Here is a 54112-nt window from a genome sequence, read left to right as displayed (position 1 = left end):
TGTGCAGGCCATGTCCGAGCGCGTGGGGGAGGCCGCCTATATCCGCCAGCAGACCGCCATCATGAACCGGATCGATTCCCGGCCGTCGCTGACGGCCATAACGGCGCCGACGCTGGTCGGGGTAGGGGAGGGCGATAAACTCACCCCACCTGAGCTTGCCGAGGAAATGGCGGGGGGCATTGCCGGCGCCGCGCTGGTGCGATTCCCCGACAGCGCGCACCTGCCCACGATGGAGCATCCCGCCGCCGTCGTAGCGGCGATGCGGGACTGGCTCGCGCGCTAGGCGTCAGCGCCGGGTGATGCGGTTGATGTGGCCCATCTTGCGGCCGGGACGGACGTCGTTCTTGCCGTAGAGATGGGGCTGGGTATTGCCGTCGAGGCCGGAGGGCACAATGTGCACTTCATCGCCCACCAGGTTTTCCATCACCACGTCGGCCATGCGGGCGGGGTCGCCCAGCGGCCAGCCGACGACGGCGCGGATATGCTGCTCGAACTGATCGGTCAGGCAGACCGCTTCGGTCCAGTGCCCCGAATTGTGCACGCGCGGCGCGATCTCGTTGACCAGCAGTGTCGGACGTTCCCCCGGCACCACGAAGAACTCGACGCCCAGGACGCCGACATAGTCGAGCGCCACGACGATCACCTTGGCCAGCATGGCCGCGTGCTTGTCGAGGCCGGGCGCAATGTTGGCGGGCACGGTGCTGGTGAAAAGGATGTGGTCGCGATGCACGTTCTCGGCGGCGTCGAAGGCGCGCACTTCGCCGGCGGCATTGCGCGCGACGACAACCGAGATTTCCTTTTCGAAGGGCACGAAGGCTTCGAGCACCAATGGCTTGGGCGACAGGGCCTCAAATGCGGCCACAGCATCGGCGCGATCGCGCAGCACGCGCTGGCCCTTGCCGTCATAGCCGAGGCGGGTGGTCTTGAGCACGGCGGGCAGGCCGAGGGCGTCGATGGCGGCCTCAAGGTCGGCCAGGGTTTCGACGGCGCGATGCGGCGCAACCGGAATGTTCTTTGAGGCGAGAAAGCTCTTTTCGGCGAGCCGGTCCTGCGAAATGGCAAGGGCATTGGCGCCCGGCCGCAGCGGCTTTCTGGCGGCGAGGAATTCGGCGGTCGCGGCGGGCACGTTCTCGAATTCATAGGTGATGACGTCGACCGCATCGGCAAAGGCGGCAAGTGCGCCCTCGTCGTCATAGGCGGCGACGGTCTTGTGCGGGGTTACCTCGAAGGCGGGGCTCTGCGGATCGGGGCAGTAGATGTGGGTCCGCATTCCCAGCCTGGCCGCCGCCAGCGACAGCATGCGGCCCAGCTGGCCGCCTCCGAGAATGCCGATCATGCTGCCGGGGGACAGCGAGGAGATGTCTTGGGCCAAGTGTTACTCGGTATCTGCTGGAAAGAGCGGGACGGTTTCGGTCTGGCGCGCGCGGAACGCATCAAGCCGGTCGGCCAGGTCGTCGTCATGCAGGGCCAGCACGGCTGCCGCGAGCAGCGCCGCGTTGATGGCGCCGGGCTCACCGATAGCCAGGGTTCCGACCGGCACGCCGCCGGGCATCTGCACGATGGAGAGTAGGCTGTCCTGCCCGTTGAGGGCCTTGGAGCGGACGGGCACGCCAAAGACCGGCAGCGGGGTCATGGCCGCGATCATGCCCGGCAGGTGGGCAGCGCCACCAGCGCCGGCAATGATGATCTGAAAACCCTCTGAGCGGGCATTGGTGGCGAACTCGACCATGCGCTCGGGAGTGCGATGTGCCGAGACGATGCGCGCCTCATATTCGATCTCGAGCGTTTCGAGCGTTTCGGCGGCGAGGCGCATGGTGGGCCAGTCCGACTGGCTACCCATGACGATGGCGACAAGTGGTTTCGTCAGCATAGAGCCGTTCCCTCAAGCTCCACAAAGCGCGCGTTTAGCCCAGATTTCGCCACAACTCAAGGCGGCGAAGCCTCATGCGATGATGTCGGGGAGCAGGATATTCTCGAGTTGGGCGATGCGGTCCTTGAGCGCCAGCTTGCGCTTCTTGAGGCGCTGAATGAGCATGCGATCGGCCACGCGGGACTCGGTCAGCGTATCGATCGCAGCGTTGAGATCACTGTGTTCCTGGCGCTTTGTGGCCAGTTCCAAGCCCAGATTGGCTTCCTGTTCTTTGGTGAGCGAAAGCATCGATTCCAAAGCATCCCTAAGGCCCGAACACACCCTTGGTTAACCGATCACAATGAGTTTTGCACCCGATTTCGGAGGGGTGGCCAAAGGCAGTCGACAAGACATGAATTATTTGTGACGATCGATTCGTCCAAGCAGGCTTTCAAGGAGTTGTCATGACGACTGAAGGGCATATTGCGGCGCTGGAACGGCGCCACCAGGAGTTGGATCGCCAGATCCAGAGCGCGATGCAGGAGTTGCGCTTTAACGACATGGCGGTCAGTGCGCTCAAGCGCAAAAAGCTCGAAGTGAAGGACGCACTCACCAAGATGACAGCGCCGACGTAAGAGCCGCGTGAGGTCCCTCCAAAAGGGAGCGAAGGGTCACAGCAGAAGCTGCGGCCCTTTTTTGTTGACTCAAAGACCCCAGAATACCCCGCGCGCGCCATCCCAGATCAGCTTGAGCGAGAGCAGGAACACCAGCCAGTAGGCGACGCGATAGAACAGCGTCATCGAGATGCGGCGGACCAGAAAAATGCCCCCCAGCACGCCTAGGATCCCCACCGGAATCAGCGTGGCCGAGAGCGAGAGATTGCTGACGCTGAGCTGGCCGAGGAAGAAATAGGGGATCAGCTTGGCCGAGTTGACGATGGCGAAAAAGAAGGCCGAGGTTCCCGAATAGACCGCCGGCGGCAGGCGCTGGGGCAGTACATAGATCTGGAATGGCGGGCCGCCGGTATGGCTGATGAAGCTCGTGAAGCCGGCAAAACCGCCCCAGAATGCGCCCCATGGGCGCGACGGCGCCAGGCCTTCGAGTTTCTTGCGCAGCGGCAGAAGCGCATCGAGGATGAACAGCAGCGTCACGACGCCGACAAACAGCAGTACCGCGGCGTCCGACACCACCGACCACAGCGCCCAGCCGATCAGCGTGCCCACGGCCGCGCCCGGCAGCATGATCCAGAGGATCTTCCAGTTCACTTCCTTGCGGTAGGCGTAGACGGCGATGGCATCCATTGCCAGCAGCACGGGAAGCATCACCCCGGCCGCATCGCGCGCCGGCATGATCAGGGTCAGCAGGGGCACGCCCACCATGCCCAGGCTACCCAGCAGGCCTGCCTTGCTCAGGCCGACAACAAGGACCGCGATCACGGCTACCGTGACGAAATAGGGGTCGGCAATGAGCATGACGGTCCGGGGACTGGCGGTGGCGGGGACAGGCCGGCCCTGCGGCCACCTGCCGAACCAGTCGGTACATTTCGCCGCGGCTTGTCAATCGGGACAAACAAAAAAGGCCACCCGATGGGGTGGCCCTTTTTATTGATGTGACGGCGCCTAGTTGTCGGCGTCGCTATCGGACTTGATCGACTTGAGCTTGGCAAACACCGAGTCGGCGTCGAAGTCGTCCTGCGCTTCGGCAGAGCGATGATCATTGCTGGCGAATTCGTGTTCTTCGCCCTCGACATGGCCGCGGCCGCCGGCACGCGCCAGCGCTTCCTCGGCGGTCATCAGGGTGGTGCCGACTTCGGCCTCATCGGGGCCGGCAGTGCCCTTGGATGCGCGCTTGACCTCAAGGTCGAGATCGATCTGGCTGCACAGGCCCAGCGTCACCGGGTCCATGGCGGTCAGGTTGGCGGCGTTCCAGTGGGTCGATTCACGGACCGAGTCGATGGTCGACTTGGTGGTGCCCACCAGACGCATGATCTGTGCGTCCTTGAGTTCGGGATGGTTGCGAACCAGCCACTTGATGGCGTTCGGGCGCTCGTTGCGGCGCGAAATCGGGGTGTAGCGCGGGCCCTTGCGCTTGGCCGCAGCGACGCGAACCTTGGGCTCGCTCAGCTTCAGGCGGTAACTGGGGTCGGCCTCGGCCTTCTCGATCTCTTCGCGGGACAGCTGCCCGTTCTGGATCGGATTGACGCCCATGATGCCACCGGCAACATCGCCGTCGGCAATGCCCTGAACTTCAAGCGGGTGCAGCGTGCAGAAGGCGGCGATCTGCTCGAATGACAGCGCAGTGTTGTCGACGAGCCAGACAGCGGTCGCCTTGGGCATCAACAGTGGCTGGGTCATGATAAATCTCTCCTGCAGGCGCGGCCGGTTTTCCTCCGGGCCGCTCCGCCTCTTTGCTTCATGCTGAGGGGGAACAGGCTTAATATATTGTGTCAGGGCCCAAATCGCAATGGGAATGTCAGGCTTGCTGCGCCTGACCGCCCGCAGTGAACAACACTATCTTGCCAATGTGGCCCCGGCCTTCCATGACGCGATGAGCCTCTGCCGCCGCGCTCAGGGGGAAGCTGGTGACGGCGGGACGGACGAAATCGGCCGCCTCCAGCGCCGGTAGCAGGGCCGTGCGGATCCGCTCGGCAATGGCCGCCTTGGTGGCTCCCGACTGCGGCCGCAGCGTCGAGCCGGACAGCGTCAGCTGCTTGGCCATGATGGTGCGCAGGGACACATTGGCCGCGGCGCCATCGAGCGTCGAGATCTGCACGATATGCCCGCCGCGCGCCGATACCGCGATGTTGCGGGCCGCCATCTCGCCGCCGATGATATCGACCACGCGGTCGACACCGCGTCCGCCGGTCAGTTCCATGGCGCGCGCGGCAATATCCTCGCTGGCATCGATCGTCGCGATCGCGCCGAGGCGGCGGGCATAAGCGGCCTTTTCCGGCGAGGACACGACCCCGATTGCCTGGGCACCCAATATGGTGGCGATCTGGATGGCGGCGCCGCCAATGCCTCCTGCCGCCCCGTGCACGAGAACGCTCATGCCCGGCTCCAGCCCGACCCGCATTACCAGCGTCTGGGTTATGGTGAACCAGGTCTCGGGCAGCGCAGCGGCCTCGGCCAGAGACCAGCCCGCCGGCACGGCCAGTACCTGCCCCGCGGGCACGCTCACAAATTCGGCATAGCCGCCGCCATTGCACAGCGCCATGACGCGGTCTCCAACCCGCCAGCTGGTGACGCCATCGCCCACGGCCGCCACTTCGCCGGAGACTTCGAGGCCCAGCAGCGGCGACGCGCCGGGCGGCGGGTCGTAGTGGCCGCGGCGCTGCGCCAGGTCGGGTCCGTTCACCCCTGCAGCGGCGACGCGGATCAACACCTCACCGGTACCATAGGCGGGGACGGGTACCGATTGCATCCGCAGCACGTCGGGGTCGCCCGGCTGGGCGATGGTGATGGCATTCATCTGGTCTGGTATCATCATGGCGCGATGCTGGACGATGCTGGCTTGCTCTGCAAGCGGTTGAGGCTAAGCTATTGAGGCAGTTCGGCTCAGAGGAGGCTCACGATGTTTGACGAGGAAATCAAAAAGCCCAAGGGCCATGAGGTCGGCATGCCGATCGACACCATGTCGGTCGAGGAGCTCACCGAGCGAATCGGGCTGCTCGAGGCCGAAATTACGCGCCTCAAGGCGGCAATTGCTGCGCGCGACACCACGCGCAAGGCGGCTGACGCGGTCTTCAAGTTCTAGCGGACCCAGCGGTTTAGTAGTCCGTTCACCATCCGGGCGAATGCGGTCTTAATCCTTTGTTGAGGTTGCCGCATCCGCGCAGGCTCCTATGTTTGTCTGACGGCTTACCGATGGAGAGCAGTCATGCTGCAGGGACGCGACGCGGTACTTGAAGGGGCGAAACCATTCGATGTCGAGCAGTTGAGGCTTCTCGCGCAGGGCCGATCGGCCACGGCGTCGGAGCAGCAGCTGGCCGGGATCGAGGCCAAGGGGTGGCTTGAGACCGTCGATGGCATACACCTCATCACCCTCACCGGGCGGGCCCTGCTTGAGCGGCCGCCGATGGGGCTCAGCTAGCGGAGCGGCAACGAAGTCAACAGAATGGCAAAGGGCAGGGTTAAGAAATCCCGTTCCGTTAACGGCCAATTAAGACCTTGGCGGTAACCTTAAATTATTCAGATTGTTCTGAATTTTTCAGAGTGGTTTCTCCCTCTGTTTGACGCCTCCCTGTTAACTTCGAGAGCGGTTCTTGCCGCTCTTTTTTCTTTTCAGGCGGTCGTTGGCCTTGGTATGGCCCTGATCTTAAAGCTCTTTTCAGCTAGATTTTGTGGCAAGGATGACGTCTTGCCGGTTTGCGCCTAGCATGGCAGTCGCAAGAGGAGCGACGGTTTTGACCGAAGTGAACGAAACGGCGACAGCGATCGCGATCGGGCCGCGCATTGTGGCATCCGGCGGCTTTGACCTGCTCTATCGCGAGGGCATGGGGCTGATCGAGGAGGTCGCCTCCTACCTTGATGGCGATGGGCGGGGCGATAGCCGCATCCTGTCGCGCGAAGCTTCGTTTCTCTACGCCACCGAATCCATGCGCCTGACGACCCGGCTGATGCAGCTGGCCTCCTGGCTGCTGCTGCAGCGCGCGGTGAATGAAGGCGAGATCAGCAAGGAAAATGCCCGCTCCGAAAAGGAGAAGGTCAAGTTTTCGGCCACGCCCTCCGAGCGCGGCGGGCCCGGCTACGACCAGCTGCCCGAGGCGCTGCGCGCCTATATCGACAAGGGTGACCGGCTGTTTGACCGGGTGATGCAGTTCGATACGCTCGAACGCGGCCGCATGCCCGAGCTTGATCCTGGCATCGCCAACGGCATTGCCGACCAGCTGGCCCGGCTCAAGGCCGCCTTCGGCCGAAGCTAGCCGCGCGGCGCGAAGAAGATCACCGCAGCGCCGCACAGGCAGATCAGCACGCCTGCAAGATCCCACATATCGAGCCGGACCCGCTCGACGCCGGCCATGAAGGCGACCGAGGCGGCGATATAGATGCCGCCATAGACCGCGAAGGCGCGCCCGGCGCTTTCGGTGCCGGTGAGCGCAAGCAGCAGCGCGAACAGCGCGAGGCAAAAGAGGGCAGGGATCCACAGCCATGGCTGGTTCTGGCGCAGGGCCAGCCAGGCCAGATAGCACCCGCCGATTTCGAACACCGCCGCCCCGAAAAAATAGACAAATGGCATGTGGTCGCTCCCCGTGCAGGAAAAACAAAAAGCCCGACAAAATGCCGGGCTTTTCGAAATCTGTGAGAGACTGGCTTAGATGCCGAGGCCCTTGAAGCGCTCCTTGAAGCGCGAAACGCGGCCACCGCGGTCGAGCAGCTGGCCCGTGCCGCCGGTCCATGCCGGATGGGTCTTCGGGTCGATGTCGAGCTGCAGCGTATCGCCCGGCTTGCCGTAGGTCGAACGGGTCTCGTACTTGGTGCCGTCGGTCATGACCACAGTGATGGTGTGGTAGTCCGGATGGATATCAGCCTTCATCGGTATCGCCTCAAATCAAACGGGCGCCGTGGCGCCCGGAGAGCATCTAAACTGGTGTTGACCGGCTTCATACAGAAAGCCCGGCGCCTTCGCAAGGGCAAGGGCGCGGCAATTTCGCACCACATAAGGTTGTTGCCGCTCGGGTGGGCAATCCCTATATCCTCACATTCTCCCAGCCATCAACCATAGTTGCGTAACTGAGCGATGACAGACCAAGCCGTTCCGGTTGAGGCTGAAGCCGACAATCTTGTTGAGACTCCACAGGTCAATCCCCGCAAGTTGCAGCCGCTGCGCAAGCTGCTGCCCTTTATGCTGCGCTATCCGCTGCGGCTGACGCTGACCATCGGCTTCATGCTGATCTCCACCATCGCCTCGCTGGCTATCCCGGCGCTGCTCGGTGGCGCGATCGATCAGGGCTTTGTCGCGCAGAATCTCGAAAATGTCGGCCGCTATGGCTGGATCATCATTGCGGTGGCTGCCGTCATGGCTGTCGCCAGCGGCGCGCGCTTCTATTTCATCTCCGTGGTGGGCGAGCGTGTGCTGGCCGATCTGCGCCAGTCGGTCTTCGCGCATCTGCTCAATCTGGATGCCCGCTATTTCGACACGCACCGGGTGGGCGAGCTAACCAGCCGACTCAATGGCGACGTGGCGATGATCCGCGGTGCGGTCGGCTCCAGCTTCTCGCTGGCCCTGCGCTCGACGGTCACCATCATTGGCGCGCTGATCATGATGCTGCTGACCAGCCCGATCCTCACGCTGGCTGTGGTGATTGCGGCGCCGGCCATCCTGTTCCCGGTCATTACCTTTGCCCGCCGCCTGCGCGGCATGTCGCGCAAGACCCAGGACGCCCTGGCCGATCTCAGCGCCATGGCGACCGAAATGCTTGGTGCCACGCGCACCGTCAAATCCTTCACGCAGGAGCCGATCCAGGCCGCTCATTATGATGAGCGCAGCGAAGCCAGCTATCGCGCCGAGGTAAAGCGCCTTCTGGCCCGCGCAGTGCTGGTCGGCATGGTCATTTTCCTTGGCACCGCGGCTCTGGTGGGCCTGGTGTGGTGGGGTGCCCGCTCGGTCTTTGAAGGCACCGTCACGGCCGGCCAGCTGGCGCAGTTCCTCGTTTATGCCCTGATGGCTTCGGGCGCGTTGACCAATGTCAGCGAAGTGCTGGGCTCGCTGCAGTCGGTCGCTGGCGCCACCGAGCGCCTGATCGAAATTCTCGATACCGAGCCGACCATTAAGGAGCCGGCCCAGCCCAAGCCGCTGCCGCAGCCCCCGCTGGGCACAGTGGCCTTCGAGAAGGTCAATTTCTCCTATGACGGCTACGAGCCGGTGCTCCGAGGCCTCGATTTTTCCGTCGGGCGCGGCGAGACCGTCGCGCTGGTGGGCGCGTCGGGGTCGGGCAAGTCGACCACCCTGTCGCTGCTGCAGCGATTCTATGATGTCACTGGGGGCACCATACGCGTCGATGGCGTGGATATCCGCGACGTGAAGCTGCGCGACCTGCGCCAGCGCTTTGCCTATGTCGAGCAGGAGCCGACCATCTTCGCCGGCACCATTGCCGAAAATATCCGCTTCGGCAAACCCGATGCGAGCGATGCCGAGGTGGAAGCCGCCTCGCGCGCCGCTTTGGTGCATGACTTTGTGACCGACTTGCCGCAGGGCTATGGAACCATGGTCGGCGAGCGCGGCGTCATGCTGTCGGGCGGCCAGAAGCAGCGCCTCGCGATTGCCCGCGCCATTCTCAAGAACGCCCCGATCCTGCTGCTCGACGAGGCCACCAGCGCCCTCGACGCGCAGAGCGAGCGGCTGGTGCAGGTTGCCCTGCAGCACTTGATGGCTGGCCGCACCACGCTCGTCATCGCCCATCGCCTCGCCACCATCCGCGACGCCGACAAGATCCTCGTCCTCGATGGCGGCCAGATCATCGATCAGGGCACGCATGACGAACTCGTCGTCAAGGACGGCCGCTACGCCGAACTGGCCAAGCTGCAGTTCCGTTTGGATGACGTCGGGGCCTGATCAGCCGACGGCGATGGCTTCGACTTCGACCCGCAAGGCCGGCAGAATAAGCGCCTTGACGAAGACCAGCGAACTGGCCGGCGGTGGTGTTGGCAGGTGCCGCGCTACCGCGGCGCGGTAGTCGGCCAAATCCGCCTCGTCTGTCAGGAACGCCGTGATCTTGGCGATGTGGCCCATGCCATGTCCGGCGCTTTCAAGCGCCATCGCAATCTTGCCGAAAACCAAGTCGACCTGTTCGGTGAAGCTGTCAGGGACCGAATTGTCGGGCCGCGTACCGATCTGCCCCGCAATGAAGGTGATGCTGTTCGCGCCCGTCGCCTGGGCGATGTGGCTGTAGTTTGGATTGGCCGCCACGCCTGCTGGGTTGAACTTGCGCAGCATCGCTACCCTTCCGTCAGCTTGAACTCGATCCGTCGGTTGCGGCGGTAGGCTTCTTCCGTATTGCCCGGATCAAGCGGCGTGAATTCGCCGAAACCAGCCGCGACCAGGCGGTTGGGCGAGACGCCCTTGCTCACGAGATAGCGCGCCACGGAAATCGCGCGGGCGGCCGAGAGCTCCCAGTTCGAGGGGAAGCGGGCATTGCTGATCGGGCGGATATCGGTGTGGCCGTCGATGCGCAGCACCCAGTTGATATCGGGCGGGATTTCCTGCTCGAGCTGCAGGATGGCATCGGCCAGCGCATCGAGGTCGGGCGTTCCCTCGGGCGAAATGTCGGCCTGGCCGGGGTCGAACAGCACTTCGGACTGGAACACGAAGCGGTCGCCCACCACACGCACGTCGGCGCGGCCTTCCAGAATCTGGCGCAGCCGCCCGAAGAAGTCTGACCTGTAACGGCTGAGGTCCTGCACGCGCTGCGCCAGCGCCAGGTTGAGGCGGCGGCCGAGGTCTGCGATCTGGGTGCGCGATTCGGTGTCCCGGGCTTCCGACGATTCAAGGGCCGCTTCCAGCGCGCCGATCTGGGTGCGCAAGGCGGCCAGCTGCTGGTTGAGTAGCGCGACCTGGGCATTGGCCTCGTCAGACAGCTCCTGTGCGGTCAGCAGGTCGTCCTGGAGCCCGGCAATGGTGCTGTCCTTGTCGCCCAGTCCCGCGCCGATGCCGGCCAGTTGGCTGTTGAGGCTGGAATTCTCCGCCTGGGCGCTGCCCAGCGTGGCGGTCAGGGTAGCGATCTGGGTGGTCAGGTCGTCCGAATTGGCGCGTTCCAGCTGCAGCAGGTCGGTGAGTTCGGCGATCTGGCTGTTGAGCCGCGCCAGTGCCGTATCGCGCCCCTGCAGTTCCTGGCCCAGGAAGAACTGGGTCAGCATGAACAGCGACAGCATGAAGATGATGACGAGCAGCAGGCTCGATAGGGCGTCGACGAAGCCGGGCCAGTAATTGGCCTCCTGGCGACGGCGGGAACGGGCTCCCGGCATGGGTTAGTTCCGCCGCTCGGTATCGGCCTGCGACAGCACGGCGTCGATCAGTTCGCGCAGTTTCTGGTTGGTCTCGCCCTGCTCGTTGATGTGCCGGCGCAGGTCGTCCTGCTCGGTGCGGATATGCTTGACCAGCCCGTCGATGCCGCGGGCGAGTTCGGCCATGGCGCGGATTGCGTTCTGGGAGGAATTCTGGTTCTGCAGGTTGTCGCCCAGCTTGTCGAACATTGCCTGCATGTCGGGGCCACCGGCATTGGCCTGCATGGCGGTGACCGGGTGGTCAAGCTCGGTCATCGAGGTCATCCAGTCCTCAAGATCGGTATAGAAGGCGTTCTGCGCCTGGCTGGTCTGCAGGTCGAGAAAGCCGAGCACCAGGGAGCCGGCAAGGCCGAACAGCGAAGACGAAAACGCCGTGCCCATGCCGCTCAGCGGGGCCGAGAGGCCTTCCTTGAGGTTGCCGAACAGGGCAGCGCTATCGGCCGAGGTGACGTCCAGCGCATTGATGATGCCGGCGACCGAGGTCACGGTTTCGAGCAGGCCGTAAAACGTACCCATCAAGCCCAGGAACACCAGCAGGCCTGTCAGGTAGCGCGAGGTGTCCTTGGCTTCATCGAGCCGGTTGCCCACCGAATCGAGGATCGAGCGCATGGAGGAGGGGGTGATGACCGCTTCCCCGATCCGCTCGCGCAGAATGCCGGCGACGGGCGCCAGCAGAATGGGCGGACGCACATTGGTGGTGGTGCCGTCCTGCAGGGAGTTGACCCATTTCACTTCCGGGAACAGGCGGATAACCTGGCGGAAGCTGAGGAAAATGCCGATGAACAGGGCAAAGAAGATCATCGAGTTGATGAACGGATTGGCCCAGAAAAAGGTGATGATGGTGCCGAACAGGATCGCGGCAACCAGCGCAACGAGCACCAGGAATATCACGATCTTGACGAGATAAACGGTCGGACTGGCGAGGTGATAGGGATCGTAGCCTTGCGTCATCTGCCTGAAACCTTGCCCCTTATGCGCAAATCACCTGCGCGCAGAGTAGTCAGCGCAGCCCGGCGGGGCAATGCCAAAGGTTAACGTAGCGGCGGCCGCGCGGCGCACTGGTATTCCGCAGGATTTGTCGGTTCCTGCCGTGCCAGTGTGAGGCAGTATCGGAGTTGGAGAACACGCCATGACTGCTCACCAGCACATTCAGGAACGCTACAGCGATCGGCTCGATCGCGTGGTCGACTATCTCTATGCCCATCTCGAAGACGATATTTCCCTCGACCGCCTGGCCGAAATTGCCTGCCTGTCGCCCTATCACTGGAGCCGCATCTACGCGGCGATGAAGGGCGAGACTATTGCCGCCAGCATTCGTCGCCTGCGCTTGCAGCGCGCGGCTGATCGCCTGGCCAATAGCGAACTCGACGTCGGCGCCATTGCCATCCGGGCCGGATATGGCTCCATCGACGCCTTCGGGCGGGCTTTCAAGGACGCATTCGGCGCCACGCCCGTTGCCTATCGCAGCGCGGGCTCGCATGCCGCGTTCCGGGCGGCCAACAGCGTCGCCGATGCCAGCGGCTTTCCGGTTGCCGTCATCACGCTGCCCGAGCGGCGCTGCGCCGGGGTCGATCATGGCGGGTCCTACATGGAAATCGACCGGGCCATGGGCAAGCTGTTTGCCGAGCTGGCCAGGCGCGACGCCATTCCCGCCGAACCGGAGATGATCGGTCTGTTCTTCGACGATCCCGATCTGGGCGATGAGGCTGACCTGCGTTCGCGCGCCTGCCTGCCGGTTGCGGCCAGTGTTGAGATATCGGTGCCGCTGGTGGAAACCACCCTGCGCGGCGGGCTATATGCGCGGCTGAGCTATACCGGCCCCTATGCCGACATGCGCGGGGCCTATCGCTGGCTCCTCGGCACCTGGTTGCCGGGCTCGGGCTATGAGCCGGCCGATGCGCCGATCTTTGAAGCCTATCTCAACGATCCGCGCGACACGCCGCAAACCCAGTTGCGGACCGACATTCACCTGCCCCTGGCCGGTCCGTCATGACGCCGCCAGCCGACGTCGCCGCGGCGCTGGAGCGCTATCCGCCGCCGGTGCGGGCGCGATTGCTCGAACTGCGCGATCTGGTCTTCGCAGTGGTTGGTGAAACCGACGGCGTCGGCCCCCTGACGGAAACACTGAAATGGGGCGAGCCCGCCTATCTGACCGCGGCTAGCGGCAGCGGCACGACGATCCGGCTGGGGGTCTCCAAGCAGGCGCCCGATGCGGCCGCCGTCTTCGTCAATTGCCGGACGACGCTGATCGAGGATTTTCGCGAACGGTTTGGCGATAGCCTCGTCTTCGAGGGCAGCCGCGCCGTCATCGTTCCGCTCGACGGGGCGTTACCCCAGCCGCTGGCCTTCTGCCTGCGGGCGGCGCTGCTCTACCACCGGCGCAAATGAAAAGGGGCCCATCGGGGCCCCTTTGCAGTCCGGATAGTCCTTACTGGACCTTCCGCAGTTCCTTGAGCAGCGCGGGCTGCACATATTCGTTGCCGGCGACGACCTGGCCATTCCAGACCGAGCCGGTGGTGCCGGCATAGTCCGAAACCATGCCGCCGGCTTCCTTGACCATCAGCAGGCCGGGCGCCACGTCCCAGGGGCTGAGGCCAGCTTCCCAGATGGCGTCGTAGCGGCCGGTCGCGAGCCAGGCCATGTCGACCGAGATCGAGCCCGAGCGGCGGATGCCGGCCACGGCGGGGTTGATATGGGCCAGCTGGCGCAGCTGCAGTCCGTCATTGGATGTGCCCTGCGTCTTGATGCCGGTGCAGACCACGGCGTCGGCGAGCGACTTGCGGCCGGCCACGCGCAGGCGCTTGCGGTCGTTGAGCCAGGCGCCACCGCCCTTTTCGGCGGTGTAGAGTTCGTCGAGCACGGGATTGTAGATCACCGAGGCGACGATCTCGTTGGCGCGTTCGAGCGCGATTGCCACGGCAAAAAGCGGGATCGAGTGCAGGAAATTGGTGGTGCCATCGAGCGGGTCGATGATCCAACGATGCTGGCCATCGGTACCGGCGACTTCCCCGCCTTCTTCCATCAGGAAGGCATAGGTGGGGCGGGCCTTGAGCAGGTCGTCATAGACGATCTGTTCGGCGCGCAGATCGGCCTTGGAAACGAAATCGGCCGGACCCTTGCGGGAAACCTGCAGGTTTTCGACTTCGGCGAAGTCCTTGGTCAGCGAGCGGCCGGCCTTGAGGGCGGCATTGACCATGACATTGAGGATTGCAGAACGTGCCATGTTTTAATCAGCCCGGCGCAGATAGGTAACTTCGGAAGTGTCGACGACGATGCGTTCACCGACGGCGATAAAGGGAGGTACCATGACCTTGAGGCCGTTGGCCACCTTGGCGGGCTTGAACTGGTTCGAGGCGGTCTGCCCCTTGATGACCGGATCGGCCTCGATGACTTCCACCACCACGTTGGGCGGGAACTTGACGCCAAGCGGCGTGTCCTCGTGCATTTCGAGCGTGATCTTCATGCCATCGCTGAGGAAGGCCGCGCGATCGCCGACAAAGTCCCTATCGAGCTCAACCTGCTCGTAGCTTTCCTGGTCCATGAAGACCAGCTGCTCGCCCTGCTCGTAGAGATAGGTGAAGTCGCGGAATTCGAGCTCGACCTGCTCGACGGTTTCCGCCGAACGGAAGCGTTCGTTGAGCTTGGTGCCGGTCAGGATGGCCTTGAGCTCAACCTGCGCATAGGCGCCGCCCTTGCCGGGCTTGACGTGATCAACCTTGACCGCGACCCAGAGGCGATCCTGATGGTTGATGACGAAGCCGGGGCGGATTTCGTTGCCGTTGATCTTGGCCATGGGGCGGTGCTTTCGGGTGCGCGAATTATCGGATCGGGCCACGCGCGCCAAAATGCGGCTGGCCAAGGGTGGATGAGGCTGAAGGGCGTGGCGGGCTTATTGCCTCAGAACGCCCTTGGGTTCAAGGGTCTTGCGGTTCTGGCTGGTCTGCACCGGCCTCGCCAGCGGGCGCCTTCGCCTCGCCAGCGGGCGCAAGGACCTGTGCTTCGGCGCTTGGTGCGTTGCCGGCATCGGTGGGGGCCGGCAGGGCCGGTGACGACGGCTCCTGGGGGGCGGTCGGAATTTCTAGCACGGTCTCGACCTTGGGCGGCGTCGAGGGCCAAAAACGGGCCCGCTCTTCGGCAGCCGCTAGCTCGTCCGCCGGGATGGATACCAGCAGGCGGTCCAGCGAGGGGTCGGACAGGCCCTGGCGGCGGGCCAGAGCGCGCCACATCGCCGCGTCTTCAAGGTTCAGCGGCACGCCTTCGCCAACAGCCAGAAGCTTGGCGAGGCGGTTTTGTGCCACGGCATTGCCGGATTCGGCTGCTCGGGCATACCAGCGGGCGGCTTCGGACACGTTCTTGTCCACGCCCTGGCCCAGATAGAGCAGGGTGGCATAGTCGATTTCGGCGGCGACGAGGTTCTGCTCGGCAGCCAGCGCGATATAGCGCGCGCCTTCCTTGGGGTTGGGCGCCAGGCCCGCACCCTCGATCAGCATGCTGCCATAGTCATACTGCGCCTCGGCTAGCTCGGCGTCGGCGGCTTCCTTCATCAGCTCTGCCGCCGTGGAGAGGCTAGGCGCGGCATAGAGCCCTTCAACGTGCAGCAGCGCCAGATTGTACTTGGCGGGCACATAGCCGGCATCGGCGGCCTTCTTGAACAGATCGGCAGCCCGGGCGCGGTTGCGCGGCACGCCGATGCCGTCCTGGTAGCATAGCGCCAGCTCGAAGGTGGCGAGACGATCGCCATTGTTGGAGGCCAGTTGATACCAGCCGGCAGCGCGCTCATCGCTCTGCGTCACGCCAAGGCCCTTGGCGTAGATTTCGGCGATCAGGGTCTGGGCGGCCGCGTCGCCCTTTTCGGCGCGCGGCAGGGCCAGTTCGAGGGCGGTCAGAAAATAGCCGCGCTGGAAAGCGCCAAAAGCCTGGTCGACCGGTGCGCGCGGTCCAAAGATCTCGTCGGAAATGGCCTCGGCCGGATTGTCGAGGGCTGCGGCATTGTCCTGCGCCACCGCGGCCAGAGGCGTTAGGGCGATGAGCGCGGAGAGCAGGAGACGACGCATCAGGCAGACACCTCAAGCTTGGCGGCAATGGCGGTCATGGCGGCGGCGGGGGCCGGAGCGGTCCACAGGCTCTGCGACAGCGCCAGGAATTCGGCGCCCTGCGCATCGGCGGTTTCGGCGGTGGCTTCAGGCAGGCTCAGCACGGCCGGGATTTCAAACGTCTCCGCCCACCACTGGGCCAGTTCGACCGCTTCAGCGTCGTGCGCGCCGCCCAGCGGCCCGAAGAACACATAGTCGATATCCATTTCGCCCGCGGTCATGGCGTCGTGGCGGGAATGCAGGTTCCCTGCGCCCACGATCATGGCGGGCTTCAGCGCCTTGACGGCAGCGGCAACCGCATCTGGGCCCGTGGTCACATGAACGCCGTCGGCGCCGATGCGGCGCGCCAGCGCAAGGTCGTCCTCGATCAGCACGGCGCAACCGGCACCCTGGCCGATATTGACCATGGCGGCGCAGAGCCGGGCATAGCTGGCCTCATCCTGGTTGCCCCTGCTCACCAGCAGGGCGGCAAATTCGGCGGCATTGAGCACGGCCATCAAAGTGGCCGGAAAGCTCTCCGGATCGGCGGTGGCGGGGGTGATCAAATAAAGCTGGGGGGCCATGGCTTCCGGATACTCGACGCAAGAGCTCTTATTGTCTGCCCATTTTGGCGACAAAGAGGACGCCTTTCCAATAGGCGATGGCCGGTGCTGGCGCAAAGAAAATGCGCGCCCCCCAAAGGAGGACGCGCATCACGGTTGACGGCGAACCGTCCGATCAGTCTCAGGCGGCCTGGTCCAGCTCGCCCGACCAGGTGCCCAGCGCAGCCAGCGAGTTCATGTGGGCGCGGTGGGTGAAGGCGGCCTGTGCCTGCGGGAAATTCTCGCGACGGCCTGCCCAGGTGCGCAGGGCGACGTTCTGCAGCGCGCGACCATAGGAGAAGGTCAGCGGCCAGGGCTTGCCGGCGATCTGGTTCATTGCCGACAGGTGCGCGGTGGCTTCTTCGTCGGTCTGGCCGCCCGACAGGAAGGCGATGCCGGGGACGGCGGCCGGAACATGCTCGCGCAGCACAGCGACGGTGCGGCGCGCCACTTCCTCTACGGTCGGCCGCTCGCGGGAATTGACGCCCGGCAGCACCATGTTCGGCTTCAGCAGCATGCCGCCGAGATCGACACCGGCCAGGCGCAGTTCCTTGAAAGTGTTTTCCAGCACGTCGCCGGTTACTGCTGCGCAGCGCTCGAGCGAGTGGTTACCCGGATCGCCATCGCCGACGACTTCCGGCTCGACGACGGGCACGATGCCGGCTTCCTGGCACAGGATGGCGTAGCGGGCCAGCGCATGGGCATTGGCGCGGATATTGTTGCGGGTGGGAGCCACGTCGTTGATGGTGATCACGGCGCGCCACTTGGCAAAGCCGGCGCCGAGCGCTGCATAGCGTTCGAGGCGCTGGCGCAGGCCGTCGAGACCTTCGGTGATCTTCTCGCCATTGTCGCCGGGCATCGGGAAGGCGCCGCGATCGACCTTGATGCCGGGAATGACGTCGGCATCGGCCAGAATGGCGCGGAACGAGGTGCCGTCGGCCGCAGACTGCTCAAGCGTTTCTTCGGTCAGAATGACGCCGGAGATGTAATTGGTCATGGCATCGGTGGAACGGAACAGCATTTCGCGGTAATCGCGACGCAGATCGAGCGAATTGGGCAAGTTGATCTTGGCGAAACGCTTGGCGATCGTGCCTTCCGATTCATCGGCGGCCAGGATTCCCTTGCCGGGCTCCATCAGTTTCTGGGCGATCGCATTCAACGACTTCGACATGGCTAGACCTCGGGATTGGGAGTGTCCCGAGATTAGACTTTCGTTATGCCGTTTTCGATTAGACCTCCGCATATGCGACGAAAGGCGGATTTTTCGCCGGTCGCGCCGGGGCCAAAGCCCGTGGGGTTGCCCGCGGCGGAGGCGGGCGAGCAACCCATTGAGGCGTCTACTTTTTCAGCGCTTCCACGCCGGGCAGGGGCTTGCCTTCCATCCATTCGAGGAATGCGCCGCCAGCCGTCGAGACATAGGTGAAATCGTCCTTCACGCCGGCATGGGCGAGGGCGGCAACAGTATCGCCGCCACCGGCCACCGAGATCAACTTGCCGTCATGGGTGCGCTTGGCGACATGCTTGGCAATGCCGACCGTGCCCGCGTCGAACGGGTTCATCTCGAAGGCGCCCATCGGGCCGTTCCAGACGACCGTATGCGCGTCATCGATGGCGGCATTCACGCGGTCGATCGAGATTGGGCCGATATCGAGAATCATGCCGTCGGGGTCGATGGCGTCCACGCCATAGAGGCGGGTGGGGGTGTCAGCCTTGAAGTGCCAGGCGACGACAGCGTCGATCGGCAGAATGATGGCACAGCCGCTATCGACAGCCTTGTCCATGATGCGACGGGCCGTATCGGCTAGGTCCTTTTCGGCCAGCGACTTGCCCACGCCGTGCCCCTGGGCATGCAGGAACGTATTGGCCATGCCGCCGCCAATCACCAGGGCATCCACCTTGGTGACGAGGTTTTCGAGCAGGTCGATCTTGGAGGACACCTTGGCGCCGCCGACAATGGCGATAACTGGCTTCTTGGGCTTGCCGAGACCGGCCTCGAGGGCTTCGAGTTCTGCTTCCATGGCAAGGCCCGCTGCGGCAGGCAGCAGGCGCGCCAGCGCTTCGGTCGAAGCGTGCGCGCGGTGGGCGGCCGAGAAGGCGTCGTTGACATAGACATCGCCCAGGCTCGCCATACGCTGCGCCAGTTCGACGTCATTGGCTTCTTCGCCGGGGTGAAACCGGGTATTTTCCAGCACCAGCACCGAACCGGCGGGTGCGGAGTCGATGGCGGCCTGTGCGGCGCTCACATCGGTCCAGTCGGTGGCGACAAAGCCCACCGGGTGGCCGGTTTCATCGGCGACGGCGGCGCAAACCTGTTCCAGCGAGAATTCGGGATCGACCTTGCCCTTGGGACGGCCGAAATGGCTGAGCAGGATCGCCTTGCCGTCATGCTTGACGATTTCGCGGATGGTGGGGACCAGCCGCTCGATGCGGGTGGCATCCGTAACCTTGCCATTGGCGACCGGCACGTTGAGATCGGCCCGCAGCAGCACGCGCTTGTTCTTGAGGTCGAGCTCGTCGAGGGTCTTGAAGGTCGCGGACATGGGGTGCCTCCCGGATTGCTGTGTCTTTTGCGTGGCGTAGCAGAGTGCCGCGGGAGGGGGAAGGGGCCTAGTCCGGGCTGCGTTCGAACAGGCCAGGATAGTTGACGATCAGCAAATCGGCATCGACCTCGAGGATGGCCTCGAAGTCGGGCGCCTGGAAGCGGAAATGGGTGGCGTCGATCCGGGTATAGACCTGCTCGGCGCGCCGCACGCTCATGGCGTCGGCATCGATCCAGGCCATGGCGAAGCGCTGCGGCTGGCCGAGGGTCCACTGGCAGCGCCAGAGCGGCAGGGAATTGGTGAGGGGTGTGGGCCAGATGTCGATATCGAGGCATCCGCGCAGCTCGGGCAGCGGCTCGGCCCGGTCGTCCGACCAGTTGCCGGCCCCATCGGAAAACAGTTCCAGCACCGCGCCATCGGTGCGCTCTAGCTTGACGGTCCGGACATGCTCGGTGTCATCGAGCTTGATGCGATAGGCCAGGCCGTAATCGGGGGTGATGAGCGTCGAGCGGATGCGAGTGTCGCGTTCCGTCGAGATGACGTGACAGTGCTCCAACCTCCTGGCATCGAGCCCGCGCCAGCGGACGAAACGGTCTAGGCTCATATCGCGTCATTCTCGAAGGGATTGCGGGGCGAGACTAGGGGCAGGGCCCCTGGACTGGCAAGCGCTCAGGCCGGGCGAACGGGCTGGCGCAGGATCGTCTTGAGTTTGTCGGGTGCTGTCTTGCGCGGGTCGTTGAGATAGATCTCGTGGTGATGCCCGTTATGCACCAGCTTGCGCCCGGGGATTTCTACTTCGTGCAGGTGCTCCAGCGCCGGGCCCTCTTCATCATAGCTGCCCAGGTGCATGATCTGCAGCGAAAGGCCCTCGGCATAGGTTTCCAACCGCAGGCTCGGAGGGGCATCGGCCAGCTTCTCGGCGGTGGCCAGAACAGCCGCATCATACATGTCGCGGGTGATGAAGTCGGGCACCATGATCATCATGGTCCAGCGCCAGTTGTCCTTGTTGCGGGCGACGAAATCGCTGGGGTCGTCGGCCCACCACAGCCCTTCCAGCGGCGGCACGAAATAATCCTGGCCCGCTTCCTTGGAGGCGAATTTCATCGCGTAGCTGACGCCATAGAGCCAGGCGACGGCCTGGGCATAGGCGGGGGCGGTATTGGGATTGCCCTCACCATCCACCATGACGAAGGTCATGGCGGGCACATCCACGAAGACGAATTCGCGCGGCCCCGGCTGGTAGAGACTTTTCAGCTCGGCCTTGAAGTCGATCTTGTCTTCCATGCTCGGTTCCTCCGGGGCTCACAATCCGTGTCAGCGTGACGGATGCTGTCAGCAGAAAAAACCCCGCCGCAATGCGACGGGGCCAATCGGTGTCGCGAAAACGCGCGAATTAGAGCAGCTTGCCCATCACCACGGCGGTATCGGACATGCGGTTGGAGAAGCCCCATTCGTTGTCGTACCAGGTCAGGATCGAGACGAAGTTGCCGCCCATCACCTTGGTCTGGTCCAGCGCCATGGTCGAGGAATGCGGGTTGCCGTTGAAGTCGATCGAAACCAGCGGCTGGGTGGTGTAGCCGAGGATATTCTTCAGCTCGCCATCGGCATACTTGCGGATCGCGGCGTTGATTTCGTCGGCGGTCACATCGCGCTTGGTGATGAACTTGAAGTCGACGCAGGAAACGTTGGGGGTCGGCACGCGCACCGAGATGCCGTCCAGCTTGCCCTTGAGTTCCGGCAACACGAGGCCGATCGCCTTGGCGGCGCCGGTCGAGGTGGGAATCTGGCTCATCGCCGCAGCGCGGGCGCGATAGAGATCCTTGTGCATGGTGTCGAGCGTCGGCTGGTCACCGGTGTAGGAATGGATGGTGGTCATCATTCCGTGTTCGATGCCGAATTCCTTGTGCATCACATAGGCGACGGGCGCCAGGCAGTTGGTGGTGCACGAGGCGTTCGAAACCACGACGTGGTCAGCGCTCAGCTGGGCGTGGTTGATGCCATAGACCACGGTCAGGTCTGCGCCATCGCCGGGGGCCGAGATCAGCACCTTCTTGGCGCCGGCCTTAAGGTGTGCCGAAGCCTTTTCCTTGCTGGTGAAGATGCCGGTGCATTCGAGAGCGATGTCGACATTCATGGCGGCATGCGGCAACTCGGCCGGGTCGCGGATGGCGGTCACCTTGATCGGGCCACGGCCAACGTCGATGGTGTCGCCGTCGACGGTCACGGTGCCGTTGAAGCGGCCGTGCACGCTGTCGAAGCGGAACAGATGCGCATTGGTCTCAACCGGGCCGAGGTCGTTGATCGCCACGACTTCGATATCGGTGCGACCCGATTCGATGATCGCGCGAAGAACGTTACGGCCGATACGGCCGAAGCCGTTGATGGCGACACGAATTGCCATGGGTAGTTCTCCTGGGGAGGATTTTTACGACAGGGAGGTTGTCGCTCTCTTACAACTGTGCGGTGACGGCTTCAACAATGGCTTTAGACGTAATGCCAAAGTGTTCGTAGAGCGCGTCGATGGGGCCCGAGGCGCCAAACGAGTGCATGCCGACAAAGCGGCCCTTGTCGCCCAGCAGCTTGTCCCAGCTCATCGAAATACCGGCTTCGATGGCAACGCGGGCCTTGGCCTTGCCCAACACTTCGGCGCGGTAGGCGTCGGTCTGCTTGGCAAACAGTTCCATCGAGGGCACCGAGACGACGCGGGCAGAGATTCCCTTTTCGGCCAGGGCCTTCATGCCTTCAATCGCGATGGCGACTTCCGAACCGGTGGCGAAGATCACCGCGTCGGCGTCGAGATCGCCGGCCAGGGTATAGGCGCCACGGGCCGATTTGTTTTCCATCGTATATTCGGTGCGCACGGCCGGCAGGTTCTGGCGCGACAGGGCCAGGATCGAGGGCGCCGTGGTCGATTCCAGCGCCAGCTGCCAGCATTCTGCGGTTTCGACGGCGTCTGCCGGGCGGAAGACCAGCAGGTTCGGAATGGCGCGCAGGGCGCTGAGGTGTTCCACCGGCTGGTGGGTCGGGCCGTCTTCGCCCAGGCCGATCGAGTCGTGGGTCATCACGTAGATGACGCGCTGCTCCATCAGGGCTGACAGGCGGATCGAGGGGCGGGCATAGTCGGTGAAGACCATGAAGGTGCCGCCATAGGGGATGAGGCCGGCATGCAGCGCAATGCCGTTCATCACAGCCGCCATGCCATGCTCGCGGATGCCGTACATCATGTAGCGGCCGGCGCGGTCGGTGGCGGTGAAGGGCAGGGTTTCCTTGGTATTGGTCAGGTTCGAGCCGGTGAGGTCAGCCGAGCCGCCCTGCGTCTCGGGCACGACGGCGTTGATCACGTCGAGTGCCATCTGGCTGGACTTGCGGGTCGCGACCTTGGGCTTGTCTTCAACCAGCTTGCGCTTGTAGCTGTCCATGGCTTCGAGGAAGCCGGCAGGCAGATCGCCATTCATGCGGCGCTCGAATTCGGCCTTGGTGGAAGCAGCGGCGAGGCGGGCCTGCCATGCCGCGCGTTCGCCCTGGCCACGGGCACCGGCGGAGCGCCATGCAGCCAGCGTATCAGCCGGAACCTCAAATGCGGGATAGGTGATGCCCAGGGCGGCCTTGGCGCCAGCCAGTTCCTCGGCGCCGAGCGGGGAGCCGTGCACCTTCTCGGTGCCAGCCTTCTTGGGCGCGCCGAAACCGATGGTGGTCTTGGCAGCGATCAGGGTCGGCAGTTCGGCCTTCTTGGCGGCCAGCAGGGCCTTTTCGATGGCAGCCTGGTCGTGGCCGTCGATCTCGATCGTGTTCCAGCCCGAGGCCTTGAAACGGGCGATCTGGTCGGTGGAATCCGAGTTGGACACAGCGCCGTCGATGGTGATGCTGTTATTGTCCCAGATGATGGTCAGCTTGTTGAGCTTGAGGTGACCGGCCAGCGCGATGGCTTCCTGCGAGATGCCTTCCATCAGGCAGCCGTCGCCGGCGAGGCACCAGGTGTGGTGGTCAACCAGGTCGGCGCCGAATTCGGCAGCCAGCTTGGCTTCAGCCACGGCCATGCCGACGGCATTGCCCACACCCTGGCCGAGCGGGCCGGTGGTGGTCTCGATGCCCTGGGCGAAGTGGTATTCCGGGTGGCCAGCGGTCTTGGAGCCGAGCTGGCGGAAATTCTTGATCTGCTCGATCGTCATGTCCTCGTAACCGAGCAGGTAGAGCGAGGAGTAGAGCAGCATCGAGCCGTGGCCGGCCGAAAGGACGAAGCGGTCACGGTCAGCCCACTTGCTGTCTGCGGGATCGAACTTCATCACTTTGGTGAACAGCACGGTGGCAATGTCGGCGCAGCCCATGGGCAGGCCCGGATGACCGGAATTGGCTTTCTCGACGGCGTCCATGGAAAGAGACCGGATCGCGTTGGCCAAATCGTTCTGCTGGGCGGTGTTCGTCATCGGGATCGCGCTTTCGTCAGGGCTGAAAACTGGGGAGAAGAGGCGCCGAAAGCCTCCTCCCAAAGGCGGGTTCGAGGCATAACAGGTTCGACTATCCTGTCAATGATGCTGCCGGTGCTTCCGGTTGCAAAGCGGCGGACAGTGGGGCACCCTATCGGGGCTGGAATCGTCGTGCATCGAGTGCTCAGGCGCTCTCAATCTCCCGACGCAGGTAAGGACCGTAGTAGCAATGAGTGAGACGGATCTTGAAGACGGGCTGACAGCGGCCAGCGCACGCTTCGACCGTGCCTTGGCGCGGCTGGACCTGTCGGTGCGCAACCTTGATTCCCGCCTGCGCCAGCAGCACCGCATGGAGGTCGATACCCAGCGCCTCGTGCATGAACGCTCGCGTCTGGCCACCGAGCTCGACAAGGCCTCGGCCCGCGCCAAGCGGCTCGATGACAGCGCCCATGACGTCTCCCGCCGGCTCGTCGAGGCGATGGAAACGGTGCGCGAAGTCCTGGCGAAAGCGGAGTAGCGCGATGCCCGAAGTCAATGTCGAAATCAACGGCCGCAAATATCGCATGGCCTGCGAAGAGGGCCAGCAAAAGCACCTGATCGGTCTGGCCGGCCGCTTTAACAGCCAGGTCGAGGCGCTCAAGGGCGCCGTCGGCGAAATCGGCGACAACCGGTTGACGGTCATGGCCGGGATCGCGGTGGTCGACGAGCTGTCCGAAGCCGAAAAGCGCATCAAGGCGCTTGAGCAGGAAGTGCTGGTGCTGACGCGCGCGGGTCAGGAAGTCGCGGCCGAGATCGAAATGCTCGAAGCCAAGTTCGCCGCTAAGCTCAGCGACGCCTCCAGCGCGCTCGAAAACGCCGCCGCCGCCCTCGACCAGTCCGCCCCGCTCCCCCACCTCTGATCCCCTAACAAAGTCCGCGGGCAGCGGCGGTGCTTGGGACTAACCCGGAACGCACCCCTTCAGCCCTCCGCCGGCGGATGGCTCAAGCTGTCGATAAACGCCTGTTCGAGGTCCATCTGCTCGAGCATGTCGCGCAGCACGATGTCGTCGAGTTCATTGGCATCGCGCGCGGCCACCAGCCGGGCGCGGCGTGCTTCGAGCAGGTAGTGGCTCAGCGTCAGCGCCTCCTCGCGGGCCAGCAGGTCATTGCCCAGGTCCTCGTGGCGGTGGCGTCTGGCGCGCCGTTCCATCAGCTCCACCAGGCGCTGTGAGGTCGGATTGTCATGCCTGGCGTGATACTCGGCCAGTGCTTCCTTGGTTGCCGCCTCCGACAGCCGCACGGCCAGCGCGTGCTGGCGCGCATAGTGCAGGGCATCTTCGGGATTGGTCAGGTCGAGCCGGTTGATCAGCCAGGGCAGGGTCAGGCCGTGGATGAGCAAGGTGGCGATGGTCACCAGGAACGCGATGGCCACGATGGCCTCGCGCCCCGGAAAAGCCGCGCCGCTGGCGGTGATGACAGGCGTACCTGCCGCGGCGGCGAGGGTCACCACGCCGCGCATCCCGGTCCAGGACAGGACGAAATTCTCCCTCCAGCGCAAAGGTGGTTGCGGTACCGGCCGCGGCCGTTTTCCCGGACGGCGCTGCAGTTCTGCCATGCGCCGGGTCACGCCGCGATAACGCCAGCGCCCGATCACCGCCGTGGCAAAGATCCAGACGAAGCGGGTGGCCACGATGGCGAGAAAAATGGCCGTCGCTGCCCCGGCCAGCTTCCACATGTCATACCCCGCCACTGCCGCATCGGTGATGACGAAGCGCAGCTGCAGGCCGATATAGGCGAAAACGAAGGTTTCGAGCAGGGTGTCGACGGTGCGCCAAAACTGGCGTTCCTGGATGCGTTCTTCATAACCCGATTTTGCGGCGTGATAGCCCAGAGAAAAGCCGGCCGCCACCACGGCCAGCACGCCCGATGCATGCAGCTCCTCGGCGAGCAGATAGGCGGCAAACGGCACGATGACCGAGATCACGGTGGCCAGAGACGGGTTGCCCAGCCGACGGCGCGCCAGCTGCGCCAGGTTGCCGATCAGTGTGCCGAGGATGATGCCGACAGCGGCGGTATAGAGGAAATAGAGCGCGACATTGTCGATGAAGGGATGGGTGCCAGTCGCGGCAGCCACGGCGGCGGCAAACAGGGTCAGCGCCGCCGCGTCATTGATCAGGCTCTCGCCCTTGAGCACGGTCATCAGGGCCGAGGGCAGACCCATCTTGCGGCCGATGGTGATGGCGGTCACCGCGTCGGGCGGAGCGACCACCGCGCCAAGCACAAGCGCAGCGGCGACCGGCAGGCCGGGCACCTGCAGCACCGCCACCACGGCCACCACGATCGTGGTAGCAAAGACCATGAACACGCCCAGATTGATGATCGTGCCCATGCGGCGGGTGAAATTGACGAAGGAGAAGTCGCTGGCCGCCGAGAACAGCATGGGCGGCAGCACCACGCTGAGGATGATTTCGGGCTCCAGTTCCAGCGCCGGGATGCCCGGAATGAAGGATGCCGCCAGCCCGACAATGGCGACCAGCAGGGCCGGCTGGATGTTGCGGCGTTCAGCCAGCGCGGTGATGGCAATGGCGACGATCATCACGACGAGGATATGCGCAAACATCGACCGCTCCGCTCTCGCATCCACCCGTCACAAGACTATCGTGCGGCGGCAAATACAACAGGGTTTCGCGCGCAGCGCTGTCCAGCGCGGTGCCGAAGGGGTGTCGAAAGCTTGGTCTTTGCCCTTTGCACCGCCGGACAAACATCCTATATCTTGGAAGCTGCCCGGTACGTGCGGATCCAATATCCCCGGGGCCTTAATCGATTCTGAGGGAGCTGTCCCTGACCGGGCCCGTGGGCTCGGACATACGGCGCCCACCTACGTAAGTAGGTTCCCGGGATCGACTATCCCACGGCCAGGGCGGCACCTAATTTTTCCGAGCAGGTTGCGACGCGCGCATGGATGAGACGATCGAGGAAGCCAAGGCGGCGCTGAGGATCAAGGCGCATGCCGCCAGGGCTTCGCTAGACCATCAGGAGCGGGCCGAAGCGGCGCGCGCGGCGTCCGAACACTTCTTCAACGAAATCCCCCTGCAAGCCTCCGACGTGGTGGCCGCCTATTGGCGCATTCGCGACGAGCTCGATTGCCAGCCCATCCTGGTGCGGCTGATGGACAGCAACCAGACCGTGGTGCTGCCCGTGGTGCTAGGTCCCGAACTGCCGCTCGAGCTGCGCGTCTGGGAGCAGGGCGCTGCGCTTTACGAAGCCGGTTTCGGCACGCTCGCCCCGTCCGATCTGGCGCCTCATGCCGTGCCCGACGTCATCATCATGCCGCTGCTCGGCTTCGACAAGCTGGGCACGCGCCTGGGCTATGGCGGCGGCTATTATGACCGTACGCTGGCCGGTCTCGCCCGCAAGCCGCGACTGATCGGGCTGGCCTATGCGGCCCAGGAGCTCGACGAGATCCCCCGCGAGCCGCATGACATCCCGCTTGATGCAATCATCACCGAGAACGGTGTGCGGCACTTCGGCGCCAGCGCATGAAACTGCTGTTCCTGGGCGATGTGATGGGCCGTGCCGGCCGCGATGCCGTGAGTGAGCGCCTGCCGGGCATCATCGAGCGCTACAAATTCGATTTCGTCGTGGTCAATGGCGAGAATGCCAGCCATGGCAAGGGGCTGACCGAGCCGCATTTCAATGCCATCCGCAATGCGGGGGCCGATATCGTCACGTTGGGCGACCATGCCTTCGATCAGCGCGAGACGATTTCCTATATCGAACGCGAAAATACGCTGCTGCGTCCCATCAACATGCCGCCCGGCACGCCGGGGCGCGGTGCCATGTTCATCGAGGGCCGCAATGGCCATCGTGTGTTGGTGATCAATGCGCAGGGACGCGTGTTCATGCCGCCCATCGATGACCCGTTCCGCGCCGTCGAGGCGGCGGTGGCGGCGTGCCCGCTTGGCGAACAGGCCGATGCGATCGTCGTCGATTTCCACACCGAGGCGACCTCGGAAATCCAGGCCATGGGGCATTTCCTCGATGGCAAGGTGAGCCTGGTCGTCGGCACCCACACCCATATCCCCACCGCTGATCATCGCGTGCTGCGCGGTGGCACGGCGCTGATGGCCGATGCTGGCATGTGCGGGGATTTCGATTCCATCATCGGCACCGATATGGATGAGCCGCTCAACCGGTTCCTCACCGGCATTCCGAACGGGCGTTTCTCGCCGGCGGAAGGCGAGGCCACCCTGTGCGGCGTCGCCATCCACACCGATCCGCGCACCGGCCTTGCGACCAAGGTCCTGCCGCTGCGTCTGGGCGGCACGCTGGCCCAGGCCGAGCCGATTTTCGATTGATGCTCAGCCAGGACAGTTTTGGCCCCGGCGGCTGCCGCTCCGGACGTCCTCCCCCGAGGCGCTAGCGCTGTGTCTTCACGCGCGGAAAAGCGGGTCAGCTTCACAAACGAACTGCACTTGCCTATAACCCGCGACCATAATCCAGCAGCTACTTTTTCGAGGGGAGTGACCGATGGCCGGCCATTCACACGCCAAAAACATCATGCACCGCAAAGGCAAGTCCGATGCGGCCCGTTCCAAGGTCTTCTCCAAGCTGGCACGCGAAATCACCGTCGCGGCCAAGCTTGGCATGCCAGACCCGGCATTCAATGCGCGCCTTCGCCTGGCCGTGACCAATGCCCGTGCGCAGTCCATGCCCAAGGACAATATCGACCGCGCCATCAAGAAGGCGATCGGTTCGGATGGCGAGAACTATGACGAAATCCGCTACGAGGGCTACGGCCCCGGTGGCGTTGCGATCATCGTCGAGACGCTGACCGACAACCGCAACCGCACTGCCTCCAACGTCCGCTCCTACTTCTCCAAGAATGGCGGCGCGATGGGCGAAACCAACTCGGTCGGGTTCATGTTCGACAAGGTTGGCGAGATCACCTATCCGGCCAAGGCCGGTTCGGACGATGCCGTGATGGAAGCGGCGATCGAAGCCGGCGCCGATGACGTCGAAAGCGACGAAGAAGGCCACTACATCACCACCTCGTTCGAGGCCATGATCGAAGTCGCCGCTGCGCTCGAAAAGGTTCTCGGGGAAGCGGAATCGGTCAAGGCCGTGTGGAAGCCGCAGACCAATACGCCGATCGATGCCGAAAAGGGTGCGACCCTGATGAAGCTGATCGCCACGCTCGAGGAAGACGATGACGTGCAGAACGTCTATTCGAACTTCGAAATGAGCGACGAAGACGCTGCCAAGCTGGAAGGCTAAGCCCTTCGGTCAGGGGATTGAAACAAGGGCGGTGCCAGTGGCGCCGCCCTTTTTGCTATGCCGTGCGCTGCAGCTCGATCGCTGGATGGTCGGTGGCATGCACCACCACGGCGCGATTGCGACCGGCCTGCTTGGCGCCGTAAAGGCGCTGGTCGGCGACGCAGAACAGATCCGCAAAAGCGCATGCGCCTTCAAAGGCGACCCCGCCAATGCTCACGGAAAGCGCATGCTGCTGTCCGCCCGGCGCGAAGCTGGCGGTATTGACCGAACGGCGGATGCGCTCGGCGACGGTTTCGGCGGCAAGTTGATCGACACCGGGCAGGTAGACCCCGAATTCCTCGCCGCCGATGCGCCCGACCAGGTCGCCCGGGCGTAGCACCCGACGGATCGAGCGGGCGATCAGCGTCAGCGCCTCGTCGCCGCAGGTGTGGCCATAGAGATCGTTGATCGCTTTGAACTTGTCGGCGTCGATGATCAGCAGCGCGCCCCGGCGGGCGCTCTCCTGCTGGCCCAGCGCGGCGCTGACCGTCTTGGTGAAGGCGCCGCGATTGAGGCAGGCGGTGAGGCTATCGGTGCGCGCCACCAGCCCCAGCCGCTGGTTTGAAATCGCCAGTCCCCGTACCCGCAGGCTCATATAGAGAAACAGCGGCAGTCCCAGCAGCACTGGAAGGGCGGTGCCGGTGATGATGGCGCGGTTCACCGCCTCCTGTCCGAGATCACCGAATGCCACGACGTTGAACGCCACCGAGACCAGCACACAGCCCAGGGTGCCCCAGATGGTCCAGTGGCCGACGCTGGACCAGCGCTGCAACGTGTTCAGGGTCTTGGTAGAGATCATCGTTTGTCTCGTTGCTGGAAATGGCTGTCGCGTTTCCTTGGAGGGAAACGAAGGCGCAGTTCGTCATAGTCGGGACGTCAGATGACCGGGTTTCCGGTCAGGCCGCTTGCTTCATTGCGACGCAGTCGCGGCCGGCATTCTTGGCTTCGTAGAGATGTTCGTCGGCGAGGCGATAGAGCTCGCTGAACTGGGCAGGGGTCGTATAGGTGGCCCCGCCAATACTGACGGACAGCGGGCAGGGCTTGCCCTCCGGTGCAAACTTGATCGCGCTGACCGTGCTGCGGATGCGCTCGGCCAGATGGTCGGCCGTGGCTGCGTCGGTCTCTGCCAGAAAGACACCAAACTCTTCGCCGCCCAGCCGTCCCACCAGGTCCTGGCCGCGGACGGCCTTGAGCACGGCACGCGCGATCAGGCGCAGCGCCTGGTCGCCCACGTCATGTCCGAAGCGATCGTTGACGCTCTTGAACTCGTCGGCATCCACTACCAGCAACGCGCCCGAAGAACCGATCGAACGGCGGCTTTCCAGATGCGCGGTGACCGCGCGGGTAAAGGCGCCGCGGTTGAGGCAGGACGTTAGCCAATCGGTGGTCGCCATATATTCCAGCTGCTTGTTGGCGTGACGCAGCTTTTCGCGGCCGAGCGTGAGGAAGAAAATCATCGGGCCGCCAAGCAGCAGCGGGGTAACGATGGCCACCATCAGGCCCTGCACATTGATGCCGCCCGAGAAGGTGGCCATGATGGAATTGGTGATGATGATCGACAGAACCACCGAAATCGCCGTGCAACCGCCCGCGATGCGATAGATACGCAGCCACGTTCGCTTCGGCAGTGCCCGATGGAGTTCTGTCATAATGTCTTGCCCCGCATTCCCAGGCGGCACGCTAGGGGGAACGGGTTAAAGATAGTGTTGGCGGGATAGGTTAAATTTTACCGATCCGGGTTTTCCACTGGTCGTGTTGCCTATTTGTTCACATTAGACTTGGTAGGTTGGCGCACCATCACTAAGGATGAGCGCATGAACGCCGCTACACGAATCATCGGCATCGATCCGGGCCTGCGCCGCTGCGGCTGGGGTGTGATCGAGACGCTGGGCAACCGGCTGACCTTTGTCGCCTCTGGCACGGTGACGCCGCCCGTCGATGGTTCGCTGGCCGAACGGCTGGCCCTGCTGTTTGCCGGCCTGGGCGAAGTGCTCGACCGTTACGCGCCCGACGAGGCTGCGGTGGAAGAGACTTTCGTCAATGCCGGCGCGCGCTCCGCCCTCATTTTGGGGCAGGCGCGCGGCGTTGCGCTGTTGACGCCGGCTGCGCGCGGCCTGCCGGTCGCCGAATATGCCGCCAACCTGGTCAAGAAGTCGGTGGTCGGTGCCGGCCACGCGGAAAAGGGCCAGGTCCAGCTGATGGTCAAGACGCTGCTGCCCGCGGCCGACTTCAAGGGCGCCGACGCGGCGGATGCCTTGGCCATCGCCATTTGCCACGCCCACCATCGGGTGGCCAATCAACGTTTGAGGATGCTCGCATGATCGGCAAGCTCAAGGGGCTGGTCGACAGCTTCGGGGATGATTTCGTGCTGATCGATTGCGGGGGCGTCTGTTACGAGGCGTTCTGCTCCAGCCGCACGCTGCAGTCTCTGCCGCGCGTCGGGGAGGCCGCCGTGGTCTTCATCGAAACCATTGTGCGCGAAGACATGATCCGCCTCTATGGCTTCGCCAGCGAGAGCGAAAAGGGCTGGTTCAACCTCCTGATGACCGTGCAGGGCGTGGGGGCGCGCGTGGCGCTGTCCATCCTCTCGACGCTCACCCCCGCGGAAATCTCGAGCGCGGTGGCGCTGCAGGACAAGGCCATGATCGGCCGCGCCAATGGGGTCGGCCCCAAGCTGGCCGTGCGCCTCATCACCGAGCTCAAGGGCAAGGTGCCGACCGGTCCGGGGATCGACGCGGGAACCTTGGGCCTCCAGGCCGCCCTGGGCGAGGGCGTTGCGCCCTCGGCCATTTCCGACGCCGTGTCCGCGCTGACCAATCTGGGCTATTCCAGCGCCCAGGCCTCGGCTGCCCTGGCGCGCATCGTCGCCCGCGAAGGCGAGGGCGTCGCCACCGAGAAACTAATCCGGCTAGGCCTGCGGGAGCTAAGCAGCTAGCGTGCCCCTCAACAATAAACAGAGGGGGAATACTATGAGCGTGCAGAAATCGACGCGGACGGTCTTGCTGGCCGGCGTCGCTCTAGTAGCGATGCTGATGCCGGTAACGGTTTACGCCGACCAGAATGAGGTGGTCGGGGTGGCGATCTACTTCGACAACGGGGATGGCACGACCAAGCCCTTCCTGTTCCACGATCTCAACGCGCCGTTGCCGCGCTGGTCCTGCGAGGCCCGCCTCGATTATCTCACCAAGATGTATTACCGCATGAGCCGGTCAAATCCCGAACTCAAGGGCAAGAAGGCCGTGCGCTCGGCCTGTGCCCGGGTGCAGGGATTTGACTTCAGCGACCGCTAGCCTGGGCCCGACACGCCCGGCACTGCCTGAAATGGAACTATTCGCGTGACTGACCTGACCTCTCCAGCCGCCGGGCGCGATGATCCGCTCGACGTCTCCCTGCGCCCCTCCGGCTTTGACGATTTCGTCGGGCAGGCGGCGGCGCGCGCCAATCTCGAGGTCTTCATCAAGGCGGCCAAACATCGCGGCACCGCGCTGGATCACGTTCTGTTCGTCGGCCCGCCGGGCCTGGGCAAGACCACGCTGGCGCAGATTATTTCGCGCGAACTGGGCGTCGGCTTCCGCGCCACGTCCGGCCCGGTCATCGCCAAGGCGGGTGACTTGGCGGCGCTGCTCACCAATCTCGAAGAGCGCGACGTGCTGTTCATCGACGAGATCCACCGGCTCAATCCGGCGATCGAGGAAGTGCTCTATCCGGCGATGGAGGATTTCCAGCTCGATCTGATCATCGGCGAAGGCCCGGCCGCCCGCTCGGTGCGCATCGATCTGGCCAAATTCACGCTGGTCGGGGCCACGACGCGCGCGGGTCTGCTGACCACGCCCTTGCGTGACCGGTTCGGCATTCCGGTGCGGCTCAATTTCTATACGCCCGAGGAACTGGTGCTGATCGTGCAGCGCGGCGCGCGCCTGCTCGGCATGCCGATGGCACCCGATGGCGCCATGGAAATCGCCCGCCGATCGCGCGGTACCCCGCGCATTGCCGGGCGCCTGCTGCGCCGCGTGACCGATTTCGCGCTGGTCGATGGCTCCGGCGAGATCACCCGCGCCATTGCCGATAAGGCTTTGTTGCGGCTCGATGTCGATGCGCGCGGCCTCGATCAGCTCGACCGGCGCTACCTCACCACTATTGCCGATTTCTACAATGGCGGTCCGGTGGGCATCGAAACCATCGCCGCCGCGCTCAGCGAGCCGCGCGACGCCATCGAGGAAATCGTCGAGCCCTATCTGATCCAGCAGGGTTTTATTCAGCGCACCCCGCGCGGCCGCATGCTCACCGGCACTGCCTTCCAGCACCTTGGCAAGATCGTGCCGCAGGGTTTCGTCGGCCTGCAGCAAAGCCTCTTCGAGGAGCCCGAGGAATGACCCCGGCCGACCCGGTTGCCACGAGCGTCAAACTAAGCAAGCCAGCCCATCGCGCTTTGGCTAGTGCGGGCATTGTCAGCTTTGCCGATCTGGCCCGCTGGGCCCAGGCCGACATCGCTGCCTTGCACGGGGTGGGCCCGGCCTCGTTTCCGCCACTGCTTGCCGCGCTGGCCGCGCGTGGATTGGGGTTTGCCAAACCATGACCCACCACTTCCCCGTCCGCATCTATTACGAAGACACCGATTTCTCGGGCAATGTTTATCACGCGGCCTATCTCAAGTTCTTCGAGCGCGGCCGCACCGAATTCCTGCGCGACAATGGCATCCACCATTCCGAGCTGGCCGGGGAGGGCATCGCCTTTGCCGTCCGCTCCATGGACATCCAGTTCGATGGCGCCGCCCATATCGATGACCTGCTCGATGTCACCACCGAAGTGGCCGCAGCCAGCGGCGCGCGGCTGACCCTGCGCCAGGCCATCTTGCGCGACGGCGTCGTGCTCACCCGCGCCACCGTGCTGGTGGTGGCGATCAAGACCAGCGGCGGCCCCGCCCGCATGCCCAAGGCGATCCTGGCGCTGTTCCAGCAGGGCTAGCGTCAGCAACCGCGCCGGGTAGCACCCACGAACGTCACCCTCGGGCTTGACCCGAGGGCGTTTCACTTTCTTGCGCGTCCGGTCAGTGCAGACCCCTCGGGTTAAGCCCGAGGGTGACAGCTTGAGTGTGTGACGAGAACCGCAGTTACATCGCAGCGGCCTTGGTCACCTGGCCGCGGATTTCGCCATCGGGATGGGCCGCGGTGTGGATGTTGAAATACCACATGCCGTCCTGCAGCTGCTGGGCCTGTTCGGCATTCAGCGTGGCTTCGCCGGCGATCGGGCTGGTCAATGCGCCTTCGATCGGCACCACCGGACCGGCATTGGATTTGTCATCGGCCGGGCCGTGGAAGTGGGCCGCGGTGGCGTCGCCGGTAAGCCCCTCATAGGTCACGTTCCATTTCAGGGCCATCGTCTCGGTGTCGAAAGTGCCTTCGAGCGTACCCTTGCCGGCAGAGTCGGTGGCGGGCACTTCGGCCGCCCCGGTCAGTTGCGCGGTGAGGTTGATCACTTCGGCGAAAGCCGGCGTGGCGGCGGAAAATGCGCCCGCCACCATCAGGGCGGCCAGGGATGCAGTACGGATATTCATGATGAACTCCTTGAGCAGGGAACAATTCATTGTGCCCCCGCAGAACGGGCACCCCCGCCGCCGAGTTGCTTCACAATCGCCGCCGCGGGACTGCGCGAGTCGGTTTATTAACCAGTTCTTGACCATAATTGCGCCAAAGGGAGTTCTGCTCCGTTGCCTGGGCCGCAAGACCCAGTGTCGCGGGCATTTCTCTTAATTTTGACAGATTTCGCCCCCATCGCCTGAAGCGTGAAGGGTCGGGTGCGTGAACCGGGCCGAGAAGGATTTCTATATGGAAGCCATGGACGCTGTGGGAGCTGTAGCCCCCCATGCTGATTTGTCGATCTGGGGACTGTTCTGGGCGGCGGACTGGATCGTTAAGTCGGTAATGCTCGGCCTGCTGGGCGCCTCCGTCTGGTGCTGGGCCATCATCATCGACAAGTCCATCACCTATCGCCGCACCGAAGCCGAAATGAACCGCTTTGAGCGCACCTTCTGGTCGGGCCAGTCGCTGGAAGAGCTGTATCAGCAGCAGTCCGAGAAGGCTTCCGGCGGCCTGGGCGCGGTTTTCGTCGCCGCCATGAAGGAATGGAAGCGCAGCCACGAGCAGAACGCCGCTTCCTTCGTGGGCATGCAGCAGCGCCTCGACAAGGTGCTCGACGTGGCCATCGCGCGCGAGAGCGAGACGCTGGAAAAGCGCCTGGGTTTCCTCGCCACCATTGGTTCGGCCGGTCCGTTCATCGGCCTCTTCGGCACGGTCTGGGGCATCATGAATGCCTTTACCGCCATTGCCGCATCGTCCAATACCAGCCTTGCCGTCGTGGCAGGCCCGATCGCCGAGGCGCTGTTTGCGACCGCGATTGGCCTCGTCGCCGCTATCCCGGCCGTCATTGCCTATAACAAGCTCAGCTCCGATGCCGGGAAGTTGATCGGACGCCTTGAAGGTTTCGCCGACGAGTTCTCGACCATTCTCAGCCGCCAGCTCGAAGCCCGGAGCAACTGATATGGGCATGGGTGTGAGCGCAGGCGGCAGCGGAGGCGGCGGTCGCCGCCGTCGCGGCCGCAAGAAGGCCGTGATGAGCGAAATCAACATCACGCCCATGGTGGACGTGATGCTGGTGCTGCTGATCATCTTCATGGTCGCCGCCCCGATGATGACGGCCGGCGTGCCGATCGACCTGCCCAGCTCCGCCGCGGCGGCCATGCCCAACCAGGCCAAGCCCGTCACCGTTGCTGTGACCCCGGAAGGCTCCGTCTTCATCGACGAGACCCCCGTGGCCGAGGCTGACCTCGTCAACCAGCTCAATGCGCTGGGCGTCAACGGCGCCGAGGAACGCATCTTCCTGCGCGGCGATACCAGCGCCAATTATGGTGCCGTCATGCGCGTCATGGGCCTGCTGTCGGCCGGAGGCTTTTCCAAGATCGGCCTCATCACCCAGCCGGAATCGTAGTCCAGTCCGATGCGTACCGGCGTAACCGTCTCGATCGTGGCCCACATCGCGGTACTGACCATCGGCCTCATCAATCTGGGGTTCGCCGAGCCATTGACGCCGGTTGTGGAGTCCATTGCCGTCGACCTGGTGCCGGTCGAGGAATATTCCAATATCCGCGCTGGCCAGCTGACCAGCGAGATCGTCGATACCAATACGCCCTCCATCGTCGAGGACAACAAGCCGGCCGAACTGGCCCAGCCCACCGGCAATACCGAGCAGGACCAGCTCAAGCCGTCGCCGGCCGATATTCCGACGCCCGCGCCGGTCACCAATACCGCGCCCCAGCCTGAATCGGTGCCCGAGCCCGAACCCGAACCGACGCCCGAGCCCACTCCGGAGCCGGCGCCCGCACCGACGCCCGAGCCGGTCGTTGCTCCGACCCCGGCCACGCGCCCGGCACCGGCGCCAACCCCCGAACCCGTGCCCGAACCGACACCGGAGCCCACTCCGGAGCCGACGCCAGAACCCACGCCCGCGCCGACCCCAGAGCCGGTGCCAACCCCGACGCCCACGCCCGAACCGGCTCCCGAGCCGGTCAAGCCGGCTGTTGCCGCGCCGGTCCCGGCCTCGCGCCCCAATAATCTTGAGCAGAAGCGCCAGCAGTTCGCCGCGGCCGAAGCCGAGCGCAAGAAGCGCGAGGAAGAAGAGCGCAAGCGCCAGGCCGCTGCCCAGCAGAAGCCGACGCCGACCCAGACCACGCGACCGCAGCCCAAGCCGCAGCAGGATGCGTCGCTGGCCGACGATATTTCTGCCATCATCAACAACGACAAGACCACCGGCGGCACCACCGGGCAGGGCGGTACGCCGACCCTGGGCGATACGACCGGCACGTCGGCCCGGCTCAGCCAGTCGGCGATCGATGGCCTCGTGGCCCGGATCAAGACCTGCTGGAACCTGATGCCGAGCGAAATCAACAGCGGCCTCAACGTGACCCTGCGGGTGACGATGAATCCGGACCGTTCGGTGGCCAATACCCAGGTTATCCAGGCACCGTCCTCGCCCGAAGGCGGTTCGGTGGCCCGGGCGGCGCAGCGCGCCGTGGCCGCTTGCGGCCCTTATGAAATGCTTTCGGCAGATGCCTATGACCAGTGGCGGCAGATCGAAGTGGAACTGCGGCCGTGACTTTGAATTGGCTTGTTAGTCGAGCACTATGGCTCGCGACGGCGAGAATGGAGAATTGACAATGACCCTGATGACCCGGCGCAATGCCCTCAAGCTTGGCCTGGCGGGCAGTGCCCTTCTGGCGGGCTCGTCCATGGCGATGGCGCAGCTGCGCATCGTGGTGGAAGGCGCCAATTTCCAGCCCCTGCCGATCGCCATTCCCGACTTTGCTTCGTCCGACCCCGCCTTTGGCAAGGAAATCGCCGATATCGTGCGCAATAACCTGCGCCGCTCGGGCCTGTTCCTGCCGCTCGATCCGGCTTCGCTGCCGATCAAGGTGGGCGACGTCAACAACAGCCCCGACTTCGCCACCTGGCGCACGGCCAATGTCGATGCGCTGGTGATGGGCGGCGTTGAACGCGGCGGCACCATTTCCTCGTCGGTGCGCGTATGGGACACCCAGCAGGCGGCCCAGGTGGTCGGCAAGAGCTACAATACCGATCCCAATTCGTCGCGCCGCGTGGCCCACATCATTTCCGACGCCATCTATGAAGCGCTGGCCGGCGGCACGGGCTATTTCGATACCCGCGTCATCTACTGCGCCGAGAGCGGCCCCAAGGCCAACCGCGTCCGCCGCCTCGCCATCATGGACCAGGATGGCGCCAACGTGCAGTACCTGACCGATGGCTCGACCATGGCGTTGACCCCGCGCTTCTCGCCCAATGGCGACATGGTCACCTACATGAACTTTGCCGATGGCAACCCGCAGGTCTATCTGCTGCAGCTCTCGACCGGCCGCCAGCAGCGCCTCGCCAATGTCGGCGCCATGACTTTCGCACCGCGCTTTTCGCCCGATGGCGGCACCGTGGCCTTCTCGGTGGAGCAGGGCGGCGCGACCAACATCTATGCCGTGGGCACCGGTGGCGGCCAGCCGCGCCAGCTGACGTCGGGCGCGGCCATCGATACCGGCCCGTCCTACTCGCCCGATGGCAGCCGCATCGTGTTCGAAAGCGATCGTGGCGGCTCGCCGCAGATCTACATGATGAGCTCGAGCGGGGGTAACGCCCAGCGCATCAGCTTCGGGCAGGGGCTCTACTCCACCCCGGTCTGGTCCCCCAAGGGCGACCTCATCGCCTTCACCCGTCAGGGCGGCGGCCAGTTCTCCATCGGCATCATGAATCCCGATGGCACCGGCGAGCGCATGCTCTATTCGAGCTACCACGCCGAAGGCCCCACCTGGGCGCCGAACGGCCGCGTCATCATGTTCTACCAGGATCCGGGCGGCAATGACGGCCCCAAGCTGATGAGCGTCGACATCTGGGGCCGCAACCTGCTCACCATCCCGACCGAAAGCTACGCTTCCGACCCGGCCTGGTCGGGCCTGCGCAGCTAAGGCTTCAAGCCGCCACAACGCGATGCCCACCCACCGGCGCTGCCCGCGGACTTGATCCGCGGGCCCCTCCCCACACTGCGCCATGCCAATTGGCCCGCGGATCAAGTCCCCGGGCAGCGCTTGCGTGCGCTGCGAGACTGGCGTTCCGTTACCTCACTTAACCTTAATGTGATCGCGCGATGCGATGTGGCAATCCGGCATCATCACAAAAAAGCCCGGATTCCTGCCACATTCAGGCCCGAATAGGCATTGATTAACCACGTCGGAAAACCCGGTCTTAAGACTAAGCGCGGTAAATCCGTTGCTTAAGATTGTTGCCTTTCAGGAGCTTCCCCGTGGTCATTGCCGCACCTTTCAACACCGCGTTGCGCGCCGCCGCGATGCTTCTCTTCGTCGCCGTCATTGCGGCCTGTTCGCGTACCCCCAATACTTTGCCCACCGGCGTGGGCAATGTTGGTCCGGGCGGCGGCGCGCCGGGCAGCCAGCAGGAATTCCTGGTTTCGGTTGGTGACCGCGTGTTCTTCACCACCGATTCGAGCAGCCTAACCCCCGAAGCCATGGCCACCCTCGACAAGCAGGCCGCCTGGCTCAACCAGTACCAGAACTACCGCATCATGATCGAAGGCCATGCCGACGAACGCGGCACCCGCGAATACAATATCGCCCTGGGCGCGCGTCGTTCCTCGATCGTGGTGAACTACCTGGTGTCAAAGGGCGTCAACCAGCAGCGCATCACCAGCCAGTCCTTCGGCAAGGAACGTCCGGTCGCGATCTGCAACGACATTTCCTGCTGGAGCCAGAACCGCCGCGCGGTGACTGTCGTCCAATAAACAATTGGGACTTTCCCTGCGGAAAGTCCCCGCAAATCCAGTGCGAACTGGAGGCAATAGCGCCCGGCATCCTGCAAATGGGGCCGGGCGCTTCTTTTTGACCAAAATTGCCCTTTATCGGCAAAGCTAACGGCACCACATTGGGGCCATTCGACGTGTGCGCTTGGAGGCGTGGTTTGAAACTGACAAGGATTACGAAGGGGAGCCGGACAGCCCTGTGCGCTGTGGCCGTGGCCCTTGGTTTCACAGTCCCCGGACTGTCGGCGCCGCAGCAGACCATTCTGCCGGGCGAATTGAGCGGGCTCACCCTCACCAATGCCGCGCCCGATCGCATTCGCGTGGCGCAGGCGCCCGATTCTGCCCAGCTGATGGTGCGCATCCAGCAGCTTGAAGAGCAGCTTCGCTCGCTCAATGGGCAGGTCGAAGGTCTCACCTTCCAACTGACGCAGATGCAGGAACTGATCAACCGCATGTCGGAAGACAACGAGTTCCGCTTCAACGCGCTGGAAGGCGGTGCTGGGGGAAAAAGTGATGCGGCAACCCAACCGGGCGGCGTGACGCAGCCCGAGGCGTTGCCGCAGGACCCCAATGCCGTACCCATGACCCAGATTCCCGAGCAGGGCGTGCAGCCCTTGCCCGGCGAGATCGAGTTCGATCCCACCTTCGACGATGGCAGCCTGCCTGCCGACGAGCTGGGCGAATCAAATGATCCGCTGGTGGGGACTGGGGCCAGGGGTGGTGTCGATCTCACCACCGGCAAGCCGCTTGATCTCTCCTTCACGCCCGGCGCCGTTCCGAGCGGCAATGCCGATGCCGACGCCCAGTTCGCAGCCGGGCAGCAGGCTTTGGCCAGCGGGGAGTACGAGTTCGCCGAGGATCAGTTCAGCCAGTTCATTGACCTCTATCCCACCAATCCCAATGCGGCAGCCGCCGCCAGCGGCTTGGGCGATGTGCTGATTCGGCGTCAGGCCTATACCGAGGCCGCCGAAGTGCTGCTCAATGCCTTCAAGGCCAACGAAACCGGACCGCTGGCGCCCGACCTGCTGCTCAAGCTGGGCGTGTCGCTGTCAGGTGCCGGTGAGCGGGAAACCGCCTGCCGCACCTTCAATGACATCGGCGCGCGCTTCGCCGGCCTGCCACAGGCTTTCATGACCCGGCTCAATGACGAGAAAATCCGGTCGCAGTGCCCGCCGGCATGATTTCTGGTCTCGAGGATGTCGTGGGCCTCAACGCCCTCTTTGCGGCGGTGGCGGGTGAACCTGCCATCGCCCTGGCAGTGTCAGGCGGGGCCGATAGCCTCGCGCTGATGCTGCTGGCGCAGCGCTGGGCCGCAGGCCTCGCCGAGCCGCCGAAACTCTTTGTCTATTCCGTCAATCACGGCCTGCGTCCCGAGGCGGAAGCGGAAGTCGCCTTCGTGCTCTCTGCCGCCGAGGCGCTTGGCCTGCCGGCCCGCGGCCTGGCCTGGTCGGGCATCAAGCCATTGACCGGCATCCAGGAAGCGGCCCGCGGCGCCCGCTATCGCCTGATGGGCGAAGCCATGGCCGCCGATGGCGCCACCGTGCTGCTCACCGCTCATCACCGGCAGGATCAGGCCGAAACCGTCTTGATGCGCATGGCTCATGGCAGCGGCCTGGAGGGTCTCAAGGGCATGACGGCCATGGCCGAGATCGAGGGCGTGCGCGTGCACCGGCCCCTGCTCGGCACCGATCCGGCGCTGCTGCGCAGCATCGTCGAGGCATCCGGGCTGACGGTCGCGGAAGATCCCTCCAACAGCGATCCTCACTACGAGCGGGTGCGCTGGCGTCAGGCCTTGCCTGACCTGGCGGCGCTTGGGCTCGATGTCTCCACCATCGCCGCCTTTGCCACCCGCATGGCCGATGCCGATGCCGCCATCGCGCAGATCGCCGAGGGCTGTTTTACCGAAATCGTGCGTTTCGATGGCTTTGGCGCCGCCCGCATCGAGCTCGCGCCCTTTGTCGAGCTCAGTCCCGCCATTTCCACCCGTCTGATGTCGCGCGTGCTGCGCAATGTCGGCGCCCGCCAGAAGCCGCGTGCCCTCGGGCAGGTCGAGCGCCTGCGCCAGGCCATTGTCGACGGCCTCACCAAGACCACCACTGTGCTGGGCTGCGTCGTGCGGCTCAAGGATGGGGCGATCGCCGTCGCCCGCGAGCCCGGCCGTGCGCTCCCGCCCGATGCCACCGTGCCGGCCCATGGCTCGCTGGTTTGGGACGAGCGCTTCCGCATCGTCAACAGCTCGGGCGAGGCCGGCCTCACCGCCAGCGTCGCCGATTACCTGCCGCGCCACCGTCTCGAAGAGTTTCTGGGCTTCAAAGTTACCGCCCCCGCCGAAGCCATCCGCACCGCCCCCATCGTCCGTGACGCCGAAGGCGGCGTGCTGTCACTAGGCGGCTGGTCGTTTGACGAACGCATCACGGTGACATTGCTGGTGGATTGATCGCCACGTCCTCTTGGCGAGTTCTCTCCACACCCACCGGGTCACCCCGGCCTTGAGCCGGGGCCCATCCCGAGGTCTCGTCGAACCCCACCCATCTCAGGATGGATCCCGGCTCAAGTCCGGGATGACACCGTGGGTATGCAGCCCCCCTTATCCCTCTTATCCCCGCCCACCGCGCCCTGTGCCAAACTCCGTCCATTCATCCGGGATACAGGCGGCGCTGCAGCGACCAGTGTCCGGATGGACAGTCGGGAGGGACGGAGGTCGCGCTCCGGCCGGGTTACGCGGAGAACTTGGGTGGGAGGCTACGGCTGAAATCCCAAGGCTTACGTTTCGCTCTCCAATAAATCCCCGACGCCCCGAGGCTGCTATCGCCTCATTTTTTTACTATCCAGAGGCGATGGCAGTCTCGGGGCTCCGCCTGTCTGCGACTGAGAAAACCGCATTGCAGGCGGCGCCTTTGCACGCGTGATGGAACGATCAAATCCCCACCGCGTATTAACCCAAACGCGACATTATGACTGGACTGGGAGTCAAAAGGACAGCACGGGTTGCCCTTGTAACGCCCCATTGCCGGACATACATTCGGCACACTTGCCGCGCCCACTGGGCTGTGGCTTCTCCGGGACAGGATTTGATGAACGGAAATTTCCGCAACTTCGCCATCTGGCTAGTTATACTCTTCATGCTGATGGGCCTGTTCCAGGTTTTCCAGTCATCGACGCGCTCGATTTCGGTCGCCGACAAGAGCTATAGCCAGTTCGTCTCCGATGTGGAGGCCGGCAGCGTAACCGGTGTCACCATCACCAATAACATCGTCAACGGCACGCTGCGCGACGGTACGCGTTTCGAGACCGTGCTGCCCGATGGCGCCGACGTGATCAATCGCCTTGAAGATAAGGGCGTCTCGATCACCGCACGCGCGCCTGAAGCCAGCCCCTTCTGGTCGATCCTGCTCAGCTCCTGGCTGCCCTTCATCGTCATCATCGGCGTGTGGTTCTTCTTCATCCGGCAGATGCAGGGTGGCGGCCGCGGCGGCGCGATGGGCTTTGGCAAGTCGCGCGCCAAGCTGCTGACCGAAACTCATGGCAAGGTGACGTTCGAAGACGTCGCCGGTGTGGATGAGGCCAAGCAGGACCTCGAGGAAATCGTTGAATTCCTGCGCGATCCCGGCAAGTTCCAGCGCTTGGGCGGCCGTATTCCGCGCGGTGTGCTGCTCGTTGGCCCTCCCGGTACCGGTAAGACCCTGCTGGCCCGTTCGGTCGCTGGCGAAGCCAACGTGCCCTTCTTCACCATTTCGGGTTCGGACTTCGTTGAAATGTTCGTCGGTGTCGGCGCCTCCCGCGTCCGCGACATGTTCGAGCAGGCTAAGAAGAACGCCCCCTGCATCATCTTCATCGACGAAATCGACGCCGTCGGCCGCCAGCGCGGTGCGGGCCTCGGCGGTGGTAACGACGAACGCGAACAGACCCTCAACCAGCTCCTCGTCGAGATGGACGGCTTTGAAGCCAATGAAGGCATCATCCTGATCGCCGCCACCAACCGTCCCGACGTGCTCGATCCCGCTCTGCTGCGTCCCGGCCGTTTCGACCGTCAGGTCGTCGTGCCGAACCCCGACGTTTCGGGCCGCGAGAAGGTGCTCAAGGTTCACGTCCGCAAGGTGCCGCTGGCTCCCGATGTGGATCTGAAGGTCCTGGCACGCGGCACCCCCGGTTTCTCGGGTGCCGATCTCATGAACCTCGTCAACGAAGCGGCTCTGATGGCGGCGCGACGCAACAAGCGCTTCGTCACCCACGCCGAGTTCGAAGACGCCAAGGACAAGATCATGATGGGCGCCGAGCGTCGCACCATGGCCATGTCCGAGGACGAGAAGAAGCTGACCGCCTATCATGAGGCTGGCCATGCCATCATCGCGCTCAAGGTTGCGGGCATCGACCCGATCCACAAGGCGACGATCATTCCGCGCGGCCGTGCGCTGGGCATGGTGATGACCCTGCCCGAGAGCGACAGCTATTCGTTCAGCCGTGAAAAGGCGCTGGCACGCCTGACCATGCTGTTCGGTGGCCGCGAGGCCGAGATCATCAAGTTCGGCCCGGAAAAGGTCACGAGCGGCGCGTCTGGCGATATCCAGATGGCCACCAGCCTTGCCCGCTCGATGGTGATGGAATGGGGCATGAGCGAAAAGCTCGGCCGTGTGCGCTACAAGTCCAATGACCAGGAAGTGTTCCTGGGCCATTCGGTCACCCAGTCGACCAATATGAGCGACGACACCGCCCGTATCATCGACCAGGAAGTGCGCAAGCTGATCGAGGACGGCGAGTCGTCGGCCCGCGAAATCCTCACCACCCACCACGACCAGTGGGAAGCCATCGCCCAGGCACTGCTCGAATTCGAGACGCTGACTGGTGATGAGCTGCGGGCCCTGATGGATGGCGTCCAGCCGGTTCGTCCGGATGACAATGGCCCTGCAACGCCCAAGGCAACGGGCGTTCCCTCGGCCGGCAAGGCGGGCAAGAACCGCCCCGATGCGCCGCCCGAAGGGCTTGAGCCTCAGCCCAACAACTAAAATCTCATGCAGGTTTTTGAAGGGTCGCTACCAAGCGGCCCTTTTTCTCGACCGCGAACTCCGTTATTTCGCTGAAAAGTGGTATTATCAAAAGCGGCCAGCGCTGCTGTTGAAGGCTGAGGGACAAGACACGATGGTACGCAAGTATTTTGGCACCGACGGCATCCGTGGCCTGGCCAATGGCGACAAGCTCACCCCCGATCTGGCGATGCGCGTCGGCATGGCGGCCGGCCATAAATTCGTGCGCGGCGAGCACCGCAATCGCGTCGTCATCGGCAAGGACACCCGCCGCTCGGGCTATATGCTCGAACAGGCGCTGACCGCCGGCTTCACCGCCGTCGGCATGGATGTCTATCTGCTCGGGCCGATGCCGACGCCCGCCGTCGCCATGCTGACCCGTTCTCTACGCGCCGATCTCGGCGTCATGATCTCGGCTTCGCACAATCCTTATGACGACAACGGCATCAAGCTGTTCCGTCCCGATGGCTACAAGCTCAGCGACGCCGTCGAAAAGGAAATCGAACGCCTGATCGACAGCGACATGTCCGACAAGCTGGCGCATGGCCGCGGCATCGGCCGGGCGCATCGCGACGAGGAAGCGCGCACTCGTTACATCGAATATGCCAAGCGCACCCTGCCGCGGAATATCGACCTCTCTGGCCTGCGCGTCGTGCTCGATTGCGCCAATGGCGCGGCCTACAAGGTCGCTCCGCTGGCCCTGTGGGAACTGGGCGCCGAGGTCTTCACCATTGGCGACAAGCCCGATGGCTTCAACATCAACGACAAGGTCGGCTCCACCGCCCCCGAGGCCGTTGCGGCCAAGGTCAAGGAAGTGCGCGCCGATATCGGCATCGCGCTCGATGGCGACGCTGACCGCGTCATCATCATCGATGAAAAGGGCGATGTGGTCGATGGCGACCAGTTCATGGCCGTCATCGCCCAGAGCTGGCTGGAGCGGGAAATGCTGGTCGGCGGCGGCATCGTCGCGACCGTCATGTCCAATCTGGGCCTCGAGCGCTATCTCACCTCGCTGGGCCTGACGCTGGAACGCACCCAGGTGGGCGACCGCTACGTGCTCGAAGCCATGCGCGAAAAGGGCTTCAATGTCGGCGGCGAGCAGTCCGGCCACATTATCCTGTCCGATTTCACCACGACGGGTGACGGCCTCGTGGCAGCGCTGCAGCTGCTGACCGTGCTCAAGCACCAGGACCGTCCGGTCTCGGAAATCTGCGCCCGCTTCACCAAGGTTCCCCAGCTGCTGCGCAGCGTAAAATTCACCTCGGGCAAGCCGCTCGAGCACAAGCAGGTCATCCAGGCGATTGCCGATGGCGAAGCCATGCTTGGCAGTGGCGGGCGGCTGGTGGTCCGGGCCTCGGGCACCGAGCCGGTCATTCGCGTCATGGGCGAGGCCGACGATGCGAGCCTGGTGTCAACCGTGGTGGCCCAGATCGAAGCGGCTATTCGCGAAGTCCCATAAACAACCTGGTCCAGCCGCCGGCATTGCTTCTGCAACAACCGGCGGCTTTACTATGCATTAACTATCCCCGCCTGGTTGCAGATTGTTAGGGTTAAGTCTTTAGGTTAAGCGTGCCTTAAGGAAATTGACGGATATTGGCCTCAAATCGACAGAAGTCGTGGCAACCAAAGGACGTCAATATGCGCAAGCTTATCGCTGCGATCACCGTGGCAGCCGCCACCCTCGTCGCAGGTCAGGCGATGGCCGCCGACATGCCCTATTACCCACCGGTCATCGAAATCCCTGATGTCGACTACGGCGTCGAGGGCTCGTTCTATCTGCGCGGCAGCGTTGCGGGCAACGCGCTGTGGTCCCGCGAAAATCAGTTCCTTTGCACTGGTTGCGGCGGCGGCACGATCGTCAAGGAACTCTCGACCGAACTGGGCTACGGCTACAGCGCCGGCCTGGGCTTCGGCTATGAATCGGGCACTGGCCTGCGCGCCGACCTGACCTTTGACTATCTCTACAACAGCGGTGCGGCCTACCGCGCCGGTGGCAACAAGCTCAACCTGCGCTCCACCATCGCGCTGGCCAACGTCTACTACGACTTCGGCCTGGGCAACTATGGCAACTCGATCGGCGGCGGCTTCGGCGCCTATGTCGGTGCAGGCCTTGGCGGCGCCTACAACTGGATCGAAAGCCGTGGTCCGTTCACCGGCTATGATCCCGATGGCGGTTCCTGGTCGCCGGCCGGCGCTCTCATGACCGGCGTGACCTATGACATGGGCAGCATTGTCGCCGATCTCGGCTACCGCATGATCTACATGCCGCAGTTCACCAACGGCACCTTTGCCCAAGGCACGCCTCAGGGCCCGTACTATCTCAACGATAACCTGATCCACGAAGTGCGCGGCACGGTCCGTTACCGCTTCAACTGATCGGGTGCCAGCGGGGACGCCACGCCCCGCCTGATAACCCACACTGAATCGGCGTCCTTCGGGGCGCCGATTTCGTTATTCCCCGGCCCCCTGCGAAGGGGTTAGGCTCTCCCCAGAGACTCGGGGAGAGAACTGCATGAAGGTTTTGGTGATCGGCGCAGCCGGCATGGTTGGCCGCAAGCTGGTGACGGCGCTGGTTCAGGCGGGAGAGGTTGGGGGCAGGACCATAACCGGGCTCACCCTCGCCGATGTGGTGGCCCCGCCCGAATATGTGACGCAAATCCCGATCAAGCGCCTTGCGGTCGATCTCTCCTCGCCCGAAGTTGCCGGGCATCTGGTGGCTGGCCGTCCCGACCTGATCTTTCATCTGGCCGCCATCGTCTCGGGTGAGGCGGAGGCCGATTTCGAGAAGGGCTACCGGATCAATCTCGACGGCACGCGCTATCTGCTCGAAGCCATCCGTTATGCTGGTGTCGCCGAACCCTACCGGCCGCGCCTGGTTTTCACCTCGTCCATCGCTGTCTATGGCGAGCCCCTGCCGGCGGTGATCGGCGACAGCCAGGAACATACCCCGCTCACCAGTTACGGGACTCAGAAGGCCATTTGCGAGCTGTTGCTGGCCGACTATTCCCGCCGCGGCTTCGTTGATGGCGTGGGCATTCGCCTGCCCACCATCGCCGTGCGTCCGGGCAAACCCAACAAGGCGGCCTCGGGCTTCTTCTCCGGTATCATCCGCGAGCCGCTGGCCGGCAAGGAGGCCCTGCTGCCAGTGGCTGATACGGTGCGGCACTGGTTTGCCAGCCCTCGCGCTGCGGTCGGCTTCCTGCTGCATGCGGCGGCCATGGATACGAGCCTGCTGGGCAATCAGCGCAACCTGACCATGCCGGGTCTTGCCGCAACTGTTGGCGAGCAGATCGCCGCCCTGGAGCGGGTCGCCGGGTCGAAAGCCGTGGCACTGATCCGCCGTCAGCCTGACGAAATCATCGCCGGGATCGTCGCCGGTTGGCCGCAGGCCTTCGAGGCCGGCCGCGCCAGGGCGCTCGGCTTTGTCGGCGAGAGCAGCTTCGACGAGATCATCCGCATCCACATCGCGGACGAATTGGACGGCACCAAAAAGAAGGGGGCCCGCTAGGGCCCCTTCCACTATTGCTTGCGCTTCATCGCTTCATTCAGGCGATCGCCGAGCGAGCCCAGGCCGCCCGATGACTTCTGTTCCTGGGGCGGGCGGAAATTGCCGCGTGGACGCTCGGGCGCCCGGTCGCGCACGGGGGCCGCCGCGTCTGCATCGCGGCGCATGGTCAGCCCGATGCGCTTGCGCGGCACGTCGACCTCGACCACGCGGACCTTCACCACGTCGCCGGCCTTCACCACTTCATGGGGATCCTTGACGAACTTGTCGGCCAGCTGGGACACGTGCACCAGACCATCCTGATGCACGCCGATATCAACGAAGGCGCCGAAGGCGGCGACGTTGGTCACGGTGCCTTCGAGCATCATGCCCGGCTTGAGGTCGGTGATGCTGTCGATGCCGTCGGCAAAGGTCGCGGTCTTGAATTCGGGGCGCGGGTCACGGCCCGGCTTCTCGAGTTCGGCCATGATATCCTTGACCGTCGGCAGGCCGAAACGCTCGTCGACGAAGCTGCGTGGGTCGACCTGAGCCAGCGCCGACTTGTCGCCCATCAGCGCACGCAGGTCGCGGCCACAGGCGGCGACGATCTTGCGGGCCACGCCATAGGCTTCGGGGTGCACCGCCGAGGCATCGAGCGGCTCGGTGCCGCCGGTGATGCGGAGGAACCCCGCCGCCTGCTCGAAGGTACGCTGGCCCAGCCGCGGCACGTCCAGCAGCGCCTTGCGCGAGGGGAAGGGCCCATTGGCATTACGATGGCTGACAATGGCGTCGGCGATGGAAGGGCCAAGGCCCGAAATGCGGGCCAGCAGCGGCGCCGAGGCGGTGTTGAGATCGACACCAACCGCGTTCACCGCGTCTTCAACCACGCCGTCCAGCGACTTGCCCAGGCGATACTGGTCGACGTCGTGCTGATACTGACCGACGCCGATTGCCTTGGGCTCGATCTTGACCAGCTCGGCCAGCGGATCCTGCAGGCGCCGGGCGATGGAGACCGCGCCGCGCAGCGACACGTCGAGATCGGGGAATTCGTTGGCCGCCAGTTCGGAGGCCGAATAGACCGACGCCCCGGCTTCCGAGACGATGACCTTGGTCGGCTTGGTGCCAGGCAGGCGCGCCAGCAGGTCGGCCACCAGCTTCTCGCTCTCGCGGCTGGCCGTTCCGTTGCCGATAGCGATCAGCTGCACGCCGTGGCGCACGATCAGCATCTGCAGCATGGCCTGTGCGCCGGTCACGTCATTGCGCGGCTGGAACGGGTAGATGGTCTCCGTCGCCAGCACCTTGCCGGTGGCATCGACCACGGCGAGCTTGCAGCCGGTGCGGATGCCCGGATCGATGCCCATCGTGGTCCGCGAGCCTGCGGGGGCCGCCAGCAGCAGGTCCTTGAGGTTGCGGGCAAACACGTTGATCGCCTCGACCTCGGCGCGGTCGCGCAATTCCACCATCAGGTCGACCGAGAGCGAAATCTTGAGGCGGGTGCGCCAGGCCCAACTGGCCACGTCGCGCAGCCACTTGTTGCCGGCGCCATCGCCCTGCGCCTCGAGCGCCGCGACCACCATGCGCTCGACGGGCTTGGGGCCCTCGGTGACGTCGCCGTCGATCTCGATTTCGAGGCTAAGGAACTCCTCGTCACGGCCGCGCATCATGGCGAGGGCACGATGGCTGGGGGCCTTGGACCAGAGTTCGCTATGGTCGAAATAGTCCGAGAACTTGGCGCCCTCGGTCTCCTTGCCCTTGATCACGCTGGCGCGCAGCAGCGCCTTGGCGCGCATATGGGCGCGCAGCTGGCCGAGCAAAGCGGCATTCTCGGTCAAGCCCTCGATGACGATGTCGCGGGCGCCGTCCAGCGCTTCCTTGGTTCCTGGCACGTCCGCGGTGATATAGGCCTCGGCCAGCAGCAGCGGGTCGCCCTGGCGGTTGGCGAGGATGGCCTCGGCCAGCGGCCCCAGGCCGCGCTCGCGGGCAATCTCGGCCTTGGTGCGGCGCTTGGGCTTGAAGGGCAGGTAGAGGTCTTCGAGTTCGGCCTTGGTCGTCGCGCCGACGATCGAGGCGGTGAGCTCGGTGGTGAGCTTGCCCTGCTCGTCGATCGACTTGATGATGGCGGCGCGGCGCGCTTCCAGTTCGCGCAGATAGGCGAGGCGCTCGGAGAGCAGGCGCAGCTGGGTGTCGTCGAGCCCGCCGGTCACTTCCTTGCGGTAGCGCGCCACGAACGGCACCGTGGCGCCCCCGTCCAGCAGTTCGGTCGCCGCCAGCACCTGGGCTGCACGCGCCCCGATCTCGGTGGCGATCTGATTGGCAATACGGGTTTCGGTATCGGACATGAGTCGCCTTCCTGCTCGCAAGGTCGGGACCATAAGAGCGAGAATGCGGCGGAAACAACCTCAGGGGTGCTCAAACCTGTTCAAGAACCCGTTGCCGGGGCGTCAGGCGTCGGGCGGAAGCACCGAGCGGACGCGTGCGACGAAGAGGTGGAACTCGTGCATGAAGTTGCGCAGGAATGCTTCGGTCCCCTCATTGGTCACCTGTCCGTCGTCTGTGATGAGGCCCTGGGTGAACTGGATGTAGGCTTCGGGCGCGTTCATCTGGGGCGAATTGCAGAAGCTGAGCACGCTGCGCAGGTTCTGCTGGGCCACGGCCGTGCCGATGGCGCCGATGGAAGCCCCAATGACCGCCGATGGCTTGCGGGCGAAGGAGTTCTGCCCATAGGGGCGGCTCGCCCAGTCGATGGCGTTCTTCAGCCCGCCGGGAATGGCGCGATTGTATTCGGGGGTGACGAACAGCACGGCATCGACGTTGGCGATGGCCGACTTGAAGGTGCGGGCGACGGCGGGGAAATCGGCGTCGTAGTCGTAGCTGTAAAGCGGCAGGTCGCGGAAGGGGATCTCCGACATATCCAGCTCTTCGGGCGCGAGACGGACCAGCGCCATGGCCAGCTTGCGATTGATCGAGGCGGTCGCGAGGCTACCGACAAAGAATCCGACACGGTGGTGGGTGTGCATGGGCATCCTCCAGGGGCAAGCGGGCACGCCAGATGGCGGCCGGCTGACAATTGCAGAATGACGCTGGGGAGGAGGCTATACCCGCGCAGGAGTGGCGGAAAGGTGCATTCCGCAGGCGGGAAGGGCAGCTCGCGGCACTGTGTGCGCCGCGAGCTGTCGCGTGGTCAGTTAGTGGCCAGACTGGGTCTGTACCGTCGCTTCGACCGCTTCGTGGTCGTCGGGCGAGCGGGGCATGAAGCGCCGCACGAACCGCCCGAAGCCGTCGATATAGGTCAGCATGACCGGCACCACGACCAGTGTCAGCGCGGTCGAGCTGATCAGGCCGCCAATCACCGCATGCGCCATCGGCGCGTTCTGGCTGCTGCCTTCATGCAGGCTCAGGGCCAGCGGCAGCATGCCGAAGATCATGGCCAGGGTGGTCATGATGATCGGGCGGAAGCGGGTCGCCCCGGCTTCGACCAGAGCGTCGAACAGGTTCCAGCCCTCCTTGACGTGCTGGTTGGCATTGTCGACCAGCAGGATGGCGTTCTTCACTACCAGGCCCATCAACATGATGAAGCCGATGGCCGAGAACATGTTGAGCGTCGTGCCGCCGATCAGCAGGCCCAGCATCACGCCGATCAGCGCGAGCGGGAGCGATGCCATGATGGCGACCGGCTGCAGGAAGCTGCCGAACTGGCTGGCCAGCACGAGGTAGATGAAGATGACGGCCAGCAGCAGGGCCGAGCCGGCCGCCGAGGCCGTTTCTGCCAGCTGCTCGACGTCGCCCCCGGCCGAGATGCGGTAGCCGGCCGGCATTTCCATGCTGGCAATGGCCGCCTGGATCTGCCCGGTAACTTCACCAAGGCCGACACCCGACAGGTTCGCGGTGACGCTGACCTGTCGCGACAGGTTCTGGCGCAGGATTTCGCCCGGGCCCTGCGACTGCACGATCTGGGCAACCTGGTCGAGACGGATCATCTCGTTCGAGCCGGTGGCGCCGCTCTGGGTGATCGGCAGCGAACCGAGGGTCTCGATGTCGTCACGAGCCCATTCCGGCAGGCGGACGGCCACCTTGTAGCTGTCCCCGTTCGGAGCGGTCCAGTCCGTGACCTCCTGGCCGCCCAGCATCGGGCTCAGCGTTGAGCCGATTTGGGAGAGGCTGACGCCGAGGTCGCTGGCGAGGTCGCGGTCGATCCGCACACCCAGTACGGGCTGAGCGGAATCAAGGCTCGATTCAATATCCTCGAGGCCCTTGATGGCGCGCAGCTGCGCGATCAGGCGATCGGCCAACTGGTCGAGCACGGTGAGTTGTCGCCATAGATGGTGATCGACACCGGGGCGGCAACGCCGCCCAGACCCGAAGCGGCGCCGACCATGAATTCGGCGCCCGGAATCTCGGCCAGCGCGTTGCGCACCGGCACGGTCATGTCCTGCGGGGTGCGATCGCGCAGTCCCTGCTCGACCATGGTGACGACGATAGTGGCGCGGTTGTCGCCCGAGGTCGTGCCCGCATTGATGGTGGCATAGGTGCCCTCAACTTCGGGGAAACGGCGCAGCGTGGCGTCAACCTGGCGGACCTTGCTGGCGGTGTAGTCGATGGACGAGCCGGTCGGGGTCTCGATCGAGACCTGGAACTGGCCCGTATCGGTGGCCGGCACGAATTCGACGCCAACCAGCGGGAACAGGAAGAACGTCCCCACGAAGGACAGCAGGGCGATCGACAGCGTCGTCTTGCGGAACTTCAGGCACCAACGCAGCAGGCCACGATAGCCATCGTTGATCCACTGGAAGAAGCGGTCGAACTGGGCAATGGCCTTGCCCACCGGGCCGCGCTTGGCATCGGGATGGGCCGCCGGGTCATACCAGACACTGCTCATCATCGGGTCGAGCGTGAAGGCCACGAACAGCGAGATCAGCACCGCCACCGAAACGGTGACGCCGAACTGCAGGAAGAACCGGCCCAAGATGCCATCCATGAAGGCCACGGGCAGGAACACCGCGACGATCGAGAGGGTGGTGGCCAGAACGGCCAGGCCGATTTCATTGGTGCCATCAAGCGCCGCCTGGCGGTGGCTCTTGCCCATGTGCAGGTGGCGCATGATGTTCTCACGCACCACGATGGCGTCGTCGATCAGGATGCCGACGGCGAGCGAAAGCGCCATCAGCGTCATCATGTTGAGCGTGAAGCCCAGGAAGTAGAGCACGATCATCGTGCCGATGATCGAGATCGGCAGGGTGAGGCCGGTAATGACCGTTGAGCGCCAGGAATTGAGGAACACGAACACGATCAGCACGGCGAGAACCGCGCCTTCGATCAGCATGTTCTGCACGGCGTGGAACGAGTCCTCCACCGGCACGGCATTGTCGGTGACGACTTCGAGGTGCACGGTGTCGGGCAGCACGCCGTTCTGCAGGTCGGCGATGACCTTGCGGATTTCGGCGGCAACGCCAACGGTGTTGGCGCCCTGCGTCTTGACGACGTCAATGGCCAGCGCCCGCTCGCCATTGAGTAGAGCGAGGCTGGTCACGTCGGCCTGGCCGTCTTCGATGGTCGCAACGTCGCGCAGATAGACGGCCTGGCCGCCCTGGCGGGCCACGACGATGTCGAGGAAGTCCTCGGCATTCTCGATGCGCCCTTCCACCTGGATGGACTGCTTCTGCGAGCCATTGGAGATCGAGCCGGCGGGCAGGTTCTGGTTCTCCTGGCCAAGGGCCTGGATCACCTGGCCAACGCCGACATTGAAGGCGTTGAGGCGGTCGGGATCGACCAGCACGTTGAGCTGGCGCGGCACTCCACCCACGACGGTGGCGCGGCCGACGCCGGAAATGTTGGAGAGGCGGCTGACAATGACGTCGTCGGTCAGTGCGGTCAGGTCACGCGGGGAAAGCGTGTCCGAGCTCACGGCCAACGACATCACCGGCAATTCCGAGGGGTCGAAACGCAGCACCTGGGCGTCGCCGGCATTGGCGGGGAACTTGCCCTGCACGGTGGCCAGCCGGTCGCGCACGTCCTGTGCGGCGGCCTGGGAATTGACGCTCATGTCGAAGAGGATGATCACCATGGCCTGGCCGGCCTGCGAGGTCGACTGGATGGTGTCGAGGCCGCTGATCGTATTGACGGCTTCTTCGATGGGGCGAACGATATCGTTCTCGACGGCTTCAGGCGACGAGCCGGGATAGCTCACCACCACGGCAACGACCGGCAGGTCGATGTCGGGCAATTGCTCGATGGGCAGGCGCTGGTAGGAGTAGATGCCGAACACCAGCATTGCCACCATGATCATGGTGGCAAATACCGGGTGATTGACGCTGATGCGGGTTAGAAACATTTAGCCCTCCACCATCGTGATCAGGTCGCCGGGCTGCAGCTGGGTCAGAGGCGCGGTCACAACCACGTCGCCTTCCGCCAGGCCGGATGTGATCTCGACCAGGCGATTGCCGTTCCAGCTTTCACCC

At 64.3% G+C, this 54112-nt stretch carries 60 protein-coding genes and 1 other RNA gene (2 of these 61 running past the window's edge); 31 read left to right on the top strand and 30 right to left on the bottom strand.

Annotation, left to right across the window (positions count from 1 at the left end):
- Positions 1-283, top strand: partial view of an alpha/beta fold hydrolase gene (locus tag ACZ5WT_RS03295; RefSeq protein WP_464285965.1) — the end only. 404 nt of this gene lie to the left of the window's left edge; the window shows 283 of its 687 coding nt (coding positions 405-687); its start codon lies beyond the left edge, outside the window; the stop codon is at positions 281-283.
- A 3-nt stretch (positions 284-286) separates the two neighbouring features.
- On the opposite strand, the gene ACZ5WT_RS03290 is transcribed toward ACZ5WT_RS03295, so the two are convergent.
- The 3 genes from ACZ5WT_RS03290 to ACZ5WT_RS03280 all read right to left on the bottom strand — a co-directional run bounded on the left by ACZ5WT_RS03290 (position 287) and on the right by ACZ5WT_RS03280 (position 2158).
- Positions 287-1372 carry a 5-(carboxyamino)imidazole ribonucleotide synthase gene (locus tag ACZ5WT_RS03290; RefSeq protein WP_464285964.1) on the bottom strand — a complete coding sequence of 362 codons (1086 nt, stop codon included), beginning with the start codon at positions 1370-1372 and terminating at the stop codon, positions 287-289.
- Positions 1373-1375: 3 nt separating this feature from the next.
- Positions 1376-1870 carry a 5-(carboxyamino)imidazole ribonucleotide mutase gene (purE, locus tag ACZ5WT_RS03285; RefSeq protein ID WP_464285963.1) on the bottom strand — a complete coding sequence of 165 codons (495 nt, stop codon included), beginning with the start codon at positions 1868-1870 and terminating at the stop codon, positions 1376-1378.
- A 72-nt stretch (positions 1871-1942) separates the two neighbouring features.
- Entirely contained in the window at positions 1943-2158 is a 216-nt protein-coding gene (locus ACZ5WT_RS03280) for a YdcH family protein (RefSeq protein ID WP_464285962.1), read from the bottom strand.
- A 155-nt stretch (positions 2159-2313) separates the two neighbouring features.
- On the opposite strand from ACZ5WT_RS03280, the gene ACZ5WT_RS03275 reads away from it, so the two are divergent.
- Positions 2314-2484: a YdcH family protein gene (locus ACZ5WT_RS03275; RefSeq protein ID WP_464285961.1), complete on the top strand. Its 171-nt coding sequence runs from the start codon at positions 2314-2316 to the stop codon at positions 2482-2484.
- Between the two features lie 69 nt (positions 2485-2553).
- Here ACZ5WT_RS03275 and ACZ5WT_RS03270 read toward each other — a convergent pair whose 3' ends face one another.
- The 3 genes from ACZ5WT_RS03270 to ACZ5WT_RS03260 all read right to left on the bottom strand — a co-directional run bounded on the left by ACZ5WT_RS03270 (position 2554) and on the right by ACZ5WT_RS03260 (position 5338).
- Entirely contained in the window at positions 2554-3321 is a 768-nt protein-coding gene (locus tag ACZ5WT_RS03270) for a sulfite exporter TauE/SafE family protein (RefSeq protein ID WP_464285960.1), read from the bottom strand.
- A gap of 147 nt (positions 3322-3468) precedes the next feature.
- Positions 3469-4203, bottom strand: coding sequence for a DUF1013 domain-containing protein (locus tag ACZ5WT_RS03265; RefSeq protein ID WP_464285959.1), 735 nt, complete (start codon positions 4201-4203; stop codon positions 3469-3471).
- A 118-nt stretch (positions 4204-4321) separates the two neighbouring features.
- Positions 4322-5338 carry an NAD(P)H-quinone oxidoreductase gene (locus tag ACZ5WT_RS03260; protein WP_464285958.1) on the bottom strand — a complete coding sequence of 339 codons (1017 nt, stop codon included), beginning with the start codon at positions 5336-5338 and terminating at the stop codon, positions 4322-4324.
- An 84-nt stretch (positions 5339-5422) separates the two neighbouring features.
- On the opposite strand from ACZ5WT_RS03260, the gene ACZ5WT_RS03255 reads away from it, so the two are divergent.
- The 3 genes from ACZ5WT_RS03255 (at position 5423) to rcdA (ending at position 6773) form a co-directional block, all read left to right on the top strand.
- Entirely contained in the window at positions 5423-5605 is a 183-nt protein-coding gene (locus ACZ5WT_RS03255; protein WP_464285957.1) for a DUF1192 domain-containing protein, read from the top strand.
- Between the two features lie 123 nt (positions 5606-5728).
- Positions 5729-5941: a hypothetical protein gene (locus ACZ5WT_RS03250; protein ID WP_464285956.1), complete on the top strand. Its 213-nt coding sequence runs from the start codon at positions 5729-5731 to the stop codon at positions 5939-5941.
- Between the two features lie 322 nt (positions 5942-6263).
- The gene (gene rcdA, locus ACZ5WT_RS03245; RefSeq protein WP_464287145.1) at positions 6264-6773 is read left to right on the top strand and encodes a protease adaptor protein RcdA; all 510 of its coding nucleotides are present in this window, start codon (positions 6264-6266) and stop codon (positions 6771-6773) included.
- On the opposite strand, the gene ACZ5WT_RS03240 is transcribed toward rcdA, so the two are convergent.
- Both ACZ5WT_RS03240 and rpmE read right to left on the bottom strand, forming a co-directional pair.
- Positions 6770-7087 (bottom strand): YnfA family protein, encoded by a 318-nt coding sequence (locus ACZ5WT_RS03240; protein ID WP_464285955.1) that lies wholly within the window; start codon positions 7085-7087, stop codon positions 6770-6772. The genes rcdA and ACZ5WT_RS03240 overlap by 4 nt on opposite strands.
- 75 nt (positions 7088-7162) lie before the next feature.
- The gene (rpmE, locus tag ACZ5WT_RS03235) at positions 7163-7384 is read right to left on the bottom strand and encodes a 50S ribosomal protein L31 (RefSeq protein WP_035100046.1); all 222 of its coding nucleotides are present in this window, start codon (positions 7382-7384) and stop codon (positions 7163-7165) included.
- Between the two features lie 204 nt (positions 7385-7588).
- Between rpmE and ACZ5WT_RS03230 the strand changes: the two genes are divergently transcribed.
- Positions 7589-9403, top strand: a complete 1815-nt coding sequence (locus ACZ5WT_RS03230; protein ID WP_464285954.1) for an ABC transporter ATP-binding protein — start codon at positions 7589-7591, stop codon at positions 9401-9403.
- On the opposite strand, the gene ACZ5WT_RS03225 is transcribed toward ACZ5WT_RS03230, so the two are convergent.
- From ACZ5WT_RS03225 to ACZ5WT_RS03215, 3 genes are read right to left on the bottom strand one after another with little or no spacing between them, the layout of a single operon-like run.
- Positions 9404-9784 carry a RidA family protein gene (locus ACZ5WT_RS03225; RefSeq protein WP_464285953.1) on the bottom strand — a complete coding sequence of 127 codons (381 nt, stop codon included), beginning with the start codon at positions 9782-9784 and terminating at the stop codon, positions 9404-9406.
- A 2-nt stretch (positions 9785-9786) separates the two neighbouring features.
- A complete protein-coding gene (locus tag ACZ5WT_RS03220) occupies positions 9787-10812 on the bottom strand; it encodes a peptidoglycan -binding protein (RefSeq protein ID WP_464285952.1) in 1026 nt (341 codons plus the stop codon).
- A 3-nt stretch (positions 10813-10815) separates the two neighbouring features.
- Entirely contained in the window at positions 10816-11802 is a 987-nt protein-coding gene (locus tag ACZ5WT_RS03215) for a flagellar motor protein MotA (RefSeq protein ID WP_464285951.1), read from the bottom strand.
- Positions 11803-11980: 178 nt separating this feature from the next.
- Here ACZ5WT_RS03215 and ACZ5WT_RS03210 point away from each other — a divergent pair, with 178 nt between their 5' ends.
- Together ACZ5WT_RS03210 and ACZ5WT_RS03205 are read left to right on the top strand one after the other, a co-directional pair.
- Positions 11981-12844, top strand: coding sequence for an AraC family transcriptional regulator (locus ACZ5WT_RS03210; protein WP_464285950.1), 864 nt, complete (start codon positions 11981-11983; stop codon positions 12842-12844).
- Positions 12841-13239, top strand: a complete 399-nt coding sequence (locus tag ACZ5WT_RS03205) for a DUF1801 domain-containing protein (RefSeq protein WP_464285949.1) — start codon at positions 12841-12843, stop codon at positions 13237-13239. Before ACZ5WT_RS03210 ends, ACZ5WT_RS03205 begins: the two co-directional genes overlap by 4 nt.
- Before the next feature lie 40 nt (positions 13240-13279).
- Here the strand turns inward: ACZ5WT_RS03205 and ACZ5WT_RS03200 are convergent, their stop codons facing one another.
- From ACZ5WT_RS03200 to tkt, 10 genes are all read right to left on the bottom strand, one after another.
- Positions 13280-14074, bottom strand: a complete 795-nt coding sequence (locus ACZ5WT_RS03200) for an inositol monophosphatase family protein (RefSeq protein WP_464285948.1) — start codon at positions 14072-14074, stop codon at positions 13280-13282.
- Between the two features lie 3 nt (positions 14075-14077).
- Positions 14078-14644, bottom strand: coding sequence for an elongation factor P (efp, locus tag ACZ5WT_RS03195; RefSeq protein ID WP_464285947.1), 567 nt, complete (start codon positions 14642-14644; stop codon positions 14078-14080).
- A 121-nt stretch (positions 14645-14765) separates the two neighbouring features.
- Positions 14766-15905, bottom strand: coding sequence for a tetratricopeptide repeat protein (locus tag ACZ5WT_RS03190; protein WP_464285946.1), 1140 nt, complete (start codon positions 15903-15905; stop codon positions 14766-14768).
- On the bottom strand, positions 15905-16507 hold the full coding sequence (locus tag ACZ5WT_RS03185; RefSeq protein ID WP_464285945.1) for a thiamine phosphate synthase: 603 nt from the start codon (positions 16505-16507) through the stop codon (positions 15905-15907). The genes ACZ5WT_RS03190 and ACZ5WT_RS03185 overlap by 1 nt, the downstream gene beginning before the upstream one ends.
- 160 nt (positions 16508-16667) lie before the next feature.
- Positions 16668-17696, bottom strand: a complete 1029-nt coding sequence (locus ACZ5WT_RS03180) for a class I fructose-bisphosphate aldolase (RefSeq protein ID WP_464285944.1) — start codon at positions 17694-17696, stop codon at positions 16668-16670.
- 166 nt (positions 17697-17862) lie between these two features.
- A complete protein-coding gene (locus ACZ5WT_RS03175) occupies positions 17863-19065 on the bottom strand; it encodes a phosphoglycerate kinase (protein WP_464285943.1) in 1203 nt (400 codons plus the stop codon).
- 67 nt (positions 19066-19132) lie between these two features.
- Positions 19133-19669: a putative glycolipid-binding domain-containing protein gene (locus tag ACZ5WT_RS03170; RefSeq protein ID WP_464285942.1), complete on the bottom strand. Its 537-nt coding sequence runs from the start codon at positions 19667-19669 to the stop codon at positions 19133-19135.
- Between the two features lie 65 nt (positions 19670-19734).
- Positions 19735-20349: a GyrI-like domain-containing protein gene (locus ACZ5WT_RS03165; protein WP_464285941.1), complete on the bottom strand. Its 615-nt coding sequence runs from the start codon at positions 20347-20349 to the stop codon at positions 19735-19737.
- 109 nt (positions 20350-20458) lie between these two features.
- Complete coding sequence (gap, locus tag ACZ5WT_RS03160; RefSeq protein WP_464285940.1) at positions 20459-21466, bottom strand: type I glyceraldehyde-3-phosphate dehydrogenase; 1008 nt, start codon at positions 21464-21466, stop codon at positions 20459-20461.
- A gap of 49 nt (positions 21467-21515) precedes the next feature.
- Entirely contained in the window at positions 21516-23489 is a 1974-nt protein-coding gene (gene tkt, locus ACZ5WT_RS03155; RefSeq protein WP_464285939.1) for a transketolase, read from the bottom strand.
- Positions 23490-23718: 229 nt separating this feature from the next.
- On the opposite strand from tkt, the gene ACZ5WT_RS03150 reads away from it, so the two are divergent.
- Complete coding sequence (locus tag ACZ5WT_RS03150) at positions 23719-24006, top strand: DUF4164 family protein (RefSeq protein ID WP_464285938.1); 288 nt, start codon at positions 23719-23721, stop codon at positions 24004-24006.
- Positions 24007-24010: 4 nt separating this feature from the next.
- On the top strand, positions 24011-24388 hold the full coding sequence (locus ACZ5WT_RS03145; RefSeq protein ID WP_464285937.1) for a cell division protein ZapA: 378 nt from the start codon (positions 24011-24013) through the stop codon (positions 24386-24388).
- A 59-nt stretch (positions 24389-24447) separates the two neighbouring features.
- Here the strand turns inward: ACZ5WT_RS03145 and ACZ5WT_RS03140 are convergent, their stop codons facing one another.
- Positions 24448-26088, bottom strand: coding sequence for a Na+/H+ antiporter (locus ACZ5WT_RS03140; RefSeq protein ID WP_464285936.1), 1641 nt, complete (start codon positions 26086-26088; stop codon positions 24448-24450).
- Positions 26089-26242: 154 nt separating this feature from the next.
- Here ACZ5WT_RS03140 and ssrS point away from each other — a divergent pair.
- The 4 genes from ssrS to ACZ5WT_RS03120 all read left to right on the top strand — a co-directional run bounded on the left by ssrS (position 26243) and on the right by ACZ5WT_RS03120 (position 28745).
- Positions 26243-26399: non-coding RNA, 6S RNA (gene ssrS / locus ACZ5WT_RS03135), on the top strand.
- Positions 26400-26426: 27 nt separating this feature from the next.
- A complete protein-coding gene (locus ACZ5WT_RS03130; RefSeq protein ID WP_464285935.1) occupies positions 26427-27011 on the top strand; it encodes a 5-formyltetrahydrofolate cyclo-ligase in 585 nt (194 codons plus the stop codon).
- On the top strand, positions 27008-27826 hold the full coding sequence (locus ACZ5WT_RS03125; protein ID WP_464285934.1) for a TIGR00282 family metallophosphoesterase: 819 nt from the start codon (positions 27008-27010) through the stop codon (positions 27824-27826). Before ACZ5WT_RS03130 ends, ACZ5WT_RS03125 begins: the two co-directional genes overlap by 4 nt.
- 172 nt (positions 27827-27998) lie before the next feature.
- Positions 27999-28745, top strand: coding sequence for a YebC/PmpR family DNA-binding transcriptional regulator (locus tag ACZ5WT_RS03120; protein ID WP_464285933.1), 747 nt, complete (start codon positions 27999-28001; stop codon positions 28743-28745).
- Positions 28746-28800: 55 nt separating this feature from the next.
- Here ACZ5WT_RS03120 and ACZ5WT_RS03115 read toward each other — a convergent pair whose 3' ends face one another.
- The gene (locus ACZ5WT_RS03115; protein ID WP_464285932.1) at positions 28801-29583 is read right to left on the bottom strand and encodes a GGDEF domain-containing protein; all 783 of its coding nucleotides are present in this window, start codon (positions 29581-29583) and stop codon (positions 28801-28803) included.
- Between the two features lie 97 nt (positions 29584-29680).
- On the bottom strand, positions 29681-30433 hold the full coding sequence (locus tag ACZ5WT_RS03110; RefSeq protein WP_464285931.1) for a GGDEF domain-containing protein: 753 nt from the start codon (positions 30431-30433) through the stop codon (positions 29681-29683).
- A 165-nt stretch (positions 30434-30598) separates the two neighbouring features.
- Here ACZ5WT_RS03110 and ruvC point away from each other — a divergent pair, with 165 nt between their 5' ends.
- The 6 genes from ruvC to ybgC are packed head-to-tail and all read left to right on the top strand — an operon-like array spanning position 30599 to position 33749.
- Positions 30599-31105, top strand: a complete 507-nt coding sequence (gene ruvC, locus ACZ5WT_RS03105) for a crossover junction endodeoxyribonuclease RuvC (RefSeq protein WP_464285930.1) — start codon at positions 30599-30601, stop codon at positions 31103-31105.
- A complete protein-coding gene (gene ruvA / locus ACZ5WT_RS03100) occupies positions 31102-31719 on the top strand; it encodes a Holliday junction branch migration protein RuvA (protein ID WP_464285929.1) in 618 nt (205 codons plus the stop codon). Before ruvC ends, ruvA begins: the two co-directional genes overlap by 4 nt.
- A gap of 34 nt (positions 31720-31753) precedes the next feature.
- On the top strand, positions 31754-32074 hold the full coding sequence (locus tag ACZ5WT_RS03095) for a hypothetical protein (RefSeq protein WP_464285928.1): 321 nt from the start codon (positions 31754-31756) through the stop codon (positions 32072-32074).
- A gap of 45 nt (positions 32075-32119) precedes the next feature.
- Complete coding sequence (gene ruvB, locus ACZ5WT_RS03090) at positions 32120-33157, top strand: Holliday junction branch migration DNA helicase RuvB (RefSeq protein ID WP_464285927.1); 1038 nt, start codon at positions 32120-32122, stop codon at positions 33155-33157.
- Entirely contained in the window at positions 33154-33360 is a 207-nt protein-coding gene (locus ACZ5WT_RS03085; RefSeq protein ID WP_464285926.1) for a helix-hairpin-helix domain-containing protein, read from the top strand. The genes ruvB and ACZ5WT_RS03085 overlap by 4 nt, the downstream gene beginning before the upstream one ends.
- Positions 33357-33749 carry a tol-pal system-associated acyl-CoA thioesterase gene (ybgC, locus tag ACZ5WT_RS03080; RefSeq protein WP_464285925.1) on the top strand — a complete coding sequence of 131 codons (393 nt, stop codon included), beginning with the start codon at positions 33357-33359 and terminating at the stop codon, positions 33747-33749. Before ACZ5WT_RS03085 ends, ybgC begins: the two co-directional genes overlap by 4 nt.
- Before the next feature lie 145 nt (positions 33750-33894).
- On the opposite strand, the gene ACZ5WT_RS03075 is transcribed toward ybgC, so the two are convergent.
- The gene (locus ACZ5WT_RS03075; RefSeq protein ID WP_464285924.1) at positions 33895-34338 is read right to left on the bottom strand and encodes a CHRD domain-containing protein; all 444 of its coding nucleotides are present in this window, start codon (positions 34336-34338) and stop codon (positions 33895-33897) included.
- Positions 34339-34618: 280 nt separating this feature from the next.
- Here ACZ5WT_RS03075 and tolQ point away from each other — a divergent pair, with 280 nt between their 5' ends.
- From tolQ to denD, 11 genes are all read left to right on the top strand, one after another.
- The gene (tolQ, locus tag ACZ5WT_RS03070) at positions 34619-35320 is read left to right on the top strand and encodes a protein TolQ (protein ID WP_464287144.1); all 702 of its coding nucleotides are present in this window, start codon (positions 34619-34621) and stop codon (positions 35318-35320) included.
- A gap of 1 nt (position 35321) precedes the next feature.
- A complete protein-coding gene (gene tolR / locus ACZ5WT_RS03065) occupies positions 35322-35768 on the top strand; it encodes a protein TolR (protein ID WP_464285923.1) in 447 nt (148 codons plus the stop codon).
- A 9-nt stretch (positions 35769-35777) separates the two neighbouring features.
- On the top strand, positions 35778-36932 hold the full coding sequence (locus tag ACZ5WT_RS03060) for a hypothetical protein (protein WP_464285922.1): 1155 nt from the start codon (positions 35778-35780) through the stop codon (positions 36930-36932).
- A gap of 55 nt (positions 36933-36987) precedes the next feature.
- Positions 36988-38304 carry a Tol-Pal system beta propeller repeat protein TolB gene (gene tolB, locus ACZ5WT_RS03055; RefSeq protein WP_464285921.1) on the top strand — a complete coding sequence of 439 codons (1317 nt, stop codon included), beginning with the start codon at positions 36988-36990 and terminating at the stop codon, positions 38302-38304.
- Positions 38305-38684: 380 nt separating this feature from the next.
- Positions 38685-39134 (top strand): peptidoglycan-associated lipoprotein Pal, encoded by a 450-nt coding sequence (gene pal, locus ACZ5WT_RS03050; protein ID WP_464287143.1) that lies wholly within the window; start codon positions 38685-38687, stop codon positions 39132-39134.
- A 230-nt stretch (positions 39135-39364) separates the two neighbouring features.
- The gene (locus tag ACZ5WT_RS03045; protein ID WP_464285920.1) at positions 39365-40333 is read left to right on the top strand and encodes a tol-pal system YbgF family protein; all 969 of its coding nucleotides are present in this window, start codon (positions 39365-39367) and stop codon (positions 40331-40333) included.
- Positions 40330-41589, top strand: a complete 1260-nt coding sequence (gene tilS, locus ACZ5WT_RS03040; protein ID WP_464285919.1) for a tRNA lysidine(34) synthetase TilS — start codon at positions 40330-40332, stop codon at positions 41587-41589. The genes ACZ5WT_RS03045 and tilS overlap by 4 nt, the downstream gene beginning before the upstream one ends.
- Before the next feature lie 637 nt (positions 41590-42226).
- Positions 42227-44155, top strand: a complete 1929-nt coding sequence (ftsH, locus tag ACZ5WT_RS03035; RefSeq protein ID WP_464285918.1) for an ATP-dependent zinc metalloprotease FtsH — start codon at positions 42227-42229, stop codon at positions 44153-44155.
- A 133-nt stretch (positions 44156-44288) separates the two neighbouring features.
- Positions 44289-45632 carry a phosphoglucosamine mutase gene (gene glmM, locus ACZ5WT_RS03030; RefSeq protein ID WP_464285917.1) on the top strand — a complete coding sequence of 448 codons (1344 nt, stop codon included), beginning with the start codon at positions 44289-44291 and terminating at the stop codon, positions 45630-45632.
- 179 nt (positions 45633-45811) lie between these two features.
- Complete coding sequence (locus tag ACZ5WT_RS03025; protein WP_464285916.1) at positions 45812-46549, top strand: outer membrane protein; 738 nt, start codon at positions 45812-45814, stop codon at positions 46547-46549.
- Between the two features lie 136 nt (positions 46550-46685).
- The gene (gene denD, locus ACZ5WT_RS03020; RefSeq protein ID WP_464285915.1) at positions 46686-47681 is read left to right on the top strand and encodes a D-erythronate dehydrogenase; all 996 of its coding nucleotides are present in this window, start codon (positions 46686-46688) and stop codon (positions 47679-47681) included.
- 11 nt (positions 47682-47692) lie between these two features.
- Here denD and ACZ5WT_RS03015 read toward each other — a convergent pair whose 3' ends face one another.
- The 5 genes from ACZ5WT_RS03015 to ACZ5WT_RS02995 form a co-directional block, all read right to left on the bottom strand.
- Positions 47693-49996 carry a Tex family protein gene (locus tag ACZ5WT_RS03015; protein WP_464285914.1) on the bottom strand — a complete coding sequence of 768 codons (2304 nt, stop codon included), beginning with the start codon at positions 49994-49996 and terminating at the stop codon, positions 47693-47695.
- Positions 49997-50098: 102 nt separating this feature from the next.
- Positions 50099-50674: an NADPH-dependent FMN reductase gene (locus ACZ5WT_RS03010; protein ID WP_464285913.1), complete on the bottom strand. Its 576-nt coding sequence runs from the start codon at positions 50672-50674 to the stop codon at positions 50099-50101.
- Positions 50675-50842: 168 nt separating this feature from the next.
- Positions 50843-51958: an efflux RND transporter permease subunit gene (locus ACZ5WT_RS03005; RefSeq protein ID WP_464285912.1), complete on the bottom strand. Its 1116-nt coding sequence runs from the start codon at positions 51956-51958 to the stop codon at positions 50843-50845.
- Positions 51931-53985, bottom strand: coding sequence for an efflux RND transporter permease subunit (locus ACZ5WT_RS03000; protein WP_464285911.1), 2055 nt, complete (start codon positions 53983-53985; stop codon positions 51931-51933). The genes ACZ5WT_RS03005 and ACZ5WT_RS03000 overlap by 28 nt, the downstream gene beginning before the upstream one ends.
- On the bottom strand, positions 53986-54112 hold the final stretch of the coding sequence (locus ACZ5WT_RS02995; protein WP_464285910.1) for an efflux RND transporter periplasmic adaptor subunit. It continues 1076 nt past the right edge of the window; only the last 127 of its 1203 coding nucleotides appear in the window; its start codon lies off the right edge, out of view; it ends in the stop codon at positions 53986-53988.

The sequence above is a fragment of the Devosia sp. T2-14 genome (assembly GCF_055397495.1).
The sequence above is the reverse complement of the archived record's forward strand: the minus strand, read 5'-3'. Positions and strand labels throughout refer to the sequence as shown.

Bases quoted from the DNA above. Each gene is read 5' to 3' on its own strand.
- purE (WP_464285963.1), bottom strand. From the start codon at position 1,870: ATGCTGACGAAACCACTTGTCGCCATCGTCATGGGTAGCCAGTCGGAC.
- ACZ5WT_RS03280 (WP_464285962.1), bottom strand. From the start codon at position 2,158: ATGCTTTCGCTCACCAAAGAACAGGAAGCCAATCTGGGCTTGGAACTG.
- ACZ5WT_RS03275 (WP_464285961.1), top strand. From the start codon at position 2,314: ATGACGACTGAAGGGCATATTGCGGCGCTGGAACGGCGCCACCAGGAG.
- ACZ5WT_RS03270 (WP_464285960.1), bottom strand. From the start codon at position 3,321: ATGCTCATTGCCGACCCCTATTTCGTCACGGTAGCCGTGATCGCGGTC.
- ACZ5WT_RS03265 (WP_464285959.1), bottom strand. From the start codon at position 4,203: ATGACCCAGCCACTGTTGATGCCCAAGGCGACCGCTGTCTGGCTCGTC.
- ACZ5WT_RS03260 (WP_464285958.1), bottom strand. From the start codon at position 5,338: ATGATGATACCAGACCAGATGAATGCCATCACCATCGCCCAGCCGGGC.
- ACZ5WT_RS03255 (WP_464285957.1), top strand. From the start codon at position 5,423: ATGTTTGACGAGGAAATCAAAAAGCCCAAGGGCCATGAGGTCGGCATG.
- ACZ5WT_RS03250 (WP_464285956.1), top strand. From the start codon at position 5,729: ATGCTGCAGGGACGCGACGCGGTACTTGAAGGGGCGAAACCATTCGAT.
- ACZ5WT_RS03240 (WP_464285955.1), bottom strand. From the start codon at position 7,087: ATGCCATTTGTCTATTTTTTCGGGGCGGCGGTGTTCGAAATCGGCGGG.
- rpmE (WP_035100046.1), bottom strand. From the start codon at position 7,384: ATGAAGGCTGATATCCATCCGGACTACCACACCATCACTGTGGTCATG.
- ACZ5WT_RS03230 (WP_464285954.1), top strand. From the start codon at position 7,589: ATGACAGACCAAGCCGTTCCGGTTGAGGCTGAAGCCGACAATCTTGTT.
- ACZ5WT_RS03225 (WP_464285953.1), bottom strand. From the start codon at position 9,784: ATGCTGCGCAAGTTCAACCCAGCAGGCGTGGCGGCCAATCCAAACTAC.
- ACZ5WT_RS03220 (WP_464285952.1), bottom strand. From the start codon at position 10,812: ATGCCGGGAGCCCGTTCCCGCCGTCGCCAGGAGGCCAATTACTGGCCC.
- ACZ5WT_RS03215 (WP_464285951.1), bottom strand. From the start codon at position 11,802: ATGACGCAAGGCTACGATCCCTATCACCTCGCCAGTCCGACCGTTTAT.
- ACZ5WT_RS03210 (WP_464285950.1), top strand. From the start codon at position 11,981: ATGACTGCTCACCAGCACATTCAGGAACGCTACAGCGATCGGCTCGAT.
- ACZ5WT_RS03205 (WP_464285949.1), top strand. From the start codon at position 12,841: ATGACGCCGCCAGCCGACGTCGCCGCGGCGCTGGAGCGCTATCCGCCG.
- ACZ5WT_RS03200 (WP_464285948.1), bottom strand. From the start codon at position 14,074: ATGGCACGTTCTGCAATCCTCAATGTCATGGTCAATGCCGCCCTCAAG.
- efp (WP_464285947.1), bottom strand. From the start codon at position 14,644: ATGGCCAAGATCAACGGCAACGAAATCCGCCCCGGCTTCGTCATCAAC.
- ACZ5WT_RS03190 (WP_464285946.1), bottom strand. From the start codon at position 15,905: ATGCGTCGTCTCCTGCTCTCCGCGCTCATCGCCCTAACGCCTCTGGCC.
- ACZ5WT_RS03185 (WP_464285945.1), bottom strand. From the start codon at position 16,507: ATGGCCCCCCAGCTTTATTTGATCACCCCCGCCACCGCCGATCCGGAG.
- ACZ5WT_RS03180 (WP_464285944.1), bottom strand. From the start codon at position 17,696: ATGTCGAAGTCGTTGAATGCGATCGCCCAGAAACTGATGGAGCCCGGC.
- ACZ5WT_RS03175 (WP_464285943.1), bottom strand. From the start codon at position 19,065: ATGTCCGCGACCTTCAAGACCCTCGACGAGCTCGACCTCAAGAACAAG.
- ACZ5WT_RS03170 (WP_464285942.1), bottom strand. From the start codon at position 19,669: ATGAGCCTAGACCGTTTCGTCCGCTGGCGCGGGCTCGATGCCAGGAGG.
- ACZ5WT_RS03165 (WP_464285941.1), bottom strand. From the start codon at position 20,349: ATGGAAGACAAGATCGACTTCAAGGCCGAGCTGAAAAGTCTCTACCAG.
- gap (WP_464285940.1), bottom strand. From the start codon at position 21,466: ATGGCAATTCGTGTCGCCATCAACGGCTTCGGCCGTATCGGCCGTAAC.
- tkt (WP_464285939.1), bottom strand. From the start codon at position 23,489: ATGACGAACACCGCCCAGCAGAACGATTTGGCCAACGCGATCCGGTCT.
- ACZ5WT_RS03150 (WP_464285938.1), top strand. From the start codon at position 23,719: ATGAGTGAGACGGATCTTGAAGACGGGCTGACAGCGGCCAGCGCACGC.
- ACZ5WT_RS03145 (WP_464285937.1), top strand. From the start codon at position 24,011: ATGCCCGAAGTCAATGTCGAAATCAACGGCCGCAAATATCGCATGGCC.
- ACZ5WT_RS03140 (WP_464285936.1), bottom strand. From the start codon at position 26,088: ATGTTTGCGCATATCCTCGTCGTGATGATCGTCGCCATTGCCATCACC.
- ACZ5WT_RS03130 (WP_464285935.1), top strand. From the start codon at position 26,427: ATGGATGAGACGATCGAGGAAGCCAAGGCGGCGCTGAGGATCAAGGCG.
- ACZ5WT_RS03125 (WP_464285934.1), top strand. From the start codon at position 27,008: ATGAAACTGCTGTTCCTGGGCGATGTGATGGGCCGTGCCGGCCGCGAT.
- ACZ5WT_RS03120 (WP_464285933.1), top strand. From the start codon at position 27,999: ATGGCCGGCCATTCACACGCCAAAAACATCATGCACCGCAAAGGCAAG.
- ACZ5WT_RS03115 (WP_464285932.1), bottom strand. From the start codon at position 29,583: ATGATCTCTACCAAGACCCTGAACACGTTGCAGCGCTGGTCCAGCGTC.
- ACZ5WT_RS03110 (WP_464285931.1), bottom strand. From the start codon at position 30,433: ATGACAGAACTCCATCGGGCACTGCCGAAGCGAACGTGGCTGCGTATC.
- ruvC (WP_464285930.1), top strand. From the start codon at position 30,599: ATGAACGCCGCTACACGAATCATCGGCATCGATCCGGGCCTGCGCCGC.
- ruvA (WP_464285929.1), top strand. From the start codon at position 31,102: ATGATCGGCAAGCTCAAGGGGCTGGTCGACAGCTTCGGGGATGATTTC.
- ACZ5WT_RS03095 (WP_464285928.1), top strand. From the start codon at position 31,754: ATGAGCGTGCAGAAATCGACGCGGACGGTCTTGCTGGCCGGCGTCGCT.
- ACZ5WT_RS03085 (WP_464285926.1), top strand. From the start codon at position 33,154: ATGACCCCGGCCGACCCGGTTGCCACGAGCGTCAAACTAAGCAAGCCA.
- ybgC (WP_464285925.1), top strand. From the start codon at position 33,357: ATGACCCACCACTTCCCCGTCCGCATCTATTACGAAGACACCGATTTC.
- ACZ5WT_RS03075 (WP_464285924.1), bottom strand. From the start codon at position 34,338: ATGAATATCCGTACTGCATCCCTGGCCGCCCTGATGGTGGCGGGCGCA.
- tolQ (WP_464287144.1), top strand. From the start codon at position 34,619: ATGGACGCTGTGGGAGCTGTAGCCCCCCATGCTGATTTGTCGATCTGG.
- tolR (WP_464285923.1), top strand. From the start codon at position 35,322: ATGGGCATGGGTGTGAGCGCAGGCGGCAGCGGAGGCGGCGGTCGCCGC.
- ACZ5WT_RS03060 (WP_464285922.1), top strand. From the start codon at position 35,778: ATGCGTACCGGCGTAACCGTCTCGATCGTGGCCCACATCGCGGTACTG.
- pal (WP_464287143.1), top strand. From the start codon at position 38,685: ATGCTTCTCTTCGTCGCCGTCATTGCGGCCTGTTCGCGTACCCCCAAT.
- tilS (WP_464285919.1), top strand. From the start codon at position 40,330: ATGATTTCTGGTCTCGAGGATGTCGTGGGCCTCAACGCCCTCTTTGCG.
- ftsH (WP_464285918.1), top strand. From the start codon at position 42,227: ATGAACGGAAATTTCCGCAACTTCGCCATCTGGCTAGTTATACTCTTC.
- glmM (WP_464285917.1), top strand. From the start codon at position 44,289: ATGGTACGCAAGTATTTTGGCACCGACGGCATCCGTGGCCTGGCCAAT.
- ACZ5WT_RS03025 (WP_464285916.1), top strand. From the start codon at position 45,812: ATGCGCAAGCTTATCGCTGCGATCACCGTGGCAGCCGCCACCCTCGTC.
- denD (WP_464285915.1), top strand. From the start codon at position 46,686: ATGAAGGTTTTGGTGATCGGCGCAGCCGGCATGGTTGGCCGCAAGCTG.
- ACZ5WT_RS03015 (WP_464285914.1), bottom strand. From the start codon at position 49,996: ATGTCCGATACCGAAACCCGTATTGCCAATCAGATCGCCACCGAGATC.
- ACZ5WT_RS03010 (WP_464285913.1), bottom strand. From the start codon at position 50,674: ATGCACACCCACCACCGTGTCGGATTCTTTGTCGGTAGCCTCGCGACC.
- ACZ5WT_RS03000 (WP_464285911.1), bottom strand. From the start codon at position 53,985: ATGTTTCTAACCCGCATCAGCGTCAATCACCCGGTATTTGCCACCATG.